Consider the following 41,025-nt stretch of genomic DNA (forward strand, 5'->3'; position numbering starts at 1 on the left):
GGGGGACCCGGCCGCGGGGGCCGGTGTGGTCCTGAGGTAGCGGCACACGCGGCTCAGGGGACGGGCGGCGGGTCGACCAGCCGCCCGTCCTCCACGAGCATCCCGGCCCGCTTGACGGTCTTCAGGGTCGGGATCACCTCCACCTGCCGGATCCCGGGCACCGCGCCGATCCGCTCGGTCAGGTACGTGTACAGGGCGTCGGTGTCCCGGCAGACCACCACGGCCACCAGATTGGCCGCCCCGGTCACGGCGGCCGCGAACGGCACCTCCGGGTGGCCGCCCAGGGCGGCGCCCGCCGCCGCGAGGTCCGCCGGGGCCACGGTCAGCATCAGGGTCGTCTCCGCCTCGAACCCGAGCGTGCGCGGCACGATCTCCACGTCGAGGTACATCGCGCCCTCCTCGCGCAGCCGGTCCAGCCGCCGCCGCACGGTGGACTCCGACAGGCCGGCGGCCCGGGCCAGTTCGGGGTACCCGGCCCGGCCGTCCTGCCCGAGCACCGCCAGCAGGGCCAGCTCCGTCTCGTCCAGGTCGTAGCGCGGCCTGCTCCCGGGCGCCGGCGGCCGGGGCGGCTCCAGGGCGGCCACCTGGTCGGGGCGCAGCACGTCGAGGCCGAACCAGCGCTCGGGGCCGCCGCTGAACAGGCGCAGGACGGTGTGGGCCGTCACCCCGGTGACCCGGCGGGTGCGCGGGAGCTTGTCCAGCAGCAGGGCGTCGCGGTCCTCGCGGGTGCGGGCCTTGGTCATGCAGTGGATGTCGGTGCCGCCCGAGCCGAGCTTGACCCAGGCGATGTCCGGGCGGCGGGCGAGCGCCTCCGCCACCGCCAGCGAGGCGTCCGGCGCGCACTGCACGCGCAGCCAGGACTCGAAGAGGCCGACGCGCGGGCCCATCGGCAGCCCGACGACCCGTACCAGGCCGCCGCCCCGCAGCCGGCGGTAGCGGCGCACGACGGTCTGGTCGGACACCTCAAGCACCTCGGAGAGGCGGCTGAAGGACGCTCGACCGTCGATCATCAGCGCCTGGATCAGCGCTTGATCGAGGGTGTCCAGCTCCACGGAACTCATGGTTTCCATCATTGCAGGGCCTCTGGTGATGGAAATCGGGCGGATTCGGGGCCGTGGGTGTGGGTGGTGGGGGATCGGCTGGGACCTTGAGGCCGGCGGAAGTCCTGCCGGACACTGCTGCTGACGAACTCTGACGAACTCCGCACCGGACCCCGAGGAGACCTTCCATGCGCAAGTGGCTGCCGTTGACCGCGGTGTGCCTCGGGGCCTTCATGCTCCTGGTCGACGTCACGATCGTGACCGTCGCCCTGCCGGACATGGCCGCCGACATGCACACCGGATTCGCCGGGCTCCAGTGGGTGATGGACATATACGCCCTCGCCCTCGCCGCCCTGCTGCTCGGCGCGGGCTCGCTCGCCGACCGGATCGGCCGGCGGCGCGTCTACCTCGGCGGGCTCGGCCTCTTCGCCGCGGCCTCGCTCGCCTGCGGCCTCGCCGACGGCCCGGGCGCGCTGATCGCCTTCCGCGCCGTCCAGGGCGTGGGCGGCGCCGCGATGTTCGCCACCACCATGGCCCTGCTCAGCTCGGCCTACCAGGGCCGCGACCGCGGGGTCGCCTTCGGCGTCTGGGGCGCGGTCAACGGCGCCGCCGCCGCGGCCGGCCCGATCATCGGCGGGCTGCTCACCGAGCAGTTCGGCTGGCGCTGGATCTTCTTCATCAACCTCCCCGTCTGCGCGCTCGCGGTGTACGTCACCCTCAGGGCCGTCGCCGAGTCCCGCAACCCGCAGGCCCGGGGCCTCGACCTGCCCGGCATGGCCACCTTCACCGCCGGCGCCGGCATCGTGACGTACGCCCTGATCCGGGTCGGGGAGAACGGCTGGAGCTCGGGCACCACCCTCGGCCTGTTCGGTCTGGGTGCGGCCGCCTTCGCCGCCTTCGTCCTCGTCGAACTGCGCAGTTCCCGCCCGATGCTGGACCTCTCGCTGTTCCGCAGTCCGGTCTTCGTGGCCGTCATGGCCGCCGCGCTGCTGATGTCCGGCGCCGCGTTCGGCTACCTGATGTACGTGTCCCTGTGGCTGCAGTCCGCCGAGGGGATGGGCCCGGTCGGCGCGGGGCTGGTGCTGGTGCCGCTCAGCCTGGCCGCCTTCTTCGTCTCCGCCGCGACGGGCAAGCTGATGCACGGGGCCCCGGTCCGGCTGACCATCGGCGGCGGGCTGCTGCTCATGGGACTCGGCGCTCTGCTCCAGGGCTGGATGCTGGACGTCGGCGACGGCTGGCCGGCGCTGCTGGCGGGCCTGACCGTCACCGGGGTGGGAGTGGGCATGGCTTCCCCGGCCCTGGCGGCCGCCGCGATGGCGGCCGTGCCCCCGGCCCGGGCGGGCATGGCGGGCGGCGCCCTGAACACCGCGCGGCAGCTCGGCATGGCGCTCGGCATCGCGGTGCTCGGTGCGGTCTTCCAGGCCGGGCTGGCCGACGGCCTCGGCGGCTCCGGCCGGCCGCACGCCGCGGCCGAGGCGCTGGCCACAGGCCGGGCGGGCGAGCTGCTGCACGCCGACCCGGGGGCCAGGGACTGGATCGAGACGGCCTTCGCGAGCGGGCTGAAGGACACCTTCTGGGTCTCGGGGGCGATGGGCCTGGTGGGCGCGCTGATCCTGTTCGCACTGGTGCGCCGGGCGGCTCCGGCCGCGGCGCCGGCTCCCGAACGCGCCGCTGCCTGAGCGGTTCCCGCGTTCGGCCCGCCGGCGGGACCGTGAGGGTGAACCCTCGAACGCGCCTCGCATGCTGAATCGTTTCGGCGGATTCGTGCGCTTCTACGCTTCCGGCGGATGTCATCGGACCCGGCATCCTCGGAACCCGAGAAACGGACTCCTCCATGCGTCTTCGTACCACCGCCGCGGCCGTCCTCGCCGCCGTCGCCATCGTCCTGCCCACCGCGGGCCAGTCCCTGGCCAACGACCACGACGACCACGACAGCCTGGGCGTCCTGCGCTACCGGTACACCGACGACGACGGTGAGGCGCAGCGCGCCAAGATCCGGCCCGCCGACAACGACACCTGCTACCGGCTGACCGAAACCTCCTGGGACAACCCGGCCTTCGCGGTGCAGAACGACACCGAGTCGGTGGCGCTGCTCTTCGAGGACCGCCACTGCGGCGGCAGCCCCGTGGAGGCACTGGAGCCGGAGGAGAGCGGGCGCAACCTGGAGGTCCGTTCGGTCCTCTTCACGCCGACCCGCCACCACGGCCACCACGACGGCCGTGACGACGACGGCCGCCACGACGACGAGGACCGCGCCATCAAGGGCGCCAACGGCGCCGGGCAGAGCGACCTCTTCACCAGGGTCTTCAGCGGCATCGGCTGAACCATCGGCCCCTTGCCCGAACGGGCCCGGCACCCCCTCGTGGGGCGCCGGGCCCGTTCCGCGTCCGGCCGGGCCCGGGTCAGGCCCGGGTCCAGGCCCGCCTCTTCAGGCCCGTTCAGCCGGGGCCGCGCCGGGGGCCAGCCAGCGCACCACGTCCGCGGCCGTGTACGGCCGGGCGTCCGGGGCGAGCCGCGGCAGGAACGACAGGTCCTTGCCGATCGTCACCAGCGCGGGCTCCACGCGCCCGCCCGGCCGCCGCTGCGCCAGGCCGATCGTCGCCAGCAGCCCGTTGCACAGGCACTGCCGGCCCTTCGTGTCGGCGGCGTCCCCGCCCTTGCGGACGTAGGCGGCCACGGGCTCGGCCGCGCACCGGTAGACCAGGCCGCGGGAGCCGCGTACGGGAGTGCGCAGGAACCCCAGGTCGCACACCCGGCGCCGGGCCGCGGCCACTTCCGGCTCCGAGACGGTGCCCGGCAGGTCCGCCACCTTGAAGGGGAAGGAGGTCGGCGAGGCCTCGGGGTCGTTGCGGACCGAGAGGGTGCCGTCGTGGGCCCGGCCGAGCAGTTCCTCGCGCAGGTGGCGCGCCATCCCGGACTCCTCGCACAGCGCGAAGGCGCTGCCGATCTGGACCCCGGCCGCCCCCGTGGCGCGGGCCGCGGCGAGCGCCTCGGGGCTCGCCTGGCCGCCGGCGAGCCAGAACGGCAGCCCGAGCGCCGCCATTTTGGCGAGATCCGGATCGTCGCGCGGCCCGTACACGGGCTCGCCGTCCTCGTCCAGCTTCATCGGCCCGCGCGGCGGAGCGCTGTGGCCGCCCGCCCCGCTGGTCTCGATCACGAACCCGTCGGGGCGGGTGGCCTCGTCCCGGGCCAGGTAGGCCGCCAGCACCGGCAGCGACACGATGGCCAGCACGTCGGGGCGGCGCAGCGGGCCGGGCAGGTGCCCGGCGAGCAGCGCCCGCGGGTCGAAGAGGTGGTCCAGCGGCTCCTCGTCGCCCTCGACGGCGATCTTGGTCACGCAGCGTTCGTAGCGCGCCAGCCGAGAGGCGAGGGCCGGGATCTGACCGGGGACTCCCGCGCCCACGAGCACGTAGTCGACGCCTGCCAGGATCGCGCCGAACATCGCGGGGGCCGTGGCCAGCTGGATCTTTTCGAGGTAGTTGACGCCGATGACACCTTCGTGTCCCTCCTTGGCGAGCCAGACCTCGGCGAAGTTGCCGAGGACGGTGAGGATCTCGGCCTGCGCACCGCCGGTCGCGCGCAGCCGGGGGGTGGTCCGCATCGCGGCGCCCTCGCCCAGGCCGTCCTCGCGGAAGTAGCAGTCGAGCGCGGCCTGGGCGAGCTCGGGGAGCGGGAAGGCCGCCAGCGCCCGGCGCGCGTGGCCGCCCGGGTCGCCGGTCTGGAGCACCCGGGCCAGTACGACGTCCAGCGCGGTCCCGGAGACCACCCCCAGCTGCCCCTCGCGGGCGACGGCCCTGGCCAGCCGCCAGCCGGAGACTCCGACGCCCATGCCGCCCTGGATCAGCCAGGGGCGCTGCGCGGCGGGATCGGTCGCGGGGGTCTGCGGCATGGGGCACGTCCGTCACTCGGGGGTTCACCCGAACCTACGGTTGCGTAGGTTCGCTGAGTTCCACTATCTCCCCGGGGCGGCCCGCCGACCGGCGCCGAAGGTCCCCGCCCCGGGGGGAGCAGGTCCCGTACGGGAAGGGCCCATGGAACAGGGCCGCCCGGGGAGGTCTTCTCCCGGGCGGCCCCGTGGTCTAGCGGTTCAGCCGTGGTTCATCCCTGGCCCGGTGGGGTCAGAAGGTGAGCTTCCAGCTGTCGATCTTGCCGGTGTCCAGGTTCGCGTTGTCGTTGACCCGGAGCTTCCAGACGCCCTGGGCGACCTCGGACGAGGCGTTGACCGTGTAGCTCTTGACGATGTTGTCCGCACTGCCGCCGGAGCGGTTGTGCAGGTTGTAGACGCTGCCGTCAGGGGCGACCAGGTCGACCTTCAGGTCACCGATGTAGGTGTGGACGATGTTGACGTCCACCTTGAGGGTGCTCGGCGCGTTGCCGGTCCGGGTCACCGTGAGCGGGGACTCGACGGTCGCGTTGTCGGCGATCGCGTAGTCCGTGGTGTTCTCGAACACGTTCTGCTGGATGGTGCCGACGGTCCAGGTGAAGGACGTCGTCCCCGTCTGGGAGGCGGAGTCGGTCACCGTGACGGTCACGTTGGACGTGCCCGTCGTGGTCGCCGTGCCCGAGATCAGACCCGTCGAGGAGTTGATCGACAGGCCGGCCGGCAGGCCGGTCGCCGCGTAGCTCAGCGCACCCGGGTTGGTGCTGGTCGCCTGGACCTGGAGGCTCACGGCGGTGTTGACCTGGGTGGTCTGGTTCGGGATCGCGGTGACCGTGACGCCGTTGGCCGGCGGACGGGCGCCGACGTTGATGGCGGCCCAGGCGTGGGCCACGTTGTTGTACGTGGCCGAGCCCGCGCCGTACAGGTCGGCGGCGGCCTGGAGGGTCGCCGTACGGGCGGCCGCGTAGTTGGTGTTCGACCGGAACAGACCGGTGGTCAGCGCGCGGAACCAGATCTTGGAAGCGGCGTCGCGGCCGATCGCGGTGACCGGGAGGCCGTCGGAGGTCGGCGAGTCGTAGCTCACGCCGTTGACGACCTTGGCGCCCGAGCCCTCGGAGGCCAGGTAGTACCAGTGGTTGGCCGGACCCGAGGAGTAGTGGACGTCGATGGAGCCGATGCCCGAGTACCAGGCGTCCTTCGACGAGCCGTCCTTGCTCGGCTTGTCCATGTAGCGCAGCGGGGTGCCGTTGCCGCGGATGTCGATCTTCTCGCCGACCAGGTAGTCGCCGACGTCCTGCGGGTTGTTGGCGTAGAACTCGACCGCCGCCGCGAAGATGTCGGAGGTGGCCTCGTTCAGGCCGCCGGGCTCGCCGCTGTAGGTCATGTTGCCGGTGACCGAGGTCAGACCGTGCGTCATCTCGTGGGCGGCCACGTCGGTGGAGGTGAGCGGCTTGGCGTTGCCGTCACCGTCGCCGTACGTCATGCAGAAGCAGTTGTTGTCCCAGAAGGCGTTCACGTAGTTGTTGCCGTAGTGGACACGGCTGTACGGGGAGACCCCGTCGTTGCGCAGGCCGTTGCGGCCGTGCACGTTCTTGTAGTAGTCCCACGTCACCTGCGCGCCGTAGTGCGCGTCGGCGGCGGCGGTCTCCATGTTGGACGCCGCGCCGTTGCCCCAGATGTCGTCCGGTCCGGAGAACAGGGTGCCGGTGCCGGAGGTGCCCCGGTTGAGGTTGTTCGTCTTGTGGCCGCCGCGAGTGGCGTCGTTCAGCGTGAAGTTGCTGCCCGACTGCGAGGTGCCGATGGTCACCTGGCCGCTGTACATGGTGTTGCCGGTGCCGGTCTCGATGGCCTGCCAGTCGGTGATCTTGGCGCCGGTCTTGGCGTTGGTCACCACGTGCAGCTCGTTCGGCGTGCCGTCGTGCTGGAGCCCGCCGACGACGGTCTCGAACGCGAGGACCGGAACACCGTCGGCCGCCCAGATCACCTTGCGGGCGCCCTTGGAGGCCTTGAGCTCCTTGGAGCCCTCGGCGCCGGCCGCGGAGACGGCCTGGCTCTCGGCGGCCTCCGTGGACACGGTCGGGCTGGTGTCCGCGACCTTGATCTCGTGGTTCGTGGCCTTGGTGACGCTCTTGGTGACGCCGCCCTTGGCGTGGATGGTCAGGTCGCCACCGAGCACGGGCAGGCCGTCGTAGGTCCGCTCGTACATGGTGTGCGTGGTGCCGTCCGCGTCCTTGGTCACTTCACGGACGACCAGCTTCTCGCCGCTGCCGAGGCCGAGAGCCTTGGCGGCCTGCGCGGTGGTGGAGTTGGCCTCGGCCAGGAGCGTCGCACGCTCCGAAGCGCTGAGTTTGAGGTTGGCCGCGCCCGGGTTGGACTGGACGGACGTGGGGGCCTGCGACGCGGTGGCGTCGGCGGTTGCGGATCCGGCCTGTATGCCGACGGCGAGCATCGCTGCCGCAGCAACGAGCGCGCCGACCGCGGTGGCACGCCTCTGGGGGGTGGGACTCAACGCAAACTCCTTCTGCAAGGGGGGTTCCGGACGGCTGGGTGGGCCTCCGGGCAGAACAGGCTGGTGCGATGAACGGTCGAAGAGTGCCACCTGAGCGCCGTGATGTCAGGGCCGCGTCAAAAGGTTGGCTGGAAACAGTTCGTTGTCCGAAGAGACGTATCCGGTATCCGAACCATTCACCTTCGTGTGAGAAAAGGGAGTCCATCATCCGGAACAGGTGATACCGGTTGCTAACGCTTGAGCAACGAGAGGTCTCGTTCACGCAAACGGCATCTACCGTACGGGTGTTTGTCGTACTGTTTCCCGGTGCGCCAGATGTCCGTTGCCCGGGGAAGCCGCGGACACGCGCCACTGTCATAGACCACGTGCCAGGGGGGCCCATGAGGCATGTCCATATTCCTGCGCAGAGAGTGGCCAGAGCAGCCGCGGGGGCGGCTGGGCCGGCCCGTCGGCTGGGAGACAAGGCCCGCTGGTACCTGCCTGCCGCCGTCACCGCCGACTTCCTCGGCGCGGCCGTTCCCGTCGGGCTCGTCTTCGAGGCCGCGCAGCAGGTCCGGCCCGTGTACTGCGGCGTCGGCACCGCTCTGGCCTGGACCGGGGTGCAGGCGCTGCGGCGCCGGTACGCGTCCCGGGTGCTCGGTGAGTCCCGCGGTGTCCTGCCGGTCGTACACGACTGGCTGATTCTGATCGGTGTCCTCGCCGTGGCGCGGGTCGTGACGGGTGAGAGCACCCCGCGGCTGTCCGCGCTCGGCGCCCTGCTGCCCGCCCTCCTGATCACCGTCGCCTGCCACAAGCTGACCTACCGCCACCTCTCCGCCGCCCGCCGCGAGGCGCACGCGGTGAGCCGGGTGCTGGTCATCGGCGAGCCCGACGCCGCCGAGGACGTCATCGCCCACCTGGCCGCACGCACCGACCACCCGTACGTCGTCGTCGGCGTGGTCCCGGTCGGCGCCGGGGCCATGGCCAGCGGGGTGCCCGTGGCGGCCCGGCTGGAAGCGGGCATGCCGCAGGCCCCGAACGGCGACTCCATCGCCGTGCTCGGCGCCGTCGCCAGCCACCACGCCGATCTGGTGCTCGTGGCCCCGGGGGCGCGGATCACGGGGGAGCGGCTGCGCCGCGTCGCGTGGGCCCTGCACGACGCCGGGCTGGAACTGGCCGTCTTCCCGGGGCTGGTGGAGGTTTCCGTCAAGCGCCTGGAGACCCTGTCCGCGGGCGGGCTCGCCGTACTGCGCGTGGCGCCGCCGGTGAGCCGGGGCGTGCAGACCGTGCTGAAGTCGGCGCTGGACCGCGTGGGGGCCGGGGTCGGGCTGCTCCTGCTGCTGCCGGTGTTCCTCGGAATCTTCCTGGCCATACGGTTCGGCTCGAGCGGTCCGGCCTTCTACCGGCAGCGCCGCATCGGCCGCGACGGGGTCCCGTTCGTCATGTGGAAGTTCCGCACCATGGTCGTCGACGCGGACGCGCGCAAGTCGGAGCTGTCCGGGGCCAACGAGAACGACGGCCTGATGTTCAAGATGCGCCGCGACCCCCGGGTGACCCGGGTGGGCCGGCTGCTGCGCCGCACCTCCATGGACGAGCTGCCGCAGCTGTTCAACGTACTGGCCGGGCACATGTCGCTGGTCGGCCCGCGGCCCCCGCTGCCGGAGGAGGTGGCGCAGTACGACGAGGTCGAGCTGCGCAGGCTCACCGTCCGGCCGGGGATGACCGGGCTGTGGCAGATCAGCGGACGATCCGACCTGTCTTGGGACGAAACGATTCAGCTTGATCTGCAGTACGTCGACAACTGGTCCTTCACCAGCGATGTCGACGTGATGGGCCGTACCCTCCGCGCCGTCGTCGACGGCCGCGGAGCGTACTGAGGGGCCCTGAGATTGCGATCAGCTCTGCTCGCGCCACCACCGGTAGGTGGAGGCGATGCCGTCCCGCAGCGGGATCCCCGGCTTCCAGCCCAGCGAGGTCAGCCGGCTGACGTCCAGGAGCTTGCGGGGGGTTCCGTCCGGCTTCGAGGTGTCCCAGGCGAGCCGGCCCTCGAAGCCGGTCACCTCGGCGACCGTCTCGGCCAGGGCCTTGATGGTCAGGTCCTCGCCGCAGCCGATGTTGACGGGCTCGTCCCCGTCGTAGCGCTCCAGCAGCACCGCGCAGGCCGCAGCCAGGTCGTCCACGTGCAGGAACTCCCGGCGCGGGGTGCCCGATCCCCAGAGGGTGACCTCTTCGCGGCCCTCGGCGGCGGCCTCGTGGAAGCGCCGGATCAGGGCGGGCAGCACGTGCGAGGACTCCAGGTCGAAGTTGTCGCCCGGGCCGTAGAGGTTCGTGGGCATGGCCGAGATGTACGAGGCCCCGTACTGCTTGCGGTAGGACTGGACCTGGACGATGCCGGCGATCTTCGCCAGGGCGTACGCCTCGTTGGTGGGCTCCAGCGGGCCGGTCAGCAGGGCGTCCTCGCTGATCGGCTGCGGGGCCAGCTTCGGGTAGATGCAGGAGGACCCGAGGAACAGCAGGCGCTCCACGCCGGCCGCGTGCGCGCCGGCGATCACGCTGAGCTGGATCTTGAGGTTGTCCTCCAGGAACTGCACCGGGTACGTGCTGTTGGCCATGATCCCGCCGACCTTGGCGGCGGCCAGTACGACGGCGTCGGGCCGGACGTCCTTCAGGTACGCCCCGGTCGCGGCGGCGTCGCGCAGGTCGAGGTCGGCCCGTCCCCGGGTGAGCACGTCGTGGCCGTCGGCGGTGAGGCGGCGGACGACCGCGGACCCCACGAGGCCGCGGTGGCCGGCGACGAAGACGCGAGCGTTCGGGGGCAGGAGCGGCGAGCTTGTCATACCGCCGATGATGCCAGCCCGCCCCCGCGTCCCGAGGGGCAGCCCCGCGCCCGACCGAATCCGCCGCAAAGACGGCGGGACCGGGCGTGTACGGTACCCAACCAGCTCCGGGCCCCTGGCCCGAACGTGCGCAGCGCCCCCCTGCCGGGGCCCGCCGCACGCACACCGAGGCGCAGCCTCACCACACACCGAACAGCAACCACCACCAGGGGGACCCCATGGGCAAGACCGCGCTGATCACCGGCGTCACCGGACAGGACGGCTCGTACCTCGCAGAGCTCCTGCTCTCCAAGGGCTACACGGTGCACGGGCTCGTGCGGCGGTCCTCCAGCTTCAACACGGAGCGGATCGACCACATCTACCAGGACCCGCAGACGGCGAACCGTTCCTTCGTGCTGCACCACGCGGACCTGTCCGACGGCGTCGCGCTGGTGAACCTGCTGCGCGACATACGCCCCGACGAGGTCTACAACCTCGGCGCCCAGTCGCACGTCCGCGTCTCCTTCGACGCACCCCTCTACACCGGCGACGTGACCGGCCTCGGCGCCCTGCGCCTGCTGGAGGCCATCCGGGCCAGCGGGGTCGACACCCGCATCTACCAGGCCTCCTCCTCCGAGATGTACGGGGCCACCCCGCCCCCGCAGAACGAGGGCACGCCGTTCCACCCGCGCAGCCCGTACGGCGCCGCCAAGGTCTTCGCGTACTGGACCACGGTGAACTACCGCGAGGCGTACGACATGTTCGCCGTCAACGGGATCCTCTTCAACCACGAGTCCCCGCGCCGCGGCGAGACCTTCGTGACCCGCAAGATCACCCGCGCGGTGGCCCGTATCAAGGCCGGCCTCCAGGACCGCCTCTACCTCGGCAACCTCGACGCCGTCCGCGACTGGGGCTACGCCCCGGAGTACGTGGACGCCATGTGGCGCATGCTCCAGCAGGACGAGGCCACCGACTACGTCGTGGCCACCGGTGTCGCCGCCACGGTCCGCGAGTTCGTCGAGGCCTCCTTCGGCCACGCCGGCCTCGACTGGAACGAGCACGTGCGCTACGACCCCAAGTACGAGCGCCCCAGCGAGGTCGACGCCCTCATCGGCGACGCCTCCAAGGCCAATGAGCTGCTTGGCTGGAAGCCGACCGTCCTGGTGGCGGATCTGGCAAAGATCATGGTCGACGCCGACATCCGCCAGGTCGAGGACCAACTGGCGGGCGTGACGGTCCGCATCGACCGCTGAGGGCTTATATTTCCCCTACGATTTGCCGTGTCCCGGTCATTCGCGCAGTTCTCTGCGGGTGTGGCCGGGGCAAACCTGCCGTATGTCCGTAGTGCGCCCTCCATGCTGAACCCTGTTGATTCCAAGTTGGTATGCAATGGGTCAAGTGAGGTGACCGGGACCTCGCGTGAGCCCTAGTCTGCGCCCAGTACATATGGCTGTTCGGATAGTTCCAGCCATCAAACCGGGCGATTGCCCTGGGGGGCTCATGCGTAGATCAAGAGGGCTGACTGCTGCCCTCGTCCTGTCACTGGCCGGCGCCGGCACCGGTATGGGCCTGGTGCTCATGCCCGAGGCCTCCGCCATCACGGCGCCCGTGGCATTCACCGCCGACAACCTGCCGACCTGGCAGCCCAATGGCATCGTCTGGGCGATGGCCCAGGCCAACGGCACCGTCTTCGCCGGCGGTACCTTCTCCGCGGTCCGCCCGCCGGACAACTCGGGCAGCGGCACCGAGCAGGAAGCCGTGAACTTCGTGGCGCTCGACGCCGCGACGGGCACCCCGACCTCCTGCAAGCTCGCCTTCACCATCGGCGACGGCACCGCGACGGTCCGCACGCTGACCGTCTCGCCGGACAAGAAGACCCTGTACGCGGGCGGCTACTTCGGCGCCGTCAACGGCACCCCGGTCTCCAGCGTCGCGGCCATCGACATCGAGACCTGCACCCCCAAGGCCTCGTTCCACCCGAGCTTCCCCGCCACCGTGCGCTCGCTCGCCGTCACCGACGACACCCTGTACGCGGCCGGCGACTTCGGCACCGTCGAGGACCAGACCCGCGAGCGCTTCGCCGCGGTCGACGCCACCTCCGGTGCGCTCAAGCCCTTCACGGCCAACGCGGACGAGCCGGGGCGCGCCGTCGCGGTCACCCCCGACGGCAAGAACGTGCTGCTGGGCGGCGACTTCTTCTCGGTCAACGGCTCCAACACGCACGCGCTCGCGGTGGTCAACTCCACCACCGGCGCGGTCGCCAAGACCTACACGAACATCCCGTCGAACTCGGTCGTCAAGCACATCTCGACCGACGCCACCGGCTTCTACACCGGCAACGAGGGCTCCGGCGGCGGCGTCTTCGACGGCCGCATCGGCCTGCGCCTGAGCGACTTCAGCGAGAAGTGGCGCGACCGCTGCCTCGGCGCGACGCAGTTCGTCCTGCCGTACGAGGGCGTGCTCTACAGCTCCTCGCACGCGCACGACTGCTCCACCGAGCTGGAGTTCCCCGACGGCAAGCGGAACTTCCTGCTGGCCCAGCCGACCGACCACGAAGGCGCCGCCCCCGCGCCCGTGGACGGGTTCGTGCGCGGCCCGCGCAAGCTCGGCTGGCACCCCACCGCCAACGACGGCCTCGGCGAGGGCATCGGCCCGCGCGTGATGGCCGTGGCGGAGAAGAACGACGTCAAGTACATGTGGGTCGGCGGTGAGTTCACCCTGATCAACGGCCAGCCGCAGCAGGGCCTGACCCGCTTCGCCTCCACCGGCGACGTCGGCGCCCCGACCACCCCGGTCGCCAGCGCCGCCGCCGTCAAGCCGAACGAGGTCCAGGTCCGCTGGCGCACCAGCTACGACCAGGACGACAGCAAGCTGACGTACCGCATCTACCGCAACGGCTCGGCCACGCCGATCGCCTCCGTGGTCGCGGACTCCGTCGAGTGGGAGCGCCCGCAGGCGTCCTGGGTCGACACCACCGCCAAGGCCGGCCAGTCGTACAGCTACCGGGTGACCGCGACCGACGCGGCGGGCAACACCAGCGCCCTGTCGGCGTCCGTCTCCGTGACGGTCCCGACCTCGGTCCAGGCGTACCCGAACCAGGTCCGCGCCGACGGTGCCAACCTGTACTGGCGCTACGACGACACCGTCAGCCCGTACGTCGCCGACTCCTCGGTCAGCGGCAACACCAGCGGCATCCAGCTGAACGCCCCGGCCCTGCGCCAGGCCCCCGGCGCCGTCACCGGTGCCAGCACGGCCATGGGCTTCAACGGCACCAGCCAGCAGGTCTACAGCGACCACCGCCAGACGGTGGGCACCTCGTACACCATCGAGACGTGGTTCAAGACGAACACCACGCGCGGCGGCAAGCTGATCGGCTTCGGCAACAACACCGACCGCAACAGCGGCACGTACGACAAGCAGCTGTACATGACCAACACCGGTCGCCTGATCTTCGGTGTCTACAACGGCTCGACCCGGACCATCTCCACCGGTCTGTTCGACACGTTCAACGACAACAAGTGGCACCACGTGGTCGGTACGCAGGGCCCCGCCGGCATGGCGCTGTACGTGGACGGCCAGTCCAAGGGCACCCTGAACGTCACCAACTTCAACGCCTACGCCGGTTACTGGCACGTGGGCGGGGACAACCTCAACAGCTGGCCGACCCGTCCGACGAGCAACTTCTTCGCCGGTCAGATCGACGAGACGGCCGTCTACCCGACGGCGCTGTCCCAGGCCCAGGTCAAGAACCACTTCGACCTGGCCAAGGCTCCCTCCGACACGGTCTCCAAGGTCTCCACGACCGAGGACACCTACATCAACCAGGGCGCCCCGAGCGCCGCCAACGGCGCGGCCACCTCGCTCGCCGTCCGCGGCAGCGGCTCGCTGTACGAGACGTACCTGCGCTTCAACCTCCCGGCCGCCCCGGCCGGGCAGGTCCTGAAGGCCGCCTCGCTCCAGATCAAGACCACCACCCAGACGGGCGCCGGCTCCGCCGACACCATCTCGGCGGTCCCGGTCACCGGCACCTGGAGCGGTACGGACACCACCTTCAACACCAAGCCCACGGTGGGCACCACCGCGCTCGGCACCATCTCGGCGGTGCCGGACGGCTCGGCGATCCAGAGCATCCCGCTGGACACCGCCGCGCTGACCTCGGTGCTGAACTCCAGCTACAGCCTGGCCCTGACGAGCAACGGGTCCGACCCGCTGTGGATCTGGTCCTCGGAGGCGACGGCCGCCGACGCCGCGCCGCAGCTGGTCCTCACCTTCGGCCCGCAGTAGCAGCCTGACGGAGTGCGGGGTCCGGCTTTCACGCCGGGCCCCGCACTCCTGTAATACCGAGCAGTTCCGAGAACCCTGAGAACCGAGTACCCAGTAAGTACGGGAGCCACCTGATGTACCGACGCTCCGCAGCGGCTGCTGTCCTGCTGGCCGCAGCCCTGACCCTGACCGCCTGCGGCTCGGACGGTGACGGCAAGGCCGACGCCGGCGCGGCCGCCAAGGCGAAGCCGCCGGCCTCTTCCTCGGCCCCCGACCCGGCGGACTCCCCGGCGGCGCCCACCGCGCCCGAGGCGAAGCCGACGGGTCCCGTTCTGCCGGACGCGAAGCTCACCCCCAAGACGGGCAGCTTCAAGGAGAACGAGAAGAAGTACCTGAGCGGCCGCGTCCCGGAGAAGATGGACCCGGCGGCCGTCCTGCAGACCGGCCAGGACTCCTGCCAGCGGGTGGAGCGCACGGCCAAGCGCGACAAGGACGCGGCGACCGGGTCCATCGTCGCCGGGGAGATCCCGGGCGCGAAGGACGCGATCACCTACCTGTGCCCGGAGCAGAAGCCGATCCTCGCCGCGGCGGAGAAGGGCTTCCCGGACGGCACGAAGCAGTCGCCCGCGGCGGGCACCTACCGGGCGCTGACCCAGAGCACCACCTGCGCGTGGGAGGCGAAGGGCAAGGACGGCGGCACCCTCGCGTCGGGCCCGGAGGCCCCGGTCAAGGCCGGCGACAAGATCACGGCCGCCATCCCGGCCGGCACCGCGGAGTTCGTCTCCACGGGCTGCTACGCCTGGGTGCCCGCGTAGGTCCGGGCGCCGGACCCCGTACGTACGAGAACGCCGCCGAGGACCGGATTACCGGTCCACGGCGGCGTTTTCGCGTCCGCTGCCCGGGTAACCGCGTGGTCACGGCACGACGACGGGCTACCGCTGTTTCGGAGGCGAGCGTCATGGGAGGAATGGGCAGTTGCATCGCCCTGATCGTGGTGGGGGCGATCCTCACCTTCGCGACCGACTGGGAGATGGAGAGCGTCAACCTCGACCTGGTCGGCCTGATCATGATGGTGGTCGGCGTCATCGGCCTCGCCGTCTACGCGAGCGTCCTCAAGCGCCGCCGCATCATGGGGGCCGTCCCCGTGGCGGGGGAGCGCCGGGACGTCCTGTGACGGGCGGCCCGGCTGCCGCCGGCTACCCGCGGGCGCGGGCCGCCTCGTAGACCGGCAGAAGGGTGTCCAGGACCGCCTCCATCGAGAAGGACTCCGCGGCCAGTTTGCGGGCCGCCAGGGACGCCGACCGGTTGGCCTCGGGGTCCAGCAGGGACAGGACCGCGGTCGCGACGCCCTCCGGCCCGGGATCCACGGCCAGGCCGGCGCCCGCGGCGGCGATGTCGCGGGCCAGGCCGTTGGAGTGGGTCACCACCGGCGGGACGCCCACGGAGAGGGCCTCCAGCACCGACATGGGGAACGGCTCGTCCACCGAGGGCAGTACGTACACATGGGCCCGGCGCAGCTCCGCCAGGACCTCCGCGCTCGACAGCGCGCCGGGCACCGAGAAGCGGTCCGACAGCCCGAGCGAGGCGATCCGGGCGCGGACCGCCGCCAGTTCGCCCTCGTCGGGTCCGGCCACCACGAACCGTGCGTCCGGGTGGGCCGCCAGGATCGCCGGGGCCGCGGAGACGAAGTCCACCGGGCGCTTACGGGCCTGCAGGCGCGCCGAGTACAGGATGCGCGGGGCACCCGCCGGAGCCGGCCGCTCCTCCTGCGCCGGGGTGCCGTTCACCAGCCGGACGGCCTGCGGCAGGGGCGCGCCCACCACCGCGTCCAGGCCCTCCCGCTCGTGCGGGGTCAGGTACAGCACCGCGTCGGCGCCGCGCAGCAGCCGGCGTACGGCCACCGCGTCGAGCACCTTGGCCAGGAGCTTGTCGCTCGGGTCCACCATGCCGTGGGTCTGGAGGACCAGCGGCTTGCGTGCCCGCAGCGCCGCCAGGGCGACGGGCAGGGTGACCAGGTCCCGGGCCAGGTGCACGTGGACCACGTCCGCGTCGCGCACCAGGCGGCCCGCCGAGGCGAGCAGCGCAGGCGAGGTCATCCCGCTGAAGCCCAGGGGGAGCAGGCGCCGGGCGGGGAAGAGCCTGGCCGGAACACCCTCCACCGAGGTGGGCCACGGGTCCGGGAAGCCCTCGCCGAGGGCCAGCAGCCGGGCCTCGTGGCCGCGTGCCCGCAGCCCCTTGGCCAGGTTCAGCGCGACCCGGACCGGCCCGCCGAAGGCGTGCGAGGGGGAGTGCAGCGTGACGGCGTGCAGAACTCTCGAAGCGGCGCTCACTTGGGCTCCTCCACCGGGCGGCGGTGCCCGTCCTGGGTCTGCAGGGTCAGCTCCGGCAGGTCCTTGTGCACGACGGAGCCCGCGCCGGCGACGGCGCACCGGCCCACGGTCACCCCGGCGAGCACGGTCGCCCGTACCGCCACCCAGGCACCGTCCTCCACGACGATCGGGGCGTTGCGGTAGCGGAAGTCGGCGGCCCGGTGGTCGTGCGAGCCGGTGCACAGCATCGCCTCCTGGGAGACGCACACGTGCGAGCCGATCACCACCGGCTCCAGGTTGAGCAGCCAGGCGCCCTCGCCGATCCAGGTGTGGTCCCCGACGGTCAGCTTCCACGGCCACAGCACGCGCACCTTGTGGCGGATCAGCACCCCCTCGCCGATCTTCGCCCCGAAGGCCCGCAGCAGCGCGACGCGCAGCCGGGCCGGGCAGAACCAGCTCATGAACAGCGTGTTCATCACCGCGAACCAGAGCGCCTGGGTCAACAGCCCGCGGCCCTTGTCGTATCCGGCCAGCGTGAAGGCAGGAAGATCACGCACAGCAGCCCCTCATCATCCGCCCCGTCAACCACCCCGTGGGCGCCTCCCCGGGCGCCGCCCGCTCAGACTAGACTGCGCGCGGATCAGGCACATGGGGTGGGGGCAGCAGTGGCAACGGACATACGCAAGCCCACCGTCACGCCTCCCGCGCCGACCGCCGAGGACGAGGCCAAGTGGGGCCGGGTCACCACCCCGCGCACCCTGCTCTCCCGCGCGCTGTCCGTCCCGCTCGCCCTCGGGTTCACCGTCTTCCTGCCGCTCTTCGTCGCCGTCCAGACCGGCGCCGGCGCCCACGACGCGGCGTTCTGGCTCCAGCTCCTGCTGACCATGTACGCGGGCGCCAGGCTCTCCGCGATGGTCCTGACCAGCCGCCGCAAGCTGCTCCAGGGCTCCTTCTGGCTCTTCGTCTACATGGCCATGGGCGTGGCCCCGCTCGCCCAGGCCGTCCTCGGCCAGGTCCCGACCCCCGTCGTCGGGCCCCGCTCCGACCTGACCGCAGCCATCGGCCTGGTCCTGCTCGGCTGCGCGGCCTTCGACGTGGGAGTGCTGCTCGCCCGCCACCGGCCCGCCGGCCGCGCGGGGGGCTCCCAGAAGGAGCCGCGCCCGGTGATGGCGCACCGGCGCAGGCTCCAACTGCTGACCGGGCTGTCGTTCCTGTGCAGCGCGGCCTTCATCATGAAGCTCGGCGGCCCGGCGGTCTTCTTCTCCAGCCGGCAGGAGATCATCGCCGGCATCGAGGAGGCGGGCGTCTCCAACGGCGACGGCCAGGCCGGCCAGGCCCTGCTGCGCGGCTTCGGCACCGTTCCGGCGCTGCTCGCGCTGCTGCTCTACACGCGGTGGCTGATCACCTCGAAGTTCGCCCGGCGCAAGGTGTCGATCATCGTCACCTGGTCGGCCCTCGCGGCCCTGAACCTGGTGGTCAACAACCCGATCTCGAACCCGCGCTACTGGTTCCTGACCGTCATGTTCGCGCTGCTGTTCACCGTCTTCCCGGTGAGCGCGGCGATGTACCGGGTGGCGCTGTCGATGGCCGTGGTGATCGCCCTCCTCGTCTTCCCCTTCGCGGACCGCTTCCGCTACGACGAGAAGAACTACAAGCCCGTCGAGACGACCTCGTTCCTGGAGCCGATGGCCCTCAAGGACTACGACCAGATCGGCATGTTCGCCAACACCATCACCTACGCGGAATCCGGCCCCGGCCACCTCTACGGCCGCCAGCTCGCCGGTTCCGTCTTCTTCGCGGTGCCGCGCTCGGTGTGGCCCGGCAAGGCGCGCGACACCGGCGTGATGGTCGGCGTGTGGATGGGCACCGTCAACACCAACCTCTCCTCCCCGATCTGGGCGGAGCTGTGGGTCGACTTCGGCCCCCTGGGCATGGGCGGCGGGCTGATGGCCATGGGGTACGCCGCCGCCCGCGTCGACCGCCGCTACGCCAAGCGGGCCACCCGCCGGTCCCCACCGGGGAGCCTGATCTCGGTGGTGGTCCCGCTCGTCGCGGGCTACTCCTTCATCCTGCTGCGCGGCCCGCTCCTCCAGGCCTCGGGCCGCGTCGCCATCGCCGCGATGTGCCTCGCACTGGTGGCCACGTACCGTACGGACAAGGACACCACCCTGCGCTGATCACGCGGCGGCGGGCGCCTTGACGGGCTCGGCGGGCGCTGGCGGCCCGGACGGCTGCCCGCGCAGCGGGACCTCCTTGAGGCACACGGCCGCGGCCAGTCCCGCGAGGCTCAGCAGCGCCGCGCACAGGAAGAGGCTGTGCGTCCCTGCGGCCACCGACTGCGGGCTGATCCCGTCGCCGACCCGGCGGGCGAAGAGCGATCCGAAGAGCGCGACGCCGAAGGAACCGCCGATGGTGCGGAAGAGGGTGGAGGAGGCCGAGGCGACGCCCATGTCCTTCACCTCGACGCTGTTCTGCGCGATGGTCATCGGCATCTGCATGGCCAGGCCCAGACCCGTGCCGAGCACCACCATGTAGAAGGCGGAGGTCCCGCGGCCGGTGCCGGCGTCCATCGTGGACAGCAGGTACAGGCCGAGCGTGACCACGCTGCCGCCGACCACCGGGAAGACCTTGTACCGGCCGGTCCGGGTCATCACCCGGCCGACGATCTGCGAGCACAGCACGACCGGGAGCACCATCGGCAGCAGCAGCATCCCGGAGTTGGCCGCCGAGGCGCCCTGCACGGACTGCTGGTACATCGGCAGGAAGCTCACCACGCCGAACATCGCCGCGCCGGTGGTGAAGGCCATCACCGAGGACAGCGACAGGTTGCGGCTGCGGAAGACGGAGAGCGGCAGCACCGGCTCCGCCGCCCGGGTCTGGGACCACAGGAACGCGCCCAGGGCGAGGACGGTGAGAGCCGCCAGGCCGAGCACCTGCGCCGAGCCCCAGGCGTACTGGGTGCCGCCCCAGGTGGTGAGAAGGACCAGCGCGCCGATGGTCGTGGTCAGCAGCGCGGCGCCCGGGTAGTCGATGCGGGCCGAGGACCGCTTCGCGGGCAGGTGCAACATCGACTGGATCCACACCAGCACGACCACGCCGATCGGCAGGTTGATGTAGAAGCTCCACCGCCAGCCCAGGTGGCTGGTGAGGAAGCCGCCGAGCAGCGGTCCGCCGATGGTGCCGATCGCCATGATCGTGGCCGACATGCCCTGGTACCTGCCGCGTTCACGCGGTGAGACCAGTGCGCCGATCAGGGCGAAGGCGCCGACCACGAGCCCGCCGGCGCCGATGCCCTGGAGGGCCCGGAAAGCGATCAGCTGCTCCATCGACCGGGCCGCGCCCGACAGTCCGGAGCCGATGAGGAAGATCGTGATCGCGATGAGGAAGGTGCCCTTGCGGCCGTGCAGGTCGCCGAGCTTGCCCCAGACCGGGGTGGAGGCGGCCGTGGCGAGCGTGTAGGCGGTGACCACCCACGACAGGCGCTCCAGGCCGCCGAGTTCGCCGACGATCGTGGGCATCGCCGTGCCGACGACCATGTTGTCGAGCATGGCGAGCAGCATCGCGAGCATCACGCCGAGCAGGGTCAGGCGTATCCGCCCGGGGGAGGCGGCCTCGGCCGCGCAGGGTGTGGTTTCAGGCATGGCCCCACGGAAGCACAGCCGAATCCAGGCGTACTGGGACCGGATGTGACGCGGCCACGAGCCGGCCCGGACCCGGCACCGGGCCGCCTCAGGCGGCGGGAACCGACTCCGCGGCGCCGGTCGGGGCGGGCGCGGCGGGCGCCTCGGTCCTGGCCACCCGCAGCCAGCCCGCCGCGGCCTTCGCGGCGGAGCCGAGGGCCAGCCCCCAGGCCGCCCCGGCCACGCCCCACAGCGCGTACCCGCCGAGCAGCAGCCCCACGGACAGCAGCGAGAAGACCACCTGCAACGACAGGGTGGCCTTCGGGTCGAGAACGCGCAGGGTCAGCAGCGCGCAGGTGCCGAGCCCCATGACGGCGTACTGCGCACCCGTGGCCGGAAGCAGCGCGGCCGCCGCCGCCCAGGTGTCGCCGAGCAGTTCGCGGCCCAGCCGGTCGGGCAGCGCGTACAGCACGGCCCCCCAGCCGGCGCCGAGGACGGCGAGCGCGCCGCCCATCAGCGCCGTCAGCCGGACCACGCCCCGCTTGCCGCTCGCCCGGCCCACGACGGGCGGGCCGAAGGCACTGGCCGAGTTGAACAGCACGTTCAGCGGCCCGAAGAGGGTGGTCGCGCCCCGCAGCGCGCCGACCGCCAGCGGGGTCGCGAAGACGCCGAGTCCGAGCACCGCGAGCTGGCTGGAGCCGTTGCCCACCGCGAACTCGACCACGAACCGCTGCCCGAGGTGTCCGCGCCGCAGGTACGGGCGCAGTTCCACCGCGGCCCCGCGCACGGACGGCCGCAGCAGCCACAGCCCGAGCGCCAGCGCGGGCAGCGCGGAGACCCCCCACACGAGGACCAGCCGCCCCGCCGAGGCCCCCTCCGGCTGGAGCAGCAGCGCAGGGACCACGCACGCGAGGCGCAACGCGTCGGCGGCCAGCGCCCGCTGGGGCGCCCGCAGCGCGGAGAAGCAGTAGCGCAGCCCGTCCTGTACGAGGACCAGGGGCAGTACGAGGCCCAGCGCGAGGAACGCCCGTCCGGCGCCCCCCGGCAGCACCAGGCCCACGACGGCCAGCACCGCCCCGGCCACGGCCGAGGCGGCCGCGGTGAAGGTCAGCCCCGAGCGGCACACGGAGGCCAGGCGGTCGCCCTTCTCCAGCACCACGGTCTGCCCGATGTAGGCCATGTTCAGCCCGAGGAGGACGCTGAAGGTCACGTACACCATGGAGAAGTCGGCGAAGCCCGACGCCGACGACAGCCGCGCGGCCAGCACCAGCACCAGGATGTTGGTGGCGCTGGAGGCGGCCTGGTCCAGGACCGAGGCGACCGCGGCGAGGCCGCGCCGGCTCACCGCCGGCCCGTGCGGACCGTGCGCAGGGCGACGGTGTCGGAGCCGTCACCGGGGATGTGCTGCTCGCCTTCGGCCACCTCGTACGCGATCGGCTGCGGCGCGGACCGGGCCGCAGCCGGCGCGCCGGGCCCCGGGCCCGGCGCGGAGGCGGGCTCGCCGCCCTTGCGCAGCTTGGGGCCGCGCTTCTCGCCGGGCAGCGGGGCGTGCAGCACGGCGCCCAGCACCGTGCCGCCGGCCCCGCTGATCAGCTCGCGGATCCGGGACAGGTCGCTGCGGTGCACCGCGCGCGGGTCGCAGACCACCAGGACCCCGTCGACGCGGTCCACGAGCGCGAGGGCGTCGGCGTACGAGAGCACGGGCGGCGCGAGCACGACCACGGTGGAGTTGGGGGAGTCGGCCTCGGAGATCAGCCGGGTGGCGCGCGGCGAGGTCAGGGCGCGGGCCACGTTGCGCACCTGCTCGCCGGGGATCAGGTCGAAGGCGCCCGACTCACCGGCGTCCACGACGAGCTGGCGTCCGTCGGGCCAGTCGGAGTCGCCCTGCTGCCCGGGGCCGCCGGGCATCTGGCTCCAGCGCGGCCGCCCGCCCGCGTCGGTCGGCAGCTGGCTGGCCAGCACCGGGGTACGCAGGTCGGCCTCGATGAGCAGGACGTCCTTGCCGGTCTCCGCGAAGGAGGCGGCCAGGTTCACCGCCACCGCGGCCGCGGTCTCGCTGCTGCCGCGCGGGGCCACCACGAGCAGGCGCCGCCGGTCGGCGAAGCGGGAGTCGTAGGCCAGCCGGAAGGCCACCGAGCGGAACTCCTCGGCGAGCCGCGGGTCCTCCTCGCCGGCCGCGAGCAGCGGGCCGCCGCCGGTCTTGCCCCGCGGCAGGGAGCCCAGTACGGGCGCGCGCAGGGCCCGGGCGACATCGCCCTCGGAACGCGGCGCCGGGTCGAACACGAGCCGGACCCAGGCCCCGAGCAGGCCGAGCGCGAGGCCCACGGCCGCGCCGAGCGCGAGCGACATGGGCAGGCCCGGGCCGTCCGGGTGGGAGGGCGCGGTGGCGGCGCTGGTGACCCGGCCCGGGGTCATGTCCAGGGCTTCCAGCTTGGTGATGTTGCCGTTGTAGCGGCCGACCTCGCTCTGCAGGTCGGTCTTGGTCGAGGTGGCGGCGTCGCGCGGGGCGCCGGCCGGCATCCTGGCGATCTCCTTGACGAGCTCGTCGAGCTGCTTGGACACCGGGTCGCGCTGGTCCTTGTAGCCCTTGACCATCTTGTCGCGGGTGAGGTCCAGGGCCTCCTGCCGCTTGAGCAGGTACGCCTCGGTCATCGCGTTGGCACGCCGGGCGGCCTCCTTGGGCGAGGAGGCGGTGTAGGTGAAGCGCAGGACCATCGACTGCGGCGGGTTGGTCACCTGGAGGCCGCTGCGCAGGCCCGCGAAGCCGGCCGCCGAGACCCCGAGCTTCTTCGCGGCCTCGTTGGCTATGGAGCTGGAGAGCGCGACCTGGCGCTCCGAGCCGATGTTGATCGCCTTGTCGGGGGCGAGGCTCGGGTTGAACGGGTCGTCGGTGGGCGCGCGCAGCACGATGTCGGCGGTCGCCACGTAGGTGTCCGCCGTGGAGACGCCGAGGTAGACGCCGCCCAGCAGGCCGATGCCGACGCCCGCGCCGATCAGCCGTCGGTAGCGCAGGAGCTGGCGGAACTGGTCCCTGAGGAGATCGGGCTCGTCCTCGGCCGGGGCCGCTGCTGGGCGGTTCGTCTCGATCACGGCTGGGGACCCCCAAGTGCTTCGTCTATCAGTGCGTCGATGCGGGCCAGGCCCGCCTCACGGCTCAGGTGGGCCGCCACGTGCCGCGGTCCGGCCGCACCCAGTTCATCAGCGCCCGCGGGGTCCTCGGAGAGGGCCCGCACGGCCTTCAGCAGCGCCTCGGGGTCCTCCGGCGGTACGAGGACTCCGGCGCCCGAGCGTTCCACCTCCTGGGCGGTACCGCCCAGCGCCGCGACGGAGGCGACGACGGGCCGGCCGGCCTGGAAGTACGAGGTGAGCTTGGACGGCACGCTCATGTCCATCACGGCGGCGTGCTGCGTGACCGCGAGTACGTCCGCCGCCGCGAGGATATCCGGGAACTCTCCGTCGGCGGCAGGGGGGATGATGTCCAGATTCGGCACATCGGACGCCAGGTCGGCGAGGGCCGCGCGCTGACTGCCGTCGCCCATGAGGACGAAGCGGACGCTCGGATCCAGCCGGGCCGCCCCGACGAGCACTTCGAGGCCCTGCTTGAGCCCCATGTTCCCGGAGTGCAGCACGACGGTCTGCCCGGGTGCCCAGCCGAGGTGGCGGCGGGTCTTGCCGCGCGGCTTGGTCGGCACCGCCACGTGGGACCAGTTGGGCACCAGGCGGATCTTCTTCGGATCCACGCCCATGCCCACGACCCGGTCCACGAAGGTCTCGTGGATGACGCCGACGAGGGTGGCCCGCTTGAGGGCGTACGCCTCCGCGCGCCCGGCGATGGCGGCGGCCTTGTCGCCGCCGCTGATCCCGCTCTGCGCGGCCGCCGCACCCATCAGGTCCTGGACGACCGGGACGTACGGGACCTTCCACTTGGCCGCGAGCCGTGCGGCGAGCACGCCGCCGGCCAGGCTGGGCATCTGGGCCAGGACCGCGTCCGGCTTCGGCATCCGGGGCGGGGCCACGGCGCCGTGCAGCAGGATCGACCCTTCAAACAGGGCCCGCTTGACGGCGGTCTGGCGCGGCGGCACGGTGTGCGCACGCCGGTGCACAGTCACCCCCGCGCGCTGCTCCGTGCGCCGGAGCGCCCCCTTGTACTCGGGCTCCAGCGACCAGGCCGGATAGTGCGGCATGCCCGTCAGGACGTGTGTCTCGTGGCCGAGATCTGCCCAGTGCTCCGCGATCTGGGTGGCGTACGGCCCAATCCCCGCGTGCTCGGGAGCGTAATTGGTGGAAACCAGCAGCAAGCGCCGGTGACCGGATCTGGACACTGAACGTCCCCTTCTCCCCTGGATGATGCGCACGTCACCCTATTCGTTCACCGGCGTGGTGAGGAACGTGCACGCTATTGTCTGCTAATCCGCCACACCGGGGGGTGTGGCTTCTGGGGGGTAACGGATGACGGAGCAGGAAATGTCCGAGTTTGGCGCGCCCGCGCGCAGACCGTACCGAGTCGGCTACGCGCCTGGCGCCTACGATCTCTTCCATATCGGACATCTCAACATCCTTCGGCACGCCCGCAGTCAGTGCGACTACCTCGTCGCCGGCGTGGTCTCCGACGAGATGGCCGAACTCGCCAAGGGCCGCCGCCCGATGATCCCGCTCGTGGAGCGCCTGGAGATCGTCCGCAGCGTCAAGTACGTCGACGCGGCCTTCGTGGAGACGGTGCCGGACAAGGTCGAGACCTGGCGGCAGGTCCGCTTCGACGTGATCTTCAAGGGCGACGACTGGCGGGGCACCCCCAAGGGGGACCGGCTGGAGAAGGACTTCGCCGCGCACGGCGTCGACGTCGTCTACTTCCCCTACACCGTGCACACCTCCAGCACCCAGCTCCGCCGGGCACTGGACGCCCTCGCGGAGCCGGCCGCGGAGTCCCTCACCGCCGAACGGCGCTGAGCTCCCGGAACCACTTCGTGAGGAACGCCAGCAGGAACAGCACGGCGACGACGCCCAGCCCCGCGTAGGCGTACGCGAACAGCTTCCCGCCGCCGAGCAGCAGGAACACCAGGCAGAACACCCCGTAGTCCACGGGCAGCAACGCCACCGCGCGCAGGGTCGACGGCGCGGCGGCGGGGCTCCCGGGGGCCGGCTTGGGCTTCAGCTTCTCGGTCAGCAGCCCGCCGAAGAAGGTGACGACCGCGGCGAACTGGAAGCCCAGCGGAACCAGCAGCCAGCCCTCCCCGCCGACGCCGTACTCATCGGGGAAGCGGTAGAAGGCGATCAGCACGCAGGTGTGCAGCGCGGTGAGCTTGGCGCAGTCCACGACGTGGTCGAGCCACTCGCCCGCAGCGCTCCCGCCCCCGCGCAGCCGGGCCAGCTGCCCGTCCGCCGAGTCGAAGGCGAAGCCGACCGCGAGGGCGGCCCACACCAGGGCGCCCAGCCCCCACGAGGGCGCGACCAGCGCCACCGCGGCCACCGCGGCGAAGCTGAAGGCGGCGCTGACCAGGGTCACCTGGTTCGGGGTGAGCCCGAGCGCGTACGACACGGCGGCCAGGTACCGCCCGGCCGGCCGGTTGGCGTAGCGCGAATAGAGCGACACCCCCTTCGCCGACTTCTGCGCCCCGCGCAGCTCCCGCAGCGCCGTCCCGACACTCGCCATCCACAAGCTCCCTCGAACGTGCGTGTACGCGTTCGTGCGTACGAGGGCCACATCATCGCAGGGCGAACGAGGGTTCCTCAGCCCACCACCTTCAGCCCACCACCTTCAGCAGCAGCACCGAGCGGGCCGGCACGGTCAGCGCCTGCCCGCCGCGGTGGCGGGTGCCCGGCGCGGCCGCCTGCTCCTCCCTGGAGGTGTCCAGGACCAGCTCGTACACCGCCGCCCACGGCGCCCCCGGCAGCACCCACTCCACCGGCCGGTCCCCGGCGTGCAGCAGCGCCAGGAAGCTGTCGTCCGTCACCTGCCGCCCCCGCTCGTCCCGCCCGGGGATGTCCCGGCCGGACAGGTACAGCCCCAGCGCCGCGGCCGGCGCGTACCAGTCCCGCTCCGTCATCTCCGTCCCGTCCGGGGTGAACCAGGCCAGGTCGCGCAGCCCGTCCGCCCCCTGGGCCCGGCCCGAGAAGAACGCCCGGCGGCGCAGTACCGGGTGGGTGTGGCGCAGCGAGATCAGCCGCCGGGCCAGCGCGAAGAGCTCCTGCCAATGCGGGTCGTCCAGCAGGGACCAGTCCACCCAGCTCGTCTCGTTGTCCTGGCAGTACGCGTTGTTGTTGCCGCCCTGGGTGCGCCCGAACTCGTCGCCCGCCACCAGCATCGGCACCCCGGTGGAGAGCAGCAGCGTGGTGAGGAGGTTGCGCAGCTGGCGGCGGCGCAGCGCGCCGATCCGCCCGTCCGCGCCCTCGGGGGGCTCGCCCTCCGCCCCGCAGTTCCAGGACCGGTTGTCGTTCGTGCCGTCCCGTCCGGCCTCGCCGTTCTCCTCGTTGTGCTTGCGCTCGTAGCTCACCAGGTCCCGCAGGGTGAACCCGTCGTGGGCCGTCACGAAGTTCACCGACGCGTACGGCCGCCGCCCGCCCCACGCGTACAGGTCGCTCGACCCCGACAGCCGGTACCCCAGGTCCCGTACGTCGGGCAGCGCGCCCCGCCAGAAGTCCCGTACGGCGTCCCGGTAGCGGTCGTTCCACTCCGTCCACAGCGGCGGGAACGCGCCCACCTGGTAGCCGCCGGAGCCCACGTCCCACGGCTCGGCGATCAGCTTCACCCGGCGCAGCACCGGGTCCTGCGCGATCACCGCGAGGAACGGCGAGAGCATGTCCACGTCGTGCATCGAGCGGGCCAGCGCCGCCGCCAGGTCGAAGCGGAAGCCGTCCACCCCCATCTCCGTCACCCAGTACCGCAGCGAGTCGGTGATCAGCCGCAGCACGTGCGGCCGCCCGGCGTGCAGGGTGTTCCCGCAGCCCGTGTAGTCGGCGTAGCGCCGCTGGTCCGACTGGAGCCGGTAGTACGCCCGGTTGTCGATCCCGCGCAGCGACAGCGTCGGGCCCAGCTCGCCGGCCTCCGCCGTGTGGTTGTAGACCACGTCGAGGATGACCTCGATCCCGGCCGCGTGCAGGGCCCGCACCATCCGCTTGAACTCGCCGACCTGCTGCCCGGCCGTACCGCTCGACGAGTACCCGGCGTGCGGGGCGAAGTATCCGATGGAGTTGTAGCCCCAGTAATTGCGCAGTCCCCGGCGCAGCAGGTGGTCCTCGTGGGCGAACTGGTGCACCGGCAGCAGCTCCACCGCCGTCACCCCGAGCCCGGTCAGGTGCTCGATCGCCGCCGGATGGGCCAGCCCCGCGTACGTGCCGCGCAGGTGCTCGGGAATGCCCGGATGGCGCATCGTGAAGCCGCGCACGTGCAGCTCGTAGATGACCGAGTCGGCCCACGGCGTCTTCGGCCGGACGTCGTCCGCCCAGTCGTCGTCATCGTGGACCACGACCCCCTTGGGGACGTGCGGGGCCGAGTCGCGGTCGTCGCGCACGGTGTCCGCGATGTACTGCTGCGGCCAGTCGCGCACGTGCCCGTAGACCTCGGGGGGCAGCGTGAAGTCGCCGTCAACGGCCCGCGCGTAGGGGTCCAGGAGCAGTTTCGCCGGATTGTGCCGGGCCCCCGTCCAGGGGTCCCAGCGGCCGTGCACCCGGAATCCGTAGCGCTGCCCGGGGCGCACGCCCGGCGCGAAGCCGTGCCAGATCTCGTGCGTGAGCTCCGTCAGCGCGCAGCGGGTCTCGGCCCCGGCCTCGTCGAACAGGCAGAGCTCCACCGCCTCCGCGCCCTGCGCCCACAGGGCGAAGTTGGTGCCCGCGGCGCCGTCGGTCCCGTCGGCGCCCGGGCGGAACCGGGCCCCCAGGGGATGGGAGGACCCGGGCCACAGGGGTGGCCCCGGGCGCGCCGACGCGCGTGGCGTCGGGCTCCGGAGCAGGCCGCTGACCTGCCCGTTGGCCTGTCCGCTCGACTGCCCGTTCGACTGCCCGTTGACGTGCGGCACGGGCGCGGTCTGGCCGCTCCGTACCTCACCTGCGACGGCTTCCACCGCCTCTTGCTCGGCTGCGCTCGACACTGCCCGCCTCCACGGCTCTCGGTACCGGCGGGGGTTGGGGAGTGCGGCCCCGGCGTCCCGGCGTGGGCCCGCCCCCGTCTGGTCCTTCCCACTGTTCTGCCCGGAACCTGGGCCGCACTCACGTTTCCCCTGGAGGGGCCCGGTCGTTGGAGGTGCGTGACTCTTCTGACGAGGCGGGCAGGGGCGGGCTTGGCGGCCGCGGCGGTATGGGCGGCCCTGCTGGGCGGCCTGGCCGGATGCACCGGGGACGGTGGATCCCCGATCGAGATCCAGCTGCCCGGCAAACCCCGGTCGCCGGACGAGGCCATCCGGATCACCCCCGACGACAACGCCAAGAACGTCCCGGCCGATGTGCCGCTCACGGTCAGCGTGCCCGAGGGCCGGCTGGAGCGGGTCGTGGTCACCAAGGTGGAGGACGCCCAGGAGGAAGAGGTCGCCGGCGCCATCGCCGCGGACGGGCTCAGCTGGAGCCCAGACCCGGCCGAAAGCCGGCTCTCGCTCGCGGCCAAGTACACCGTGGACGCCGTCGCCCTCGACGGGCACGACCGCCGCCAGGCCCGGCACACCACCTTCACCACCTACGTGCCCGAGGAGCGGTTCATCGGCTACTTCAAGCCCGAGAACCGCTCCACCGTGGGCACCGGCATGATCATCTCCTTCAGGTTCAACCGGGCGATCGAGCAGCGCGCCGCCGTGGAGCGGGCCATCACGGTCACCTCCGACCCGGCCGTGGAGGTGGCGGGCCACTGGTTCGGGCGCGAGCGCCTCGACTTCCGGCCCAAGGAGTACTGGAAGGCCGGCACCGAGGTCACGGTGAAGATGAAGCTGCGCGACATCGAGGGCGCGCCCGGCTCGTACGGCATCCAGGACAAGACCATCCGCTTCACCGTGGGCCGCTCCCAGGTCTCCACCGTGGACGCGGCGGCGCACACCATGGAGGTCCGGCGCGACGGCGAGCTGCTGTCGACCGTGCCCATCAGCGCCGGGGCGCCCAAGAACACCACCTACAACGGCAAGATGGTGGTGATGGAGATGTTCGACGTCACCCGGATGAACGGTGCGACCGTCGGCTTCACCAGCGAGGACGGCAAGGGCGAGTACGACATCCCCGACGTCCCGCACGCCATGAGGCTCACCGCCTCCGGAACCTTCCTGCACGGGAACTACTGGGCCAGCCCCGACACCTTCGGCTCCACCAACACCAGCCACGGCTGCGTGGGCCTGCGCGACAACAAGGGCGGCGGCTCCGACACCCCGGCCGGCTGGTTCTTCGACCGGACGCTGGTCGGGGACGTGGTGGAGGTCGTCAACTCACAGGACAAGACGGTGGCCCCGGACAACGGACTGGGCGGCTGGAACCTCTCCTGGCCGGCCTGGGTCGCGGGCTCCGCCACCGGCTGACCCGGCCCGGACGGCCCAATCGGGTGACAGTCATACCGGTTTGCCGTAGCGCCCGAGTGTCCTTCCGTCCGACGCGCCGTACCCCGCGCCCAGCCTGTACGGGCCAGCAGCGCAGAAAACGGACGGAGCGTCATGTCAGCAAGGAACTGGACCCTCGGCCTGGCCGTGGGGGCCGTACTGGCCACCGCGGCCCCCACGGCCCTGGCGGCGGGTCCCGGCGGGCCGACAGGGCCCGGCGGGCCCGGCTCGGACCGCCCGGCCCAGGCGCTGAGGGCCCCGCTGCCGGGCGGGCTCGGTCCTTGCCTCGGCCCCCGGTGCCCCGACCCGTTCCCGCCGATCGAGGTCGGCACCGAGCCCAACGGCTACGACGAGGGCATCAACGTCTTCGTCGGAGCCGACTTCCTGGTCCGCGAGCGCGCCTCCGAGGCCGAGGGCAAGGTCGTCGTCCTCGGCACCTTCGACCAGAACAAGAACCTGACGGCGACGGGCGGCGCGTACAACATCGGCATCGTCGGCGCCGGCTCGCTGGTGCGGCCCCCGCTCGGCGCGGACTTCCTCACCACCGGCCGCGACGTCCACATCGCCGCCGACCAGCGGCTGATCTCCGACGGCGGCGTCGTCCGCCACGCGGGCGCCGCCCCCGGCCCCGGCACCGTCACCGGCCCCCTGCAGGCCGACCCGGCCGCGGCCGCCCCGTACGCCGGCCTGCGCGACGAGCTCACCGCCGCCAGCCGCTGCTACGCCCGGGTCGACGGCAGGCCGCGTCCGGCGACGGGCACCGCCGTCAACCGGGACGGCTTCACCGTCTTCACCGGAGACGGCAGCTCCCCGCTCCAGGTCTTCAACGTGGACTTCGACATGGCGGCAGCGAACGGCGGCGCCATCGGCATCCGCTTCGCCCGGATCCCGGAGGGTGCCACCGTACTCGTCAACGTTCTGGGCGCCAGCCGTACGATCAGCACCTTCAGCGGCAGCATCAACGACACCGGGCCGAGCGCGGACTCGTGGAACGACTACCGCACCCGGCTGCTGTGGAACTTCCCCGACGCCACGGCCGTCCAGCTGACCGGCAGCGGCCAGTTCCAGGGCAGCGTCCTCGTCGGCGAGCAGGCCTCGCGCACCACCGTCACCGTGCCCGGCACCAACGGCCGCTTCTTCACCACCGGCGAGCTCGTCCACACCAGTGGCCGGGGCGGCGGCCAGGAGATCCACGCCTACCCCTTCAACGGGGACCTGCCCGACTGCGGAGCCCCGCCGGTCGTGACGGGCGCGGTCTCCGTGCTCAAGCGGGACGAGAACGGCGGGCCGCTGGCCGGCGCCACCTTCGAGCTGTGGAAGGAGACCAACGGCCAGGACGGGCTCCAGCCCACCGCACAGGGCGGGGACACCAAGGTCGGCGCCGACTGCGTCACCCCGGGCAGCGGCATCTGCGAGCGGACCGTGGAACTCGGCACGTACTACTGGCGCGAGACGCAGGCCCCCGCGGGCTACGTCCTTCCCGCCGACGCCGTCCACCGGCTGGTCCTGACGGCGGAGAACGCGACGGCCGGGGTCCGCGTCCAGGCGGACAACCGGCGCGAGCCCGACCGCGCGGCCAGGGTGCTGCTGCGCAAGACCGACGGGACGACGGGCGCGACGCTGCCCGGCGCCCGCTTCGAGCTGTGGCGCGAGACCAACGGCCGGTCCGGACTGCAGACCACCGGCGACGCCGACGAGCAGCTCGCCGGAGCCTGCGTCACGGACGCGGCGGGCACCTGCACGGTCGAACTGCCGGTCGGGCAGCGCTACTACTGGCGGGAGACGGCCGCCCCGGTCGGCTACGACGGCCCCCAGGACCCGGTGACCCCGTTCGACCTGACCGCGGGCGACGTGAGCGGCGGCATCACCGTCACCGTCCCGAACCGGAAGCGGGACGAGGAGTACGAGGGCTCGATCCGGGTCCTGAAGAAGGACGCCAAGACGGAGCGGCCGCTGCGGGGCGCGGTGTTCGAGGTCTGGAAGGAGACCAACAACACCGAGGGCCTGCAGACCCGGGGCATCAACCCGGACCACATTGCGGCGCCCGGCTGCGCCACGGACCGCACCGGGGTCTGCGACTTCGGCCCGCTGGAGCAGGGCTGGTACTACCTGGTCGAGACGGCCGTCCCGGAGGGCTACGTCCTGCCCGCGAACCGGGTCACTGGGCCGCTGCGGCTCGACGGGCAGACTCCCGGACGGCAGCTCGTGATCACGCTCCACAACAGGCGCGACGAGCACGGCAAGGGCGGTAAGGACGGCAAGGAAGGCAAGGGCGGCAAGGGCGGCAAGGAAGGCAAGGGCCCCCGCGGCTGACCGCCCCCGGCTGACCGCCCCCGGCGGTCCCGGTGAGCCGCCCGGGTCCGCCGCCCGGGTGAGCGCTTCACCCCGCCGGCGCACCCGGGCGGGCCGTACCCGGCCCGCCCGGGTTGGCTGGGACCGGCGGCCCGGCCGGCGGGCACGAGGAGGCCCGTATGGCGACAGGCGGCGCGGTACGCGCGATGGGCACTGCGGCCGCCGCAGCCCTGTTCCTCGCCCCGGCGGCCCCGGCCGGGGCGGCGGCCCCGTCCGCCCCCGACCCGGGACCCGCGTGCACCGCCGGGACCGGCCCCTACCAGCGCGAGCTGGAGGCCCACCTCGGCCGTCCCGTCGACGGGACCCAGTCGCCGGCCGACTGCGCCGCCGTCCGCGCCTTCCAGGAGGGCAACGGCATCCGACCCGCCGACGGCTACCCGGGCCTCGCCACGTACCGGATGATGGTCGCCGTCGCCGCCCGTACGGATCCCAACGCCGCCGGCGGCTGCCCCGTCCGCCCGTACCGCGTCACCTGCGTCGACCTGGAGCGGCAACTCCTGTGGGTGCAGCGCGCGGGCCGCGTGGTCCTGGCGCCCGTCCCCGTCCGTACCGGCCGCGACGACCAGGAGACCCGCCCCGGCTGGCACGAGGTCTACTGGCGCAGCATCGACCACAAGTCCTCGCTCTACGACGACGCCCCCATGCCGTACGCCCAGTTCTTCGACGGGGGCCAGGCCCTGCACGGCCGCCCCGGGGACCTCTACGCCCACGGCGGCTCCGCGGGCTGCGTCAACCTCTCCGTCCCCGACGCCGCACGCCTGTGGGACCTGCTCGGCGAGGGCGACGCGGTCTACGTCTGGGGCACCAAGCCCGGTACCGAGGGCTGATCCCGCCGCCCTCCCGGCACTTGGGACGGAATGGTGACAAGACCGTGGCTCTTCGTGATCCCCCCATGTGATTACCTGTCGACATGCGCGCGACTGCCCGCGCGCGGGGGACATGGGGAGAAGAAGAGTGAACCTGCAGCCGAGGCGCGGTCGCGTCCGCGTTGGCCTGCCGGCCCTCCTGCTGGGTGCGGCGCTGCTGCTCACCAGCGCGTGCAGCGGCGGCGGCGATGGCGGCGGCACCGGCGGGAGCGGTGGCGGGGACGGCGGGAGCGGCAAGACCGGTACCGAGGCGTCCAAGGCCGTCGTGAGCGTCAAGCCGGACGACGGGGCCAAGGAGGTCGCCACCAGCGGCGTCCTGAGGATAACCAGCACCGGCGGCAAGCTCACCACGGTGACCGTCGCCGACACCAAGGGCAACGCGGTGGAGGGCAAGCTCGCCGACGACGGCGCGAGCTGGGAGCCCGTCCGCAACCTCGCCTCCGCCACCGAGTACAAGGTGCACGCGGTCGCCAAGGACGAGGCCGGCCGGGAGTCCGCCAAGGACACCGCCTTCACCACCCTCACCCCGGTGAACACCTTCGTGGGCCACTACACGCCCGAGGACGGCTCGACCGTCGGCGTGGGCATGCCAGTCTCGATCAACTTCACCCGCGGCATCACCAACCCCGAGGCCGTCGAGAAGGCCATCTCGGTGACGGCCGAGCCGGCCGTGCCGATCGAGGGCCACTGGTTCGGCAACGACCGCCTCGACTTCCGTCCCGAGAAGTACTGGGCCGCGGGCACGAAGGTCACCCTGAAGCTCGCCCTCGACGGGGTCGAGGGCCGCCCGGGCGTCTACGGCAAGCAGACCCGTACGGTCACCTTCAACATCGGCCGCTCGCAGGTCTCCACGGTCGACGCGAGCGAGCACACCATGGAGGTCGTCCGCGACGGCCAGCTGCTCAAGAACATCTCGATCACCGCGGGCGCCCCGTCGACGACCACGTACAACGGGCAGATGGTCATCAGCGAGAAGTACAAGGTGACCCGGATGAACGGAGCGACCGTCGGCTTCGGCGGCGAGTACGACATCTCCGACGTCCCGCACGCGATGCGGCTGTCGAACTCGGGCACCTTCGTCCACGGCAACTACTGGGCCTCCTCCAGCACTTTCGGCTCGGAGAACGTCAGCCACGGCTGTGTCGGCCTCAAGGACGTCCGCGGCGCCGGTGACGGCAGCCAGCCCGCCGCCTGGTTCTTCAACGAGTCGCTGATCGGTGACGTGGTCGTCGTGAAGAACTCCAAGGACAAGCAGATCGCCCCGGACAACGGACTCAACGGCTGGAACATGGACTGGGCGGAGTGGATCAAGTAGTCCCCCGTACGCGGTTCCAGGTGGCCCGGTGCTGTGACCCACAGCACCGGGCCACTCCCGGTTAACCGGCGCTAACCTTCCCCGTATGACCATCTCTCTCGAAGTCTCCGAAGGCGTCGGCACCATCCTCCTGGACCGGCCGCCCATGAACGCCCTGGACATCGCGGCCCAGGACCGGCTGCGCGAGCTCGCCGTGGAGGCGACCGACCGGAGCGACGTCCGGGCCGTCGTCATCTACGGCGGCGAGAAGGTGTTCGCGGCCGGCGCGGACATCAAGGAGATGCAGACGATGGACCACGCGGCGATGATCGCCCGGTCCCGCGCCCTGCAGGACTCCTTCACCGCCGTGGCCCGGATCCCCAAGCCCGTCGTCGCGGCCGTCACCGGCTACGCCCTGGGCGGCGGCTGCGAGCTGGCGCTGTGCGCCGACTTCCGGATCGCCGCCGACAACGCGAAGCTCGGACAGCCCGAGATCCTGCTCGGCCTGATCCCCGGCGCGGGCGGCACCCAGCGGCTGTCCCGGCTGGTCGGCCCCTCCAAGGCGAAGGACCTGATCTTCACCGGCCGCATGGTCAAGGCCGAAGAGGCCCTCACCCTGGGCCTGGTGGACCGGGTCGTGCCCGCCGCCGAGGTGTACGAGCAGGCGCACGCGTGGGCCGCCAGGCTCGCCCAGGGCCCGGCCATCGCGCTGCGCGCGGCCAAGGAGTGCGTGGACGCCGGCCTGGAGGCGGACATCGACACCGGGCTCGCCATCGAACGCAACTGGTTCGCGGGCCTGTTCGCCACCGAGGACCGCGAGCGCGGGATGCGCAGCTTCGTCGAAGAGGGCCCGGGCAAGGCCAAGTTCCTCTGACCCTCCCCTGGATCCGCCCGCGCACGGGGCCCCCGGACCGGGGGCCCCGTCGTGCGTTGCGGGGCGGAGGAAAGCATGCGGGGCGGAGGAAGGACGCGGGCAACCGATTTCGCGGAGCCGGTGGTCTAGGGGGCGAGGGGGTGTTCGATGCAAGCCGAGCAAGAAGCTCAGTTCCAGGCCTTCGTCAGCGCGCGCTGGCCGTCCCTGGTGCGGACCGCGTACCTGCTGACCGGCCACCCGCACGACGCGGAGGACCTGACCCAGACCGCGCTGGCCAAGGCCTACCGGTCGTGGCGCCGGGTGTGGCGCAGCGACAATCCGGACGCGTACGTCCGGCGGATGCTGGTGACCTGCAACAGCGACCGCTTCCGCAAGCGCCGGGTCGCCGAGCGGCTGACGGCCGCCCCGCCCGAGACGTGCGTACGGGACTCCGCCGCGGCCTGGGCCGATGAGCGCAACGCGCTGATGGCCGCGCTGGCCGTGCTGCCGGCCCGGCAGCGGGCCGTGGTGGTGATGCGGTACTGGGAGGACCTCTCCGAGAGCGAGGTCGCCGATGTCATGGGGTGTTCCCCGGGCACGGTCAAGAGCCAGGCCTTCAAGGCCCTGGCGAAGCTGCGCGCGCACCCCGGGCTCGCCCAGGTGATGGACGGGCCGGTCCGAACGGCCACGACGAAGCAGGGGGAGATCCGATGACGGCACGCGAGAACGGGACCCGGGGCGAGGAGGAACTCGGGGCCTTCGAACTGGGCCTGCGGCAGCGGCTGGCCGAGGGCGCGCAGGAGGTCTACCCGGCGGCCGCCCCGTACCCGGCGATCGTAGAGCGGGGCCGCCGCGAGCGGCGCCGGCGGCTGGCGGCGGCGGGCGCGGCGCTGGTCGCGCTGGGCCTCGTACCCGTGGTGGCCTTCGCGCTCCCCGGCCGGGACGCTGCGGCGAACGGCGCCACGGTGACCTCGGTGCCGGATCCCTCCACGTCCGCGCCCCCGCCGTCGCCGACGGGGGCCGCGCCGGCCGGGCCCGCGGCTCCCGCGACCCCCGGCCAGCTGGCCGACGGGATCACCATGGCGGCGGCGGCCAAGGGGCTGGAGCAGTGCCTGGCCTACGGGCCCCCGGGCGGCGCAACGGGCGGTGCAACGGGCGGTGCCTCGGTCGGCGGACCCGGCGGCAGGGGCCCCGACCTCGGAAAGCCCGAGGACTACCGGATCCTGCTCGCGCAGCGCAGCACCGGCAACGACAACTCCCCGGGCGACGGCCGGTTCGTCGTGGCGGTCAAGGACGGGCCGACGCCGGTCCGGCTCATCTGCCGGATCGTGGACGGCGAGGTGACCGGGCGGGGCACCTCCTCCGGCCGGGACGGCAACCCCGAACGCGGGGCCGTCGTACCCGACATGAACGGCGGCAAGCTCTTCCTCCAGCGCCTGAGCACGGAGGGCCCGTGGAAGCTGCCCTACCGCTGGGGGAGCATCGGCACCGTCGACGAGCGGGTGGCCAAGGTGACGGTCACCTACGGGGGCGCCACGGTCGAAGCGGCCCTGGACCACGGCTGGTTCGCGGCCACCGGGATCCTGGAGCGCAGTGTGGCCAACTCCCCCCGGATCAAGGGGTACGACGCCCAGGGCAAGCAGGTCTACGACTCCGACGGGGACAAGGCCTACGACAAGCTGATCCCGTGATCCTTCCTTTGTGTGGATTAGCCAGGGCTTAAGGCAACCTTAAGGAGAAACGATGATCCACCCAGCGTGACCATTGCGATGCGCAATGCAACCGCAGGTCAGGTGGGTATCGTGGGCATCCGATTGCCAATTGCATATGACAGGACGCCCCATCGGAATCCTTGATTCCGGGGGGTGTTTTCCCGCGGAACGCCCCGGACGGGCGCATCGGCCGTCCATGATGGGTGCATGGCGGGCGTGGAGGGTGTGGAACAACCGCGGCAGCGCAGCAGCGCTCCCGCCTTACGGTTCACGGCGGCGATCGAGGACGAACAAGGCCTCAAGGCCCTGGAGTTGTACGGGAATCCGGCCGAGGCAGAAGTGACACTCCCGTCCATGCCCGAGTCGGCGAGCACCGCCCGGCGGATCACCCAGTGCGTGGTGATCCGGCTCTGGGGCCTCTCGCCGCAGATCGCCGAGCACACCGTCCTGCTGGTCTCGGAACTCGTGGGCAACGCGGTCCGCCACACGGGGGCACGGTCCTTCGGCTTACGGATGCTCCGGCGGCGCGGCTGGATCCGGATCGAGGTGCGCGACCCCTCGCGCGGACTGCCCTGCCTGATGCCGGTGCACGAACTCGACACCACCGGCCGGGGCTTGTTCCTCGTCGACAAGCTCTCCGACCGCTGGGGCGCCGATCTGCTCCCGCGCGGCAAGATCACCTGGTTCGAGATGCGGGTGGCCGACCGCTAGGGGGTGTCTGACGGATGTGCGCGGCGGCGGAGCTACCGGGCGAGGAACGGGCCCAGTACCGCGGTGAGTTCGGCGGGCGCGTCCAGTGCGACGAGGTGGGCGGCCGTGGGGAACTCCACCAGGGTGGCCCCGGGGATCTCGGAGGCGTAGCGCCGGGCGATGTCCTGGAAGTCGGTGACGTCGAGCCTGCCGATTCCGACGAGGGTGGGCACGCGGACGGCGGACACCTCGCCCCGCGCGGAGCCCCGTGAGTGCTCCCCGACGGTGTCCTGGTTGGCCAGCGACGTCCGCATCGGGCCGCGGAGCAGGTCCGCCAGTCCGGCGCCGACGTCCTCCCAGCCGCGGGCGGGTCCGCGCAGCCACATGTCCAGGTTGATCCGGACGGCGGCGTCCAGGTCGCCCGAGGCCAGGGCCTTCGTCTCCGCCTCGTCGTACGCGATCATCTCCGCGGACCAGTCGTATCCGGGCCACGGCGGGTTGAACACCGCCAGGGAGTGCACCCGGTCCGGGTGGGCGAGGGTGAAGTCCACCGCCACGCGGCCGCCCCAGGAAGCCCCGACGAGCCGGACGCGCTCGTGGCCGAGGTGGTCCAGGAGGCGGCCCAGGTCGTCGGTCTCGCTGAACGGGCCGGTCGGCGGCGCGGATTGACCGAAGCCGCGCAGGTCGTAGCGGATGACGGTGTGGTGCTCCGCCAGGCCGGGCACGACCGCGTCCCACATGCGGTGGTCGGCGACGCCCGCGTGCACGAGGACGACGGGCGGTCCGTCGCCCGAGACGACGTAGGAAAGGTGTCCGAGATCATCGGAGAGTGTGATCATCCGCAGATGCTCGCAGGTGGGTCGGGCGCATGCCACCCGGAAACGCAGAAACCCCCTGTCGCCGTGGTGGGGCGCTGCGGGGGTTTCATGGGTGCGCCGAGGATCGAAGGGGGTGTGATCCTCGGCGTGGCGACCTCGCTCGGGTCAACGGGAAGTCGTGATTCCGACTATGGCAGACGAGGGACCAAACGCCAAAAGTCCCAAGTTGGACATAAGTGTGCAGATCGTAAGAGTTTCCACCTAAAATCAAGGTGAGCTGGGCCACGTACCTCGTAATCTATGAATAAGTATGGGCTGCTCTGTGTGAATCGTTGATCACATAGCGGACAGTCCACCGATTGGGTCCACCTCGACGAAGGTCCCGAATTGGGTCAATCATTACCTTCACGGTCATCCACCCCTTAAATGGGCAGGTGCTCTGCTATCCGGACCGCCGAACCGTCCTCCGTGCCGGCGCGGCGGTCGCCGCCGGTGCCCTCACCGCCGCCTGCGGCGCGGGCGGCCGCACCGCGCCCGCCGCACCCGCCGCGACGGCGCCCGCCAAAGCCGCCGCGCCCGCCAAACCCGCCGCCGCGGCGGCCGGCCCGCGCCGGTTCGCCGGGCAGCCCGTGGAGATCGGGCACGGGCCGCGCGAGCGCCCCCGGGTCGCCCTGACCTTCCACGGCAACGGCGACCCGGCCATCGCCAAGGCCGTGCTCGCCGAGGCGGAGCGCGCGGGCGCGCGGGTGACCGTACTGGCCATCGGCGCCTGGCTCGACGCCCACCCGGACATGGCCCGGCGGATCCTGGACGGCGGCCACGAGCTCGGCAACCACACACAGAACCACCTCGCGATCAACAACCTGCCCGAGGCGCGGGCGCACGCCGAGATCACCGCCTGCGCCGACCGGCTCAAGCGGCTCACCGGGTCCATCGGCACCTGGTTCCGCCCCTCCCAGACGCAGTACGCGAGCCCGCTCGTACGCAAACTCGCCCAGCGGGCGGGCTACCCGCACGTCCTCTCCTACGACGTCGACTCCCTCGACTTCACCTCGCCCGGCGCCGCGGCCGTCATCCGCACCGTCACCGGGACGATCCAAGGCGGATCGGTGGTGAGCCTGCACTTCGGCTACGCGGACACGGTCGACGCGATGCCGCCCCTCCTCGAAGAACTCGCGCGCCGCGAACTGCGCGCGGTGACCACCACGGAGCTGCTGACCCCATGACGACCACCCGCCTTCCCCGGAAGGCCACCGCGCTGCTGGCCGGTCTGGTCCTCGCCGCCCTCGCCGGCTGCGGAGCAGCCGACAAGGGACCCGCCGAGGCGCTCGGCACCAAGGGGCCGGCCGCGCCCGCCAAGGTCGTGCCGGCCGTACCGGCCGCGCCGCCGGGCCTCGCCGGGATGCCGCCGGTCCTCGACCCCAACGACGTGTACGCGGCCGACCGGCCGAACAAACTCTCCCCGGTGGTCAAGGACTTCCCGTCCCGCGTGTACGTGCCGAACACCAACTCCAACACGGTGTCCGTCATCGACCCGGCGACCTACAAGGTCATCGACACCATCCCGGTCGGCGTCCAGCCCCAGCACGTGGTGCCGTCCTGGGACATGAAGACCCTCTGGGTCAACAACAACCGCGGCCACACGCTGACCCCGATCAACCCGGCCACCGGGGAGGCCGGCAATCCGGTCGAGGTGCACGACCCGTACAACCTGTACTTCACGCCCAACGGCAAGTACGCGATCGTCATGGCGTCGATGGACAAGGAACTGGTGTTCCGCGATCCGCACACGATGAACCGGGTGAAAACCGTCCCCGTGACCTGCTTCGGCGTCAATCACGCCGACTTCTCCGCCGACGGCAGGTACTTCATCGTCTCCTGCGAGTTCTCCGGTGAACTCCTCAAGGTCGACACGGAGAAGATGGAGGTCGTCGGCCAGCAGAAACTGCCGTTCGAGGGCGCGATGCCGCAGGACGTCAAGGTCTCCCCGGACGGGAAGACCTTCTACGTCGCGGACATGATGGCGCACGGCATGTGGGTGCTCAGCGGCGACAAGTTCGAGACGCCCAAGCTGCTGCCGACCGGAAAGGGCTGCCACGGTCTGTACGTCAGCCGCGACTCCAAGGAGATGTACGTCTCCAACCGGGGCGAAGGCAGCATCTCGGTCTTCGACTTCAAGCAGAACAAGCTGACGAAGAAGTGGGAGCTGCCCGACGGCGGCAGCCCCGACATGGGCGGGGTCTCCGCCGACGGCAAGGTGCTGTGGCTGTCGGGCCGCTACAACTCCGAGGTCTACGCGATCGACACGGTCAGCGGCAAGCAGATCGCCAAGATCCCGGTCGGCGGCGGACCGCACGGCCTCGCCGTGTACCCGCAGCCCGGCCGCTACTCGCTCGGCCACACCGGCATCTTCCGGTAGCCGGACACGGCGGGGGGGGGGGGGGGGGGGGGGGGGGGGGGGGGGGGGGGGGGGGGGGGGGGGGGGGGGGGGGGGGGGGGGGGGGGGGGGGGGGGGGGGGGG

Annotated in this window: 33 protein-coding genes (1 of these 33 only partly in view); 20 read left to right on the forward strand and 13 right to left on the reverse strand. The window is 72.1% G+C overall.

What is annotated here, in order from left to right:
* Positions 1 to 40 carry the 3' portion of an alpha-glucan family phosphorylase gene (glgP, locus tag ACZ7GJ_RS05210; RefSeq protein ID WP_470749543.1) on the forward strand. The gene continues 2,612 nt to the left of window position 1, outside the view, so only the last 40 of its 2,652 coding nucleotides appear in the window; the start codon falls outside the window, past its left edge; its stop codon occupies positions 38 to 40.
* Positions 41 to 53: 13 nt separating this feature from the next.
* On the opposite strand, the gene ACZ7GJ_RS05215 is transcribed toward glgP, so the two are convergent.
* On the reverse strand, positions 54 to 1,061 hold the full coding sequence (locus ACZ7GJ_RS05215; protein WP_470749545.1) for an Lrp/AsnC family transcriptional regulator: 1,008 nt from the start codon (positions 1,059 to 1,061) through the stop codon (positions 54 to 56).
* 167 nt (positions 1,062 to 1,228) lie between these two features.
* Between ACZ7GJ_RS05215 and ACZ7GJ_RS05220 the strand changes: the two genes are divergently transcribed.
* A complete protein-coding gene (locus tag ACZ7GJ_RS05220; RefSeq protein WP_470749548.1) occupies positions 1,229 to 2,719 on the forward strand; it encodes an MFS transporter in 1,491 nt (496 codons plus the stop codon).
* A 155-nt stretch (positions 2,720 to 2,874) separates the two neighbouring features.
* Positions 2,875 to 3,363, forward strand: coding sequence for a hypothetical protein (locus tag ACZ7GJ_RS05225; protein ID WP_470749550.1), 489 nt, complete (start codon positions 2,875 to 2,877; stop codon positions 3,361 to 3,363).
* Positions 3,364 to 3,468: 105 nt separating this feature from the next.
* Here ACZ7GJ_RS05225 and ACZ7GJ_RS05230 read toward each other — a convergent pair whose 3' ends face one another.
* On the reverse strand, positions 3,469 to 4,929 hold the full coding sequence (locus ACZ7GJ_RS05230) for a nitronate monooxygenase (RefSeq protein ID WP_470749552.1): 1,461 nt from the start codon (positions 4,927 to 4,929) through the stop codon (positions 3,469 to 3,471).
* A 229-nt stretch (positions 4,930 to 5,158) separates the two neighbouring features.
* Positions 5,159 to 7,429 carry a M4 family metallopeptidase gene (locus ACZ7GJ_RS05235; protein WP_470749554.1) on the reverse strand — a complete coding sequence of 757 codons (2,271 nt, stop codon included), beginning with the start codon at positions 7,427 to 7,429 and terminating at the stop codon, positions 5,159 to 5,161.
* 380 nt (positions 7,430 to 7,809) lie between these two features.
* Here ACZ7GJ_RS05235 and ACZ7GJ_RS05240 point away from each other — a divergent pair, with 380 nt between their 5' ends.
* Positions 7,810 to 9,285 (forward strand): sugar transferase, encoded by a 1,476-nt coding sequence (locus tag ACZ7GJ_RS05240; protein WP_470749556.1) that lies wholly within the window; start codon positions 7,810 to 7,812, stop codon positions 9,283 to 9,285.
* Positions 9,286 to 9,303: 18 nt separating this feature from the next.
* Here ACZ7GJ_RS05240 and ACZ7GJ_RS05245 read toward each other — a convergent pair whose 3' ends face one another.
* Positions 9,304 to 10,245 (reverse strand): GDP-L-fucose synthase family protein, encoded by a 942-nt coding sequence (locus ACZ7GJ_RS05245; protein WP_365922439.1) that lies wholly within the window; start codon positions 10,243 to 10,245, stop codon positions 9,304 to 9,306.
* A 218-nt stretch (positions 10,246 to 10,463) separates the two neighbouring features.
* Between ACZ7GJ_RS05245 and gmd the strand changes: the two genes are divergently transcribed.
* From gmd to ACZ7GJ_RS05265, 4 genes are all read left to right on the forward strand, one after another.
* Positions 10,464 to 11,477 carry a GDP-mannose 4,6-dehydratase gene (gene gmd / locus ACZ7GJ_RS05250; protein WP_470749558.1) on the forward strand — a complete coding sequence of 338 codons (1,014 nt, stop codon included), beginning with the start codon at positions 10,464 to 10,466 and terminating at the stop codon, positions 11,475 to 11,477.
* Positions 11,478 to 11,724: 247 nt separating this feature from the next.
* Positions 11,725 to 14,508, forward strand: a complete 2,784-nt coding sequence (locus ACZ7GJ_RS05255) for a CBM96 family carbohydrate-binding protein (protein ID WP_470749560.1) — start codon at positions 11,725 to 11,727, stop codon at positions 14,506 to 14,508.
* A 113-nt stretch (positions 14,509 to 14,621) separates the two neighbouring features.
* The gene (locus ACZ7GJ_RS05260; protein ID WP_470749562.1) at positions 14,622 to 15,302 is read left to right on the forward strand and encodes a hypothetical protein; all 681 of its coding nucleotides are present in this window, start codon (positions 14,622 to 14,624) and stop codon (positions 15,300 to 15,302) included.
* A 143-nt stretch (positions 15,303 to 15,445) separates the two neighbouring features.
* Positions 15,446 to 15,661: a DUF6458 family protein gene (locus tag ACZ7GJ_RS05265; protein ID WP_470749564.1), complete on the forward strand. Its 216-nt coding sequence runs from the start codon at positions 15,446 to 15,448 to the stop codon at positions 15,659 to 15,661.
* A gap of 22 nt (positions 15,662 to 15,683) precedes the next feature.
* Here ACZ7GJ_RS05265 and ACZ7GJ_RS05270 read toward each other — a convergent pair whose 3' ends face one another.
* Complete coding sequence (locus ACZ7GJ_RS05270; RefSeq protein WP_470749566.1) at positions 15,684 to 16,817, reverse strand: glycosyltransferase; 1,134 nt, start codon at positions 16,815 to 16,817, stop codon at positions 15,684 to 15,686.
* On the reverse strand, positions 16,814 to 17,353 hold the full coding sequence (locus ACZ7GJ_RS05275; RefSeq protein WP_470749567.1) for a WcaF family extracellular polysaccharide biosynthesis acetyltransferase: 540 nt from the start codon (positions 17,351 to 17,353) through the stop codon (positions 16,814 to 16,816). Before ACZ7GJ_RS05275 ends, ACZ7GJ_RS05270 begins: the two co-directional genes overlap by 4 nt.
* A 108-nt stretch (positions 17,354 to 17,461) precedes the next feature.
* Between ACZ7GJ_RS05275 and ACZ7GJ_RS05280 the strand changes: the two genes are divergently transcribed.
* Positions 17,462 to 18,973 carry a hypothetical protein gene (locus ACZ7GJ_RS05280; RefSeq protein ID WP_470749569.1) on the forward strand — a complete coding sequence of 504 codons (1,512 nt, stop codon included), beginning with the start codon at positions 17,462 to 17,464 and terminating at the stop codon, positions 18,971 to 18,973.
* Here the strand turns inward: ACZ7GJ_RS05280 and ACZ7GJ_RS05285 are convergent, their stop codons facing one another.
* The 4 genes from ACZ7GJ_RS05285 to ACZ7GJ_RS05300 form a co-directional block, all read right to left on the reverse strand.
* On the reverse strand, positions 18,974 to 20,437 hold the full coding sequence (locus ACZ7GJ_RS05285) for an MDR family MFS transporter (RefSeq protein ID WP_470749571.1): 1,464 nt from the start codon (positions 20,435 to 20,437) through the stop codon (positions 18,974 to 18,976).
* Positions 20,438 to 20,525: 88 nt separating this feature from the next.
* Positions 20,526 to 21,761, reverse strand: coding sequence for an MATE family efflux transporter (locus ACZ7GJ_RS05290; RefSeq protein WP_470749573.1), 1,236 nt, complete (start codon positions 21,759 to 21,761; stop codon positions 20,526 to 20,528).
* Complete coding sequence (locus ACZ7GJ_RS05295; protein ID WP_470749575.1) at positions 21,758 to 23,506, reverse strand: tyrosine-protein kinase domain-containing protein; 1,749 nt, start codon at positions 23,504 to 23,506, stop codon at positions 21,758 to 21,760. Before ACZ7GJ_RS05295 ends, ACZ7GJ_RS05290 begins: the two co-directional genes overlap by 4 nt.
* On the reverse strand, positions 23,503 to 24,708 hold the full coding sequence (locus tag ACZ7GJ_RS05300; protein ID WP_470749665.1) for a glycosyltransferase family 4 protein: 1,206 nt from the start codon (positions 24,706 to 24,708) through the stop codon (positions 23,503 to 23,505). Before ACZ7GJ_RS05300 ends, ACZ7GJ_RS05295 begins: the two co-directional genes overlap by 4 nt.
* 172 nt (positions 24,709 to 24,880) lie before the next feature.
* Here ACZ7GJ_RS05300 and ACZ7GJ_RS05305 point away from each other — a divergent pair, with 172 nt between their 5' ends.
* A complete protein-coding gene (locus ACZ7GJ_RS05305) occupies positions 24,881 to 25,363 on the forward strand; it encodes an FAD synthase family protein (protein ID WP_470749577.1) in 483 nt (160 codons plus the stop codon).
* Here ACZ7GJ_RS05305 and ACZ7GJ_RS05310 read toward each other — a convergent pair.
* Positions 25,344 to 26,066: a CDP-alcohol phosphatidyltransferase family protein gene (locus tag ACZ7GJ_RS05310; protein WP_470749579.1), complete on the reverse strand. Its 723-nt coding sequence runs from the start codon at positions 26,064 to 26,066 to the stop codon at positions 25,344 to 25,346. The two genes, ACZ7GJ_RS05305 and ACZ7GJ_RS05310, sit on opposite strands and share 20 nt — an antisense overlap.
* Positions 26,067 to 26,157: 91 nt before the next feature.
* A complete protein-coding gene (gene glgX, locus ACZ7GJ_RS05315; RefSeq protein ID WP_470749581.1) occupies positions 26,158 to 28,500 on the reverse strand; it encodes a glycogen debranching protein GlgX in 2,343 nt (780 codons plus the stop codon).
* Positions 28,501 to 28,689: 189 nt separating this feature from the next.
* Between glgX and ACZ7GJ_RS05320 the strand changes: the two genes are divergently transcribed.
* From ACZ7GJ_RS05320 to ACZ7GJ_RS05355, 8 genes are all read left to right on the forward strand, one after another.
* Complete coding sequence (locus ACZ7GJ_RS05320) at positions 28,690 to 29,901, forward strand: L,D-transpeptidase (RefSeq protein ID WP_470749583.1); 1,212 nt, start codon at positions 28,690 to 28,692, stop codon at positions 29,899 to 29,901.
* Between the two features lie 132 nt (positions 29,902 to 30,033).
* Complete coding sequence (locus ACZ7GJ_RS05325) at positions 30,034 to 32,232, forward strand: choice-of-anchor A family protein (protein ID WP_470749585.1); 2,199 nt, start codon at positions 30,034 to 30,036, stop codon at positions 32,230 to 32,232.
* Positions 32,233 to 32,390: 158 nt separating this feature from the next.
* Positions 32,391 to 33,098, forward strand: a complete 708-nt coding sequence (locus ACZ7GJ_RS05330; RefSeq protein WP_470749587.1) for a L,D-transpeptidase family protein — start codon at positions 32,391 to 32,393, stop codon at positions 33,096 to 33,098.
* A 112-nt stretch (positions 33,099 to 33,210) separates the two neighbouring features.
* On the forward strand, positions 33,211 to 34,452 hold the full coding sequence (locus ACZ7GJ_RS05335) for a L,D-transpeptidase (RefSeq protein WP_470749589.1): 1,242 nt from the start codon (positions 33,211 to 33,213) through the stop codon (positions 34,450 to 34,452).
* 85 nt (positions 34,453 to 34,537) lie between these two features.
* The gene (locus tag ACZ7GJ_RS05340) at positions 34,538 to 35,305 is read left to right on the forward strand and encodes an enoyl-CoA hydratase/isomerase family protein (protein WP_470749591.1); all 768 of its coding nucleotides are present in this window, start codon (positions 34,538 to 34,540) and stop codon (positions 35,303 to 35,305) included.
* Between the two features lie 147 nt (positions 35,306 to 35,452).
* Positions 35,453 to 35,998: a SigE family RNA polymerase sigma factor gene (locus tag ACZ7GJ_RS05345; RefSeq protein ID WP_470749593.1), complete on the forward strand. Its 546-nt coding sequence runs from the start codon at positions 35,453 to 35,455 to the stop codon at positions 35,996 to 35,998.
* Positions 35,995 to 36,975, forward strand: a complete 981-nt coding sequence (locus ACZ7GJ_RS05350) for a hypothetical protein (protein ID WP_470749595.1) — start codon at positions 35,995 to 35,997, stop codon at positions 36,973 to 36,975. The genes ACZ7GJ_RS05345 and ACZ7GJ_RS05350 overlap by 4 nt, the downstream gene beginning before the upstream one ends.
* Positions 36,976 to 37,203: 228 nt before the next feature.
* Positions 37,204 to 37,707: an ATP-binding protein gene (locus ACZ7GJ_RS05355; protein WP_470749597.1), complete on the forward strand. Its 504-nt coding sequence runs from the start codon at positions 37,204 to 37,206 to the stop codon at positions 37,705 to 37,707.
* A 32-nt stretch (positions 37,708 to 37,739) separates the two neighbouring features.
* On the opposite strand, the gene ACZ7GJ_RS05360 is transcribed toward ACZ7GJ_RS05355, so the two are convergent.
* Positions 37,740 to 38,525 carry an alpha/beta fold hydrolase gene (locus ACZ7GJ_RS05360; RefSeq protein WP_470749599.1) on the reverse strand — a complete coding sequence of 262 codons (786 nt, stop codon included), beginning with the start codon at positions 38,523 to 38,525 and terminating at the stop codon, positions 37,740 to 37,742.
* Between the two features lie 413 nt (positions 38,526 to 38,938).
* Between ACZ7GJ_RS05360 and ACZ7GJ_RS05365 the strand changes: the two genes are divergently transcribed.
* Positions 38,939 to 39,730 carry a polysaccharide deacetylase family protein gene (locus ACZ7GJ_RS05365; RefSeq protein ID WP_470749601.1) on the forward strand — a complete coding sequence of 264 codons (792 nt, stop codon included), beginning with the start codon at positions 38,939 to 38,941 and terminating at the stop codon, positions 39,728 to 39,730.
* Positions 39,727 to 40,923, forward strand: a complete 1,197-nt coding sequence (locus ACZ7GJ_RS05370; RefSeq protein WP_470749605.1) for a YncE family protein — start codon at positions 39,727 to 39,729, stop codon at positions 40,921 to 40,923. Before ACZ7GJ_RS05365 ends, ACZ7GJ_RS05370 begins: the two co-directional genes overlap by 4 nt.
* Positions 40,924 to 41,025 lie beyond the last annotated feature (102 nt).

The sequence above is a fragment of the Streptomyces sp. NPDC037242 genome, from assembly GCF_055604165.1.

What these genes read in the sequence shown, in the direction of transcription:
- ACZ7GJ_RS05350 (WP_470749595.1), top strand. Translation starts at nt 35,995, where the DNA reads ATGACGGCACGCGAGAACGGGACCCGGGGCGAGGAGGAACTCGGGGCC.
- ACZ7GJ_RS05355 (WP_470749597.1), top strand. Translation starts at nt 37,204, where the DNA reads ATGGCGGGCGTGGAGGGTGTGGAACAACCGCGGCAGCGCAGCAGCGCT.
- ACZ7GJ_RS05240 (WP_470749556.1), top strand. Translation starts at nt 7,810, where the DNA reads ATGAGGCATGTCCATATTCCTGCGCAGAGAGTGGCCAGAGCAGCCGCG.
- ACZ7GJ_RS05230 (WP_470749552.1), bottom strand. Translation starts at nt 4,929, where the DNA reads ATGCCGCAGACCCCCGCGACCGATCCCGCCGCGCAGCGCCCCTGGCTG.
- ACZ7GJ_RS05310 (WP_470749579.1), bottom strand. Translation starts at nt 26,066, where the DNA reads ATGGCGAGTGTCGGGACGGCGCTGCGGGAGCTGCGCGGGGCGCAGAAG.
- ACZ7GJ_RS05260 (WP_470749562.1), top strand. Translation starts at nt 14,622, where the DNA reads ATGTACCGACGCTCCGCAGCGGCTGCTGTCCTGCTGGCCGCAGCCCTG.
- ACZ7GJ_RS05370 (WP_470749605.1), top strand. Translation starts at nt 39,727, where the DNA reads ATGACGACCACCCGCCTTCCCCGGAAGGCCACCGCGCTGCTGGCCGGT.
- ACZ7GJ_RS05335 (WP_470749589.1), top strand. Translation starts at nt 33,211, where the DNA reads ATGGGGAGAAGAAGAGTGAACCTGCAGCCGAGGCGCGGTCGCGTCCGC.
- gmd (WP_470749558.1), top strand. Translation starts at nt 10,464, where the DNA reads ATGGGCAAGACCGCGCTGATCACCGGCGTCACCGGACAGGACGGCTCG.
- ACZ7GJ_RS05285 (WP_470749571.1), bottom strand. Translation starts at nt 20,437, where the DNA reads ATGCCTGAAACCACACCCTGCGCGGCCGAGGCCGCCTCCCCCGGGCGG.
- ACZ7GJ_RS05305 (WP_470749577.1), top strand. Translation starts at nt 24,881, where the DNA reads ATGTCCGAGTTTGGCGCGCCCGCGCGCAGACCGTACCGAGTCGGCTAC.
- ACZ7GJ_RS05340 (WP_470749591.1), top strand. Translation starts at nt 34,538, where the DNA reads ATGACCATCTCTCTCGAAGTCTCCGAAGGCGTCGGCACCATCCTCCTG.
- ACZ7GJ_RS05265 (WP_470749564.1), top strand. Translation starts at nt 15,446, where the DNA reads ATGGGAGGAATGGGCAGTTGCATCGCCCTGATCGTGGTGGGGGCGATC.
- ACZ7GJ_RS05245 (WP_365922439.1), bottom strand. Translation starts at nt 10,245, where the DNA reads ATGACAAGCTCGCCGCTCCTGCCCCCGAACGCTCGCGTCTTCGTCGCC.
- ACZ7GJ_RS05360 (WP_470749599.1), bottom strand. Translation starts at nt 38,525, where the DNA reads ATGATCACACTCTCCGATGATCTCGGACACCTTTCCTACGTCGTCTCG.
- ACZ7GJ_RS05225 (WP_470749550.1), top strand. Translation starts at nt 2,875, where the DNA reads ATGCGTCTTCGTACCACCGCCGCGGCCGTCCTCGCCGCCGTCGCCATC.
- ACZ7GJ_RS05345 (WP_470749593.1), top strand. Translation starts at nt 35,453, where the DNA reads ATGCAAGCCGAGCAAGAAGCTCAGTTCCAGGCCTTCGTCAGCGCGCGC.
- ACZ7GJ_RS05220 (WP_470749548.1), top strand. Translation starts at nt 1,229, where the DNA reads ATGCGCAAGTGGCTGCCGTTGACCGCGGTGTGCCTCGGGGCCTTCATG.
- ACZ7GJ_RS05215 (WP_470749545.1), bottom strand. Translation starts at nt 1,061, where the DNA reads ATGAGTTCCGTGGAGCTGGACACCCTCGATCAAGCGCTGATCCAGGCG.
- ACZ7GJ_RS05255 (WP_470749560.1), top strand. Translation starts at nt 11,725, where the DNA reads ATGCGTAGATCAAGAGGGCTGACTGCTGCCCTCGTCCTGTCACTGGCC.
- ACZ7GJ_RS05325 (WP_470749585.1), top strand. Translation starts at nt 30,034, where the DNA reads ATGTCAGCAAGGAACTGGACCCTCGGCCTGGCCGTGGGGGCCGTACTG.
- ACZ7GJ_RS05330 (WP_470749587.1), top strand. Translation starts at nt 32,391, where the DNA reads ATGGCGACAGGCGGCGCGGTACGCGCGATGGGCACTGCGGCCGCCGCA.